Source organism: Vibrio sp. SCSIO 43132, assembly GCF_019904195.1.
Classification (GTDB): domain Bacteria; phylum Pseudomonadota; class Gammaproteobacteria; order Enterobacterales; family Vibrionaceae; genus Vibrio; species Vibrio nigripulchritudo.
The window spans coordinates 3,344,136-3,401,806 of sequence record NZ_CP063199.1 but is presented as its reverse complement, the minus strand read 5'-3'; the positions used below and the strand labels follow the sequence as shown (position 1 = coordinate 3,401,806).

Below are 57,671 nucleotides of genomic sequence, written 5' to 3'. Positions count from 1 at the left end.
AATCAGAGGAATGATCAGACCATGAGCTGCACCCAGTGTCACGATGACTGGAGCCATCAGAGTCGATACTACGATGTAGTTTGCGGTGGTAGGAAGACCCATACCCAGAATCAGTGAGATAACCGCAGTGAACAGAAGCATCAGGATAACGCTGCCGCCTGAGATAAACTCAACGAAGTCTGTCATTACCAAGCCGATACCTGTCAGAGTAACTACGCCTACAACCGTACCAGCGGCTGCTGTCGCAACACCGATACCAATCATATTACGAGCACCAGAGACCAGTGCTTCCGCCAGGTCAACAAAACCCTCTTTTGCTTGAGTGGCAACGCTGTCACCAGATTTAGACATGATGGCAAGCAGAGGACGTTGAGTGATCAAAATGAAGATCATGAACACTGTTGCCCAGAAAGCAGACAGACCAGGTGAGAATCGCTCTACAGTTAGACACCAAACCAACACAACGATAGGTAGAAGGTAATGCAGGCCAGACTTAATGGTTGGACCCGGTTCAGGGACTTCGGTTAACTCGGAATCAATCGAAATGTTACCTTCCTTCATGTGCTTAGAAGACACGCGAATCAGTGCTACATATGCCACAAGTAAAGCAACAGTCACGATCGGCGTTGCCGCTTCGCCAAACACATCCTTCGTCCAGCCTACACCGTAGTACACCAATGCACTGATGATACACAGACCTAAAATTGTTCCTGTAAAGGAAAGAAGGCTCTGCACCAGTGTTGGGTTATGGCGACGAGGCAGACCCGTCATGCCTGCTTTACAGGCTTCAAGGTGAACGATGTAAATCAAAGCGATGTAAGAAATCAAAGCAGGCAGAAGTGCTGCTTTAATCACTTCAACATAAGAAATGCCCACGTATTCCACCATCAGGAATGCGGCAGCACCCATGATTGGCGGTGTTAGCTGACCATTTGTGGATGCAGCAACTTCAACGGCACCAGCTTTAGTGCCTGGAAATCCGACTCGCTTCATCAGTGGAATAGTAAATGTACCTGTGGTCACAACGTTGGCAATAGATGAGCCAGAAACCAGACCAGAAAGACCTGAAGCCACTACCGCTGCTTTTGCAGGACCACCACGCATGTGACCGAGTAGTGAGAATGCGACTTTGATGAAGTATGCCCCTGCACCCGCTCGCTCTAACATTGCACCAAACAATACGAACAGGAATACGAAAGAAGTCGATACACCCAATGCAACGCCAAATACCCCTTCAGTTGTTAACCAAAGGTGTGACATGGCCTTATTCAGACTTGCGCCTTTGTGGGCAATTACGTCTGGCATGTATGGACCTGCAAAGGTGTAGGTTAAGAAGACCGCTGCAACCACCATGAGTGGAGGACCAAGCGCGCGACGAGTCGCTTCTAGCAATAGCACCATACCAGTAACGGCTGCTACGATATCAAACGTAGTGGGTGCGCCAGAACGCCCTGCGAGCTCGGTATAAAATAGATAAATGTATGCCGCTGAAAAGCTACCTGCCAGTGCCAAAACCCAGTCGATAAGGGGAATATGATCCCTTGGGGAGTTTTTCATCGCTGGGTAAGCAGTAAATGCCAGGAAGATTGCAAATGTCAGGTGGATTGCTCGGGCTTCTGTGTCGTTCAGAACGAAAATATTGAAAATAAATGGCAGAGGTGATGCGTACCACAGTTGGAAAAGGGACCAACAAAGAGGGACAAACCATAAGATCCGACCTGGAATACCTGAAGGGTTTCGTGCTCCGGTGTCGGCCTGTGCCACCATATCTTGCACATCTTGAGACGGTGTTGTTGTCTGCGTCATGTACGTTATCCTTATTATTTTTGGTGTTTTGTGCTGCGTATCCTGCAGCCGATCGTTCATTTAATGTAACGAAAAAATCTTAACAAAATATTAACAAGTGTATTCAGTCTAGCTATTGAGACTACTCAAGACAATAATCGGTGTTTTGAAACAGTGCATCAGTCAGAATTATCGTAGGTACTGTCTGGAGAGCGACTGTTTGTATGCGCTGTCAAAAGGCAATAAAAAGGAGGCAAACGCGCCTCCTTTTTTGTCGTTTAAAGAGCAGGCGCTTTATTTAAGCAGACCAATTTCTCTGTAGTATTTCTCAGCACCTGGGTGTAGAGGAATGGAAAGACCCGCTTTCACCATGTCTTCTTTCTTCAGGTTTGCAAATGCTGGGTGCAAACGCTTAAACGTGCTGAAGTTTTCGAATACCGCTTTTACTACGTTGTAAGCAACTTCGTCAGATACGTCTGAAGTGGTTACCATCGTTGCAGCAACACCAAAGCTCTTAACGTCGCCATCAGTACCACGGTACATACCAGCAGGTACGTTGCTGTAAGCGTAGTAAGGGTTGTCCGCTACGATCTTGTCGATCTCTTTACCTGTTGCAGACACCAGTTTCGCGTCACAAGATGTTGTCGCTTCTTTAATAGAGCCGTTCGGGTGACCGACCATGTAAATGAATGCGTCAATCTTGTTATCACAAAGTGCTTGTGAACGCTCAGAACCTTTTAGCTCAGATGCCAGCTTAAAGCTGTCGTTTGTCCAGCCAAATGACTCCATCACTACGCCCATTGTTGCGCGATCACCAGAACCAGGGTTACCGATGTTCACACGCTTGCCTTTAAGGTCAGCAACGTTTTCAATGTTTGCGTCTGCACGTGCAATGATGTTGAACGGTTCAGTGTGAAGAGAGAACATAGCACGCAGCTTTTTGTACGGACCCTGTTCAGAGAATTTACTTGTACCGTTGTAACCGTGGAACTGCCAGTCTGACTGAACAACGCCAAAGTCCAGTTCACCAGCTCGAATGGTATTTACGTTGTAGATAGAACCGCCAGTGGATTCTACTGAACAACGAATATTGTGTTCTTTACGACCTTTGTTCACTAGCTTACAAATCGCTCCACCTGTTGGGTAGTAAACGCCAGTAACGGAGCCTGTACCAATGGTAATGAATTCTTGAGCGTGAACAGAACCAGCGCCTGCAACGGCTGCTGCAATCGCACTGATTTTTACAAGGTGTTTAAATGCCATGAATTTCCCTTCCTTATTTTCATTATTCGCCACGTGATGTGGAATAGCTTCCTATTGGAAACGGCATCTTTTTCAGTCCATTAGATGAAAAAGTGGCTGAATAATAGCAAAAATCAGGTTGGAAATTACAAGAATGTTAATTTCTATAGACGATAAGTCTGGAGGCGAAATGGAATAAAGGAAATAAATAACCCCATAAAATCTTTGTTTTTCATGGGGTTAGAGTTTGGGGTTTAGTTAAGTAGCAGATTGTATTTTTTGTGATCTACTTCACTTATTGAGTGTAATCATCAAAAATAATATTTCAGCGTGTGAAAATTAACCAGCGTATTCAAACAATTCGCAAACCGAACGGAATAATTCTTCGGTTGTAACAGGCAATGTAGGGGTGATGAATATGGTGTCGTCACCAGCAACCACACCCAGAATGCCTTCGGATTTTCCAAGGGAGTCAAGTAGTCGGGCAATCAGTTGAGCTGCTCCCGGACCCGTGTGGATGACAACAAGAGCGTTGTTGTGGTCAATATCCAAAACCAACTCTCTTAAAGAGCTGGAAACCGTTGGAACCCCAAGTTCTGCTGGAAGGCAATATACCATTTCCATTTTGGCATTGCGGGTACGCACTGCACCAAATTTAGTCAACATACGTGAAACTTTAGATTGGTTGATGTTTTCAAAACCTTCCAGCTTCAACGCATCGACAATTTCACCTTGTGAGCCAAAACGCTCTTCTTTTAGTAGCGCTTTAAACGCGCGCACAAGGGTGTCTTGCTTTTCTGTATTTCGCATGATTCTCAGTTTCATATAATTAAAACTATTTTTGTTATTTTTGCATAGATAATGTGCCTTCACCAACTTCTGCCCGATTTCTGCTACTAAAGTCACTTGTAGTTGTGCCAAAGTCACGAGAATATATGAGATTAATGCCACAAAAAATTTTTGAATCCAACTTGTTGTAGCTTCAATGTTTTAAGAGCATGCTCTAGCTTCATTTTGTGGCACGTCAGAGGTGAGTTGCGCGAAGTCGCAAAGCTGGGGTTAATTAATTGTAATAAGATCGTAGTTACTATAATTTCTTATTTACATATGAGGTTAAAAAACCCAACTCCCAAACGTTTCATACCTTAACGTGAAGTATTGCTAAATTACCCAAGGAGAATAACCATGAAAGTAGCCGTCATTGGTGCCGCAGGAGGCATTGGCCAAGCACTTGCACTTCTACTCAAGAACCGTTTACCAGCAGGTTCTGATCTTGCACTTTACGATATCGCTCCAGTCACTCCAGGTGTTGCAGCGGACTTGAGCCACATCCCAACGCCGGTTTCAATTAAAGGTTATGCAGGTGAAGATCCTACACCAGCACTGGAAGGTGCAGACGTTGTACTGATTTCCGCTGGTGTTGCACGTAAGCCAGGTATGGATCGTGCGGATCTGTTTAATGTGAATGCGGGCATCGTTAAGTCGCTTGCTGAGAAGATTGCTGTTGTTTGCCCTTCGGCATGCGTTGGTATCATTACAAACCCAGTAAACACGACTGTTCCAATTGCTGCAGAAGTACTGAAGAAAGCAGGCGTTTACGACAAGCGTAAGCTATTTGGTGTAACTACTCTGGACGTCATCCGTTCTGAAACTTTTGTTGCTGAGCTGAAAGACAAAGATCCAGGCGACATTCGCGTTCCTGTTATCGGCGGTCACTCTGGTGTGACTATTCTTCCTCTGCTTTCTCAAGTTGAAGGTGTAGAGTTCACTGACGAAGAAGTTGAAGCTCTGACTAAGCGTATCCAAAATGCAGGTACTGAAGTCGTAGAAGCAAAAGCGGGTGGCGGTAGTGCAACGCTTTCGATGGGTCAGGCGGCATGTCGTTTCGGTCTGGCACTTGTTAAAGCGCTTCAGGGTGAAGAAGGTGTTATTGAGTGCGCTTACGTTGACGGTGGCAGCGAGCACGCAGAATACTTTGCTCAGCCAGTTAAACTTGGTAAGAACGGTGTAGAAGAAGTATTGAGCTACGGTGAGATCAGTGCTTACGAGCAGGCTGCACTGGATGGCATGTTAGATACACTGAAAGGTGATATCGCTATCGGTGTTGACTTCGCTAAGTAATCACCAGGGGTCATTGACCCGAAGCCATTAAATGTAAAAGTCGACCTTTTGGGTCGGCTTTTTTGATCGCTCTTACTATGTTTTACGTAGTTCAATTCGTGCTAGGTAAGTAGGAGAGTGAAAGTGGATATTTCCAGACTGACAAAAGGAATGTGGGTAGAAAAAGATGACTGCGTGGCAGAGGTCTTAATCGTAGATACAGCAACCAACATGGTGTTGATGGAAAACACAAAATCTAATCAACAGATAATGCAATCCATCAGTGAGCTAGAACAGAGCTGGCATATTTACAATGGCTGTTTAGGGTAAACGAATAAGCGCTCCCAGTGGAGCGCTTATTCTTAGTGGTCAGTGTTAACAGACATTAACTGTTACTTACTGCGTTTCACCGCCATATGGGCAAGCGTCACCAGTGCTTCTTTGTATTCTGACTCCGGCAGTACATCAAGTTCGGCGATAGCTTTATCAGCTTCTTTATTTGCTAAATCTGTAGTGTACTCAAGAGATCCTGTCTCTTTCATTGCCTGAAGAATGTCATCCAGACGCTCCATGCCATTGGCTTTTTCAATCGCCTCGTGGATCATCTCACGTTGCGCTTCAGTACCATTTCTCATTGCGTAAAGAAGAGGAAGGGTAGGTTTGCCTTCTGCGAGGTCATCACCCACATTTTTGCCCATCTCTTTGCCGTCTGCCGTGTAATCCAAAACATCATCAATTAACTGAAAAGCTGTACCTAGGTACTTGCCGTAGTTTTGCAAGGCTGTTTCTATTTCTGGTGATGAGTCCGTCAGGATTGCGCCAATTTGAGTAGCCGCCTCAAACAGTCGTGCTGTTTTTGAGTAGATGACTTGCATGTAGCTTTCTTCAGTAGTGCTTGGGTCATTACAGTTCATTAACTGCTGCACTTCACCTTCAGCAATGATGTTTACGGCATCGCTCATCAATTTAAGGATCTTCATGGATCCTAGCTCAGTCATCATCTGGAAAGAGCGAGTATAGATAAAGTCACCCACCAATACGCTTGCCGCATTACCAAACGCTGCGTTGGCTGTTGCTTTGCCTCGACGCATGTCTGATTCATCGACAACGTCATCATGCAGCAATGTAGCAGTGTGAATAAACTCAATAAATGCAGCTGCAGTGGTGTGACTGCTTCCTTGGTATCCCAATGCACGTGCAGAAAGCACAGCAAGAAGTGGGCGTAGGCGTTTGCCGCCTCCACTCACAATATAAAATCCAAGTTGATTAATTAAACTTACATCCGAGTTGAGTTGAGCAAGGATGGTTTCGTTCACTTTTGCCATATCATCGGCTGTGAGCGCTTGGATAGCTTTAAAATCCATTGTACTTCCGGCTGAGGTTAGACCCTGTAAGGCTTAATGATTTTGATTTATTGCTGAATATTACACTAAAAATCGTTGCGAAATGCATTATCTAACGGCATGATTGGCTCACTTTTCTTTGGCGATTAGCTTTTCGCCAATTTTTTCAAAATATGGCTTGTCATAGGGTTGTCCTTTCTGTAGAATCTGCGCCCTATTGATGATTAGTTTAGCGCACACCCAAGATGCTCAACAAAGCATAGGCTGTGCGGAAAAAGCGGAGTAAAATATGTACGCTGTTTTCCAATCTGGTGGTAAACAACACCGTGTAAGCGAAGGTCAAACTCTTCGTTTAGAGAAATTAGACGTTGAAACAGGCGCAACTGTTGAGTTCGATAAAGTTCTTCTTGTAGCTAACGGTGAAGAAATCACTGTTGGTGCTCCTCTAGTAGAGGGTGGCAAGGTTACTGCTGAAGTGGTTCAGCACGGTCGTGGCGACAAAGTTAAAGTCGTTAAGTTCCGTCGTCGTAAGCACTCTCGTAAGCAACAAGGTCACCGTCAGTGGTTCACAGAAGTGAAAATCACTGGCATCAACGCTTAATCGAAATTAGGAGAGTTTAACAATGGCACACAAAAAAGCTGGCGGTTCTACTCGTAACGGTCGTGATTCAGAAAGTAAACGTCTTGGTGTTAAGCGTTTCGGTGGCGAATCTGTACTAGCGGGTAACATCATCGTTCGTCAACGTGGTACTAAGTTCCACGCTGGTAACAACGTAGGTTTGGGTAAAGACCACACTCTATTCGCTCTAACTGACGGTAAAGTTAAGTTCGAAGTGAAAGGTCCTAAAAACCGTAAATTCGTTAGCATCGAAGCTGAATAATTTTAGTTTCTAGCTGAATTCAAAAGCCCTGCCGATTCGGCGGGGTTTTTTATTTATGACAGAGCACAAAGCACAATTTTCTGGCGATAGAAACCTTTATCCAGATAAGCACAATTAAGGCGTGCTAGAAACTTTTTCTTTTTGTTCTTGAATGCAGACCGATCCTGGATCTCAGGTGATCGATCTTACATCTGGATCTGCTAGAATTTATATCACTTTACTCGAGTGGTATTGAAACGCAAAAAATGCGGAGTAAGAGATGAAATTCGTTGATGAAGCGGTAATTAAAGTAGAGGCTGGCGACGGTGGTAACGGCGTTGTTAGCTTTTGGCGTGAGAAGTTTGTCGCCAAAGGTGGTCCTGATGGTGGTGATGGTGGTGATGGTGGTGATGTTTACGTCCAGGCGGATGAAAACTTAAATACGCTTATCGACTATCGCTTCCAGCGCTTCTATAACGCTGATCGTGGTGAAAATGGTCGTGGTGGTAACTGTACGGGTAAGCGCGGCAAAGACATTACGTTGAAAGTACCTGTGGGTACGCGTGCGGTTGATATCCATACTAACGAAATTGTAGGCGAAGTCGCCGAACACGGTAAAAAAATCATGGTTGCCAAAGGTGGCTGGCATGGTTTAGGTAACACGCGTTTCAAATCATCCGTTAACCGTGCTCCTCGTCAAAAGACAATGGGTACCAAAGGCGAAGTTCGCGAATTGCGCCTTGAACTTCTTCTGCTTGCCGATGTTGGTATGCTTGGCCTGCCTAATGCAGGTAAGTCTACGTTTATTCGAGCGGTATCTGCAGCGAAGCCGAAAGTGGCGGATTATCCGTTTACCACTCTCATTCCAAGCTTAGGCGTAGTGAGTGTCGTACCTGAGAAGAGCTTTGTTGTTGCGGATATTCCTGGTCTTATTGAAGGTGCTGCGGATGGTGCTGGATTGGGTATTCGTTTCTTGAAACATCTTGAGCGCTGCCGAGTCTTACTGCACATGATCGACATTATGCCGATCGATCAGTCGGATCCTATCCAAAATGCTCTGACCATTATTGATGAGCTTGAGCAATACAGTGAAAAAGTCGCTCAAAAGCCTCGCTGGTTGGTATTCAATAAGACTGACTTGATGCCAGAAGAAGAAGCCAATGAGAAAATCCAAGAGATTTTGGATGCTCTGGGTTGGGAAGACGAGTACTTTAAAGTTTCTGCTGTTAACAAGCAGGGCACTAAAGAGCTTTGTTACAAACTGGCTGACTTTATGGAAAATCTACCACGTGAAGTAGAAGAAGAGACCGAGGAAGACAAGGTCGACTTTATGTGGGACGACTACCATAAAGATGCGATGAGTGGAAAAAATGTCATTACCGAAGACGACTGGGATGACTGGGACGATGAAGAAGATGACGGTCACGTTATCTACGTCCGCGATTAAGCTCACTGTTTACAGAAATGCCGCAATCTTTGGTTGCGGCATTTTTTATGTGTAGAAGCTCAGTATACTTTCTGGGCATGAATTGAATGTTTAGGTTGTTATGGAAAACAGTCAGCGAAAAGTGACACGCCTTATCGCTCAGGCAGCGCAAATGCTGCTCGCTCATGGTGCGGAAAGCACGTTGGTGAGTGATATTGCTCGCCGAATAGGTATCGCCAGTAAAATGGATGAAGTGGAAGTATCACTCTCAGCCAGTTCACTTGTTGTGACCACGCTTAAGCACGGCAATTGTATTACCACCGCCAGACGAAGCCCAGACAGAGGCATCAACATGCGCGCAGTCACTCAGATACAGCGCATTTGTATTTTGATGGAGAAAGGGCTTTTAGACAGTGCTTTGGCTCAGGAAAAACTAGACGCAATCACGCCAGAGCGTTACAACCGTTGGCTGGTCGTGGTTATGATTGGACTCTCTTGTGCGTCATTCAGCCGCTTAGCTGGCGGAGACTGGGCAATTTTTGCGATGACGTTCTTGGCGTCTGCACTTGGCATGATCGTTCGTCAGGAAATTGGTCATCGTCACTTTAATCCATTCTTAAATTTCTCCGTGATCGCTTTTGTCACCACCTTAGTTTCTGCTCAGGCGATGCTTTTTCAAATCGGAAACGAACCATTTATAGCAATGGCTTCCTCTGTTCTGATGTTGGTTCCCGGTTTTCCTTTGATTAATGCGGTTGCGGATATGTTGAAAGGTTACGTGGACATGGGCATCGCTCGCTTTGTTATGGCGAGTCTTCTCACTCTGGCAACCGCAATGGGGATAATAGGTGCCATGAATGTCGTTGGTGTATGGGGGTGGATAGGATGAATCTTTTGTTAGCGCTCATCAACGACATGTTTTTCGCAGCAATACCCGCCATAGGGTTTGCTCTGGTTTTCAATGTTCCCGTTAATGCTCTAAAGTTCTGTACCATTGGCGGAGCTATCGGTCACGGCAGCCGTTTCTTATTAATGGAGTACGGTGTGCCTATTGAGTGGGCGACATTTTTGGCTGCTACCATCGTTGGTTTTATCGGAGTGAAATGGTCACACCGATTTTTGGCTCACCCTAAGGTATTTACTGTTGCCGCATTAATTCCTATGGTGCCGGGGGTGTATGCCTTTAAGGCGATGATTGCCTTGGTAGAATTGAATAGCCTTGGTTACAGCGATGCGCTTTTTGGTGCATTGGTTGAAAACTTCCTTAAAGCCATGTTTATCATCGCTGGGCTGGCCATTGGCTTAGCCATGCCCGGTTTGCTATTCTACCGCCGCAAACCCATTGTTTAGATTAATAAAGCGTTAGCCGTTTAAAAGGACCCGAATGAAAATCAGCATGATCGCCGCAATGGCACACAACCGCATTATTGGTAAAGATAACGACATGCCTTGGCACCTTCCTGCCGACTTTGCGTGGTTTAAGCGTTGTACTATGGGTAAGCCTGTTGTTATGGGGCGTAAGACCTATGAGTCGATCGGGCGCCCACTACCTGGGCGACGTAACATTGTCATCAGCCGTGACCCTAACTTGAAAATTGAAGGGGTAGAGACCACTACCAGCATCGATCAAGCAAAACAACTTGTTGAAGGTATTGAAGAGCTAATGATCATTGGTGGCGGTTCAATTTACGCAGAGTGTTTACCAATTGCCGATACCTTGTATATCACTCACATCGATGCGGAAATAGAAGGCGATACGCAGTTCCCTGACTGGGGAGAGGGTTGGAAACAGACCCATACAGAGCATTTTTCAAAAGATGAAAAGAATGCCTATAACCTGGAGTTTGTGGTTTTGGAGCGGGAACAATAAAACAACGATAAATGGGAGAAATTCTGTTTTCTCCCATTGAATGCTCTAATTTGCTGAATGCTTTAATCTACAGAAAGGTTTAATCCGCCGAAAGGGCGCTTTGGGTAAAGATCTGCTTATCTTCCCAGCGAATCATTGTGAGTTCGCCTCCCCAGACACACCCAGTATCCAGACCAATAAGATCTTCTCTTTGAACTCCCTCAAGTGCCGCCCAGTGACCAAATAAAACAGCTTTGCCTAGCGGCTTTCTATCTGGAAGATCAAACCATGGCATTAACGACCCATCTTCTACTTCTGATGGTGGAAGCTTACACGCCATATCCAAACGACCATCGGGAAAAACGAAACGCATTCGAGTGAAAGCGTTAATGGTATAACGGTAACGATCGATGCCTTGTAAATTTTCGTCCCAGGCATCGGGCTGATTGTCATACATATTTTCAAGTAACCATTCCCATCGGTCGCTTTGCAGAACATTTTCCACAATTTTGGCTTCCCGACGCGCAGTTTCTAGGTCCCATTCAGGAGAAATACCAGCATGGCACATCACAAAATCATCGTGTTCAATCATTAGTGGTTGTTCACGTAACCAAGCCATCAATTCATCACAATCTTTAGCATTGATAATTGGCGCAGTTTTGTCTTTCTTCTTTAGAGGGCTAATACCATGATAAACCGCGAGTAAGTGCAGATCGTGATTTCCCAGAATGACTTTTGCCGCTGAACCAAGCTTTTTGACGTACCTGAGTGTTTTTAAAGAGTCTGGTCCTCTGGCAACCAGGTCACCAGCAAACCAGATCGTATCGGAATTCTTGTTGAAGTCTGCTTGTTTGAGCAGAAGTTTCAGTTCTTCGTAACAACCCTGAATATCACCAACAATGTAGTTAGCCAAGAAATGAACTCCTTAATTTAAGATATTGGGAATAGCCAGACGGAAAGGGTCGATGTCTGCTTTGAATTCTGCGCCAGCTTCATCGTGCATGATGTAGTGACCCTGCATGACACCAATGGGGGTTTCGATGGCGGTACCGCTGGTGTAGGTATATTCATCACCTGCCTCGATAACAGGTTGTTCTCCCACGACACCATCACCTTCTACAACTAACTGTTTGCTGTTTCCATCGGTAATCAGCCACTTTCGGCTCATTAGCTGCACGGTTTGCTGGCTGAGATTTTTAATCGTGATGATATAAGCGAAGACGTAGCGGTTTTGATCCGGTTGGGATTGCTCGGGTACATACTTGGTATGCACCTGACATTTAACACAAGGATGGGATACTTCCATATAGGCTCTCCTTGAAGGCGTAAAAAGCCTTAAGTCCGGTATTTTTCTTAACTATAACAGACTTAAGGCATTTATCAGCTTTATGAGGACAGATTCTAGCTGGAGTGGTTAGAATCTAGCCAGTTTGCCATATCGACAAATTGTTCGAGTGTCAGGTTTTCAGGGCGCATACTTGGATTTACTCCAAGCTCTTCCAACACCTCTTGGCTCAGCAGACCTTTGTAACAGTTGCGAACGGTTTTACGACGTTGGTTAAACCCTTCACGACATACGCGATCTAGCCATTTCAGGCTTTTTGCTGGATAAGGCAGTTCTTCATAAGGCATCAATCTTACAACCGCTGAATCGACTTTTGGTGGTGGAACAAATGCCGTTGGTGGCACTTCCAGTACAGGGACAACTTTACAGAAGTATTGTGCCATTACCGTTAATCGACCATAAGCCTTGCTGCCAGGTGCCGCTGCTAGGCGGTTTACGACCTCTTTTTGAAGCATAAAGTGCATATCTTGAATATCTTTATGGAATTCAAAAAGATGGAACATCAGTGGGGTCGAGATGTTATATGGAAGATTGCCGAAAATGCGCAATTTGTTGTTTGGCTTCACTAATTGAGTGAAGTCAAAACGCATGGCATCGCCTTCGTGAATGGTCAGTTTTTCTGCTAAGTCTGGATGAGTGCGCAGGCGCTCTGCCAGATCTCGGTCGAGTTCAATAACCGTAAATTTATCAACTTCTTTGCCTACTGGTTCTGTAATTGCCCCCAGACCGGGACCGATTTCAACCAGATTTTGTCCAGGTTTAGGGTTAATTGCAGACACGATGCCATCAATAATGTATGGATCGTTCAAAAAGTTCTGACCAAAACGTTTACGCGCTTTGTGTCCTAAGTGGACATCGTTTCTCATTGTTTCTTCTCTACTAATTCGATAGCGTGCGTGAGCGCTGTCTGGAAACTTCCTGTATCCGCCTGACCTGTCCCTGCCAAATCAAGTGCTGTACCATGGTCTACTGATGTACGAATGAACGGTAAACCGAGCGTTATATTAACAGAACGACCAAAACCTTTGTATTTTAATACAGGAAGAACTTGGTCGTGATACATGCCCAAAACGGCATCCGCTTCTTGCAAATATTTTTGGTTGAAGATGGTGTCCGCAGGTAAAGGACCGATTAAGTCGACACCTTTTTCCTTGCGGATTTTTTCTAATGTAGGAGTGATGGTTTCAATTTCTTCCATCCCCAGACATCCATCTTCACCTGCATGGGGATTTAATCCGCATACATAAATTTTAGGCTGCTTAATGGCAAATTTTTCCACTAAGTCTTTGTGTAAGATCTCAATGATTTTTTCAAGGCGATCTTTGGTTACAGCCTGGGAGACATAAGCCAGAGGAATATGCGTCGTGACAAGTGCGACACGCAAACCTTCAGTTGCCAGCATCATTACTACGAGAGGAGTATTCGATTTATCTGCGAAAAACTCTGTATGCCCGCTAAACGCGACTCCTGCTCTGTTAATGATCCCCTTGTGCACAGGGCCGGTGACAATAGCATCAAATTCGTCTTTCATACAGCCTTCGGCGGCTCTTTCTAGCGTATTCAGAACATAGTGACCATTGGATTCGTTGAGCTCGCCCGCAACAACTGGGGTGGCAACAGGTATATGGTCTACAATGAGTGTGCCGCTTTTCTGTGGTAACGCTGGATTTTCCGAATCGTAACTGATCAATTCAACGTCAATATTGAGTTGTTCAGCACGTTCAGCCAGAACCGTTTTATCAGCGATAACAATGATCTGGTGCGCCCAGTCATGTTTGGACAGTGCTAAAACCAGATCAGGACCTATGCCAGCAGGCTCACCAGCGGTGACGGCAATTCGTCTAACTGTCATTCTCTTCTCCCAACACTTCTACGTAAGCACCTGCACGAATTTCCTGCATCCAGGCTCCCACTTCTTCATTGAATTTGCGGTTAAAGAGAATTCGATAGGCTTTGTTGGTGAGAGCAGAGTCGGTTCTGTCCACTTTTCTTCTGTCTAACACTTCAACTATGTGCCAGCCATGAACGGTTTCGAAAGGTTTGCTGATTTGCCCTACAGGCAGAGTTTCAATTTGATGTTTGAACTCAGGAACGTAGAGATCAGGAGTTTGGAATCCAAGTTCACCATTATTTGCAGCCGACCCCGGATCTGCGCTGTATTGCTGTGCCAAATCACCAAATGAGCGCTCGCCAGCATTGATTTGGCGAATGTATTCATTGAGCTCACGTTTCGCACCTTCATCGCTTAAGATAACCGATGTTTTGATCAGAATGTGACGCGCGTTCACTTCAGTGACCGCAACGGTTTCAAGCCCTTTGACGTCTTCAAGCTTTATAATGTGGAAACCCACGCCACTTCGAAAAGGTCCAATTACTGCACCTTTACCTTGTGTGGTGATCTGATCTGCAAAGATGGTTGGCATTTCTTCTTTTCTTAACCAACCCCAATCGCCACCCTGCAGCGCTTTTGGTCCTTTGGAATAGGTGTACGCCATGGTTTTAAAGTCTTCACCAGCGTTGATCTGAAAAACAAGTTGTTTCGCTTGTTTTTCCACTTCTTGTTTTGTCTGGTCGTCATTGAAGCGAAGCTGAATGTGATTCACTTTGTACTGAACGGTGGCGTTGCTCTCTTTCGCCAGAATTTCCGCCAAGCTTTCTACTTCAGCAGGAAGGATGTTGATTCGGCGACGTACTTGCGCATTTCGGGCTTCAGATGCGGCAATTTCGTTACGGACCTGTTCGCGAAATTCGGCGTAACTTAAGCCTTCCTTTGACAATGACTGACGAAGTTGTGTGATGGATTTTTTCTGGTTAGCTGCGATCTCTTTGATAGCTAACTCAAGGCGGTTGTCGTCTATACGTACGCCTAGCTTCTCTGCTTGCTGGGTTTGAATGGTGTCTAAGATGAGTTTTTCCAGCACCTGATCTTTGAGAATATCTGCACTTGGTAGTGCTTGGTTGGCTGCTCGCGCATTTGCTCGAATGGTTTTGAGCGCGGAGTCGATGTCGCTTTGCAGGATAACGCCTTCGTTAACAATAACAACGACTTTATCTAACTCAACGGGTTGAGCAAATGCACTAAACGAACCGAATGCGATAGTGAGGCTTAAGAGTGTTTTTTTCCACATTTTCATGTTGTTTCCATTACTTTCAGAGGAGTTCTCTGAAAAAGATAAATTAGTTGTTTAGATAAAATGGGCGACCGTAGCCCAGAGCGTTACCAGCGGAGCTTATGGATGGAGCTCCTACAGACGTACCGAAGCCGAATATGCCAAAGTTTATGGCAAAATTGTCGTCATATACTGGGGTAGCATTAGGATCTGTAACAAAATTCCCATTCCACCCTCTCAATTGATTGCTATAGGTAAAGCTGATATACCAGCAATCAGAACGATAACTGAGGTTTGCTAGCCACTCTAGATTTTGTTTCACCGTTGCGTCATAGAAGTATTGAGCGTTTAAGTGCCATTTTGGTGTGATTTGATAAGCAGCAAGTAAGCCAGCCTGAGATATACCCGTTTTAGTAATATTGGATACATCCAATCCATCTACAGCACTTTCAATATACTCTTTCGTCACATAGCGATAGTTTGATTGAACATACCCGCCGTTAAAACGATATTCAAGAGCGCTATTAGCTAACTGAATCGCACTGGATTCGATGTCATACTGGACTCCACCGTGGTAAAACAAGTAGTCGTTAAAATTAAAGTCTGTTTCAACCGCCCAAGCGGAATAATTAGATGCATTTTCACCAGATGATATCGGTTCTAAAAAGTAGATCTGTCCGAATGAAACATTCAATCGTTCTTTGTAATCGCCGTCATAAAAGCGTGTTGTTGCTCCATAACTGAACTGGTTCGCTTTCTGTATACGGTCTACACCACTGTGCTTTCTGCTTCGGAATAACCCGTAGTAATCAGTTTGAAGGAGAGTGGTATCATAGAGACCTATCCCCTCTTGCTCGACTTCTGGAATGTATAAATACTGAACCTGAGGCTCCAGTGTTTGTATATAGCTACCCGCATCCCTTTCAAGGTTTAGAATTCCGTGGAGCCTTAATTCAGGTAACGTTCTTGATATCTGTTCCTTTAATACCGGATCACTTGAACTGTCAATTTCCTGTTGGTAGTAAGTAGCCAGCATTCGTGCTTCACCCGTAAGAGAACCCCAAGGTCTTGAAAATGGGACGACAACGCCAGGCTCAACATGAACTCGAGTTGCAGAAGGTTTATTACTATCTTCAGTTACAAAGCGGCTTATATGACTTGTAAGGTCAAAGTTGACGCCACTGTAAAAATCTGGGGAATAATAATTAAATTTTAGTTGGGGAAGCATTTGATATGGCTGAGTGGCATTCTCATCCAAAATTTGAAAATCTTTGACTGTTAATGTCAGATCCCAATCTTGAGTTCGATATGCGGCACTACCGGTTTGAATTAACTGACCATCTTCACGATTACCGATGCTTGATTTGAAGTCTCTAAAATAATTGACGTCGCTAACCAGTGAATAATCGATGTCCAGTTTCCAGTTGTGTAGAACAATTCCACTGTGAGAGTAATTTAATCCCCAGCGAGAACCTAACTCTTCATTTTTCTTATCACTAGCGATGTATTCGGTTCTTAAATTGCCAGAGCCATAATTTGTTAGGTAACGAAAGTTAGCGTCAAGTTGAAGACCTCTTCTTTCCATATAGTTAAATCGGGTAAGCAGGTCATAATTGGGCGCGAGGTTCCAATAAACAGGTATGTTAACACTTAAGCCATCATTAGTATCTAAAGAAACTCTTGGGAACAACAAGCCAGATTTTCTCTTATCTCCTACAGGCATACTCATATAAGGCATGTAAAAGATTGGAACATCTAATACTTCAAAGCGCGTATTGTAAAAGTATGCTTGTTCTTCATCCTGATCCAGCTCGATAGAAGATGCTTTTACTCGCCATGAGCTATCTCCCTCCGGGCAGGCAGTCAAAGTGCCGTCTTCCATTTCGTATATAGCTTGACCAGTTTTTAACACTCTTGTCGCTTCACCTCTCCCTGCTTCACAGAGAAAACGGTATTGTGTGTCTTCCATCGTGACTAATTCATCGTCAACATTGGAAGTAACAACGGTTGAGTGGGACTTTATTTGCCCATCACTAAACTGAACATTACCTTCGGCGCGCAATGTATTTTCAACTGGGTTGTGGGTGACAGAGTCGGCTTTCATCTTGCGGTGTCCTTGAGTGATGACCACATCACCTTGGTATACCGCCTGTTTTTCAGCTATTGCCGTAATACTGTCTGCTTCGACAAAAACTGGCTGTTCGTCTGCATCTGGTGCTCCAACTTCCGGTACATAACATTGATCTATAGCGGGCATTTCCTGCACACTATCATCATTATGGGTATCGGCTTGTGTCGAAGGCACGGTGAGCGCAGCGCCAATTGAAGCTGCCAGAAATGTGCGGGAAGAAAAAGACATCGAGTTGAGCTATCCTGTGAAACCTAATCCATTCGGTAAAGTAGTCGGAGACCGAATTAAAACATCGCCCTTTATCATAAAGGAATTTGTATTAACCGACACTATAAGACCGCGGTAGTTCGCAAAAATTCATAGATTGAGAGCACAATAATGCAGATTTTTGGCAAAATTCTTGGCCTTTTTTTCGGTTTCCTTTTTGGCAACATCCCCGGGGCGATTCTTGGGCTTTTTTTAGGGCATCAATTTGATAAGGCGAGAAACCGACAAACAGGTGGTTTTTCCTCCTCAAAAGGTTTTGGTGGTCCATCTCAAGCTGAAAAACAAGCAGAGTTCTTTAAAAGTGCCTTTGCTGTTATGGGGCATGTCGCTAAAGCGAAAGGGCAGGTGACTAAAGAAGAAATTCAGCTCGCAACGACCATGATGGAGCGAATGAACCTTCATGGGGAACAAAGACGCGCGGCGCAGGATGCTTTTCGTTCCGGTAAGTCATCGGATTTTCCGCTGGAAGAAACACTAGCGAGTGTTCGTTCTGCAACAGGTGGTCGGTTTGACCTGCTACAGTTCTTTTTGGAACTGCAAATCTCGGCTGCGTTTGCAGATGGTGACCTTCATCCAAGTGAACGTAATGTACTCCATGTTATCGCACAAGGTCTGGGATTTTCCTCACAGCAGCTTGAACAACGTTTGCAGATGCAAGAAGCGGCTTTTCGTTTTCAGCGTGGGGGAGGCGGCTTTGGTGGGAGCCAGTCGGGCAGCCATCAGCAGCGATCTTCTGGACAGTGGCAGCCATCGTCCGCAAGTCAGCTTTCTGATGCCTTTAAAGTTCTGGGTATTTCCGATTCTTCTGACTCGAAAGCCGTCAAGCGTGCATATCGCAAACTGATGAATGAGCACCATCCAGATAAACTCGTCGCCAAAGGTTTGCCTCCAGAAATGATGCAAGTGGCGAAAGAAAAGGCGCAGGAGATCCAGTCTGCGTATGACTTAATCAAAAAGGAAAAAGGGTTTAAGTAACCCCAAGGAGAATCTATGTACAAGGAAGTGATTGATTTTTGGTTTGGTGAACTTACGCCAAAAGATTGGTTTGCGGGTGGTGAAGAGCTGGATAAGCTTATTAAGTCTCGCTTTGGCGACCTGCAAGCTCAAGCTGCTCAATGTGAATTAAGCGATTGGCGTGAATCTGCTCAGGGGCGATTAGCGGAAGTGATCGTACTGGATCAGTTTTCAAGGAATATTCATCGTGGAACACCTGCCGCATTTTCCTCTGATCCTCTGGCTCTTGCATTGGCTCAGGAGACGATTCGATTAGGGCTAGACAAAGAGCTAACTCAAACAGAACGAACGTTTTTGTACATGCCATTTATGCACAGTGAATCTCTTAAGATTCATGAGCATGCGGTTGAGCTGTTTAAAGAAAACGGCGTGGAAAACAATCTGGACTATGAATATAAACACAAAGTCATTATTGAACGATTTAGTCGATACCCGCACCGTAACGAAATTTTAGGGCGAGTATCGACAGAAGAAGAAATTGAATTTCTCAAACAGCCGGGTTCAAGTTTCTAAACCTATATTCATCTGAAAAGAAAGCTATTGCTTATTTAAATCCCAATCGTAGTCGTATTTGATTTTGCTGCTCCTATTCAGTGGCAAATCAGAGCGATACTGCTTTAGGTGTGTGATAACGCCTTCTTCGTTTCCACCGAAATCGGCAACAAACCATTCGTAGATAGAAGACAATTGAGCACCATCTGAATTCAAAGATACCCCTTTATCGCTATTCACAAATGATTGGGCGGCTTGTTCTAGAAGAGCTTCCGTGTTGTCTGCGGTAAATGCTGTCGTTTGTAAATTAGGGCAGCCCAAGCTTGCGCAGTTGACCGCGTAATGTGTACGAGGATCATTCCAGATAGGGCGAAGAATACGATGTTCAATATCGTTTAGCGTCAAGTCTTTACCAACTACTTTCACCACCTTCTCACCCCAAGGTCCAAAGCTAAACAACCCGCCTAATTTGGTAATGGATTTCACAGGGTAGTCATCCAAAATCAAATCGACTGTGATGGCGTTGTACATATTTACCCAATAGGCATATTGCTCTTTAAGTGAGTAACTTCTTGGGTCTTGCGATGCCAGATTTTGGATATAACTCTTAAGAGCCGCTTTATCCGATGTAGTTACACCTGCGTAATCAAAAAGATTATGCTGACCTGATTCGGCTAAATACTTTTTCAGAAGCTCATCCCATGCTTGATGCGATATGGTGGCAGTATTGCTTTCGTTGTTTTTCTGCCAAAACTCCCAAAGGTCGGACTTTGGTGCAGCAAAAGACAGGCTTGAAAAAAGAAAAATAAAAACAGTCAGTAAGATTCTCATAGTCAAAATTCTTTGGTCGTCATTGTGATTAGTATAGGAGACCCACGCCGATTGAGAATTCTTTCGTTGGATAGAAAAAAAGCCCCATTCCGGGGCTTAGACTTGAAAGTGTTTACGCCAAGAAGCTAGGGATTTTCGACTCGTATTCAGCGATTTTGTCTTCGTGTTGAAGCGTTAAACCAATATTATCCAAACCGTTCAGAAGACAGTGGCGACGGAATTCGTCGATTTCGAAACCGTACTCTTTGCCATTAGCTCGAACTTTCATCGCTTCAAGATCCACTTCTACTTGAGCACCTTCATTGGCATGCACAAACTCGAAAATTTCATCGACTTCTTGCTCTGTTAAGCGAACAGGAACCATCTGGTTGTTGATGGAATTCCCATAGAAAATATCAGCGAAACTTGGAGCAATCATGACTTTAATGCCGTAGTCAGCCAGTGCCCACGGTGCGTGTTCACGAGAAGAGCCACACCCAAAATTCTCTCGAGCTAGCAGGATAGATGCCCCTTGGTAACGAGGTGCATTCATTACGAATTCTGGGTTTGGCTCATTTCCAGCATCGTCTAAATAACGCCAGTCATGAAACAAGTGAATTCCAAAACCAATGCGATTTACCTTCTGAAGAAACTGCTTTGGAATAATGGCATCGGTATCGACATTGGCTGCATCTAAAGGAACAACCAAACCTGTATGTTGTTTAAAACCTGACATGATAAGTTCCTTATTGATCTAATTCACGAATATCGACAAAGTGACCGGCAATAGCTGCGGCAGCTGCCATGGCTGGACTCACTAGGTGTGTACGTCCATCACGACCCTGACGCCCTTCAAAGTTACGGTTACTGGTCGATGCGCAGCGTTCATGAGGACCCAGACGGTCATTGTTCATTGCCAGACACATGGAGCAGCCAGGTAAACGCCATTCGAACCCAGCGTCAATGAAGATTTTATCCAGTCCTTCCAGTTCAGCCTGTGAACGAACTTGCTCGGACCCCGGAACGATCAAAGCCTGAACATGACCTGCTACTTTCTTACCTTTAGCAATGGCGGCAGCAGCGCGCATGTCTTCGATTCGTGAGTTAGTACAGGAACCTACAAATACTTTATCCACCTTGTAATCAGATAGCTTCTTACCTGCCTCCAAACCCATGTAAGCCAGTGCTTTCTCGGCTGAGGCTTTTTCTACTGGATCTGCGAAACTGTCAGGTGCTGGGATGTTAGCATCAACCGCGATAACTTGACCTGGGTTCGTTCCCCACGTGACCTGTGGTTTGATTTGAGTTGCATCCAGCGTCACAACTGCGTCAAATTCTGCGTCATCATCGGTTTTCAGTGATGACCAGTACTCTACTGCGTCTTCCCAATCTTGACCTTGAGGTGCGAATTTACGCCCTTTGATGTAGTCAAAGGTGGTTTCGTCCGGAGCAATCAGACCCGCTTTTGCACCCAGTTCGATAGCCATGTTACAGACGGTCATTCGACCTTCCATCGTCAGGTCGGTAATGGCTTCGCCGCAGAACTCGACTACGTAGCCCGTGCCGCCTGCGGCGGTGGTTTTACCGATGATGGCAAGTACGATATCTTTTGCGGTAATGCCTTCTGCAACTTTCCCTTTCACCTCAATCTTCATGGTTTTAGCACGAGCTTGCTTTAGGGTTTGAGTTGCCAGAACGTGCTCAACTTCAGAAGTCCCGATACCAAAAGCCAAGGAACCAAAAGCACCGTGAGTCGCGGTATGGGAGTCACCACAAACGATGGTCATACCCGGCAAGGTAATCCCTAGCTCAGGACCCATAACGTGCACAATACCTTGATATTTGTGGTTAATGTCATAAAGGGTGACACCAAACTCTTCACAGTTCTTAGACAGTGTTTCCATCTGAATACGTGCCATCTCACCAGAGGCATTGATGTCCTTGGTTTGAGTCGACACGTTGTGATCCATTGTGGCAAACGTTTTGCCGACTTGACGAACCGGACGTCCCTTTTCACGCAGACCATCAAAAGCTTGCGGAGAGGTCACTTCGTGAACCAAATGGCGGTCAATGTATAAGATAGGGTTTTCGCCCTCTGCCGCAACTGCGACGTGGGCGTCATAAATTTTTTCGTATAATGTTTTCGACATTGCTTCTTCCTTGAGCGAAGCGCTCAGTATTTCAATTTGTACGTGAGCTTGATTCAGCGATGAACGGCTCATCGCTGTATTTTAAATTCAATCTGTACTCACGCTTTACCTGTCTGTTATGAGTTGATGATGTACTCGGCGATTTTGTCGCCCATTTCTGACGTCGAAAGTGCTGGCTTATCTCCTGCTAAATCGCCTGTCAGTTCACCTGCTGCCAGTGCTTTTGAAACTGCAGCTTCAATATCTTGCGCGGCTGCTTCTTCATTCAGGCTATAACGTAGCATCAGTGCAGCAGAAAGGATCTGAGCCACTGGGTTCGCAATGTTCTTGCCTGCAATATCTGGTGCACTGCCGCCAGCAGGTTCGTATAAGCCAAACTTGCTTTCATTAAGGCTAGCAGATGGCAGCATACCCATGGAGCCAGTGATCATGGCACATTCATCAGAAATGATGTCGCCAAAGATGTTTGAACAAAGCATCACATCGAATTGAGAAGGATCTTTGATGAGCTGCATAGTGGCGTTGTCGATGTACATGTGTGAAAGCTCGACATCTGGGTAGTCTTTCGCAATTTCTTCAACCACTTCACGCCATAAAATAGAGCTTTGAAGTACGTTAGCTTTGTCGATAGAGCAGACTTTTTTGTCTCTAAGGCGAGCAGATTCAAAAGCAATCTTAGCGATTCTTTCAATCTCATAGCGATGATAGATCTCTGTATCGAACGCTTTTTCGTTTGGACCTTCACCTTCGCGACCTTTTGGCTGACCGAAGTAGATTCCACCAGTTAGTTCGCGAACCACAACAATGTCGAAACCACGTTCAGAAATATCCGCTCGAAGAGGAGAGAAGGCTTCTAGCCCTTGGTGAATTTGCGCTGGGCGTAAATTACAAAATAGTTGGAAGTGTTTACGCAGTGGAAGTAATGCACCACGCTCAGGTTGATCATTCGGTGGAAGATGTTCCCACTTTGGACCACCAACCGAGCCAAACAAAACGGCATCCGCATCTTCGCAGCCTTTTACCGTACTCTCTGGTAGCGGGCAACCATGGTTGTCAATCGCAATGCCGCCGACGTCATGCTCTTCACGTTGAAAGGTAATACCGTGTTTCTTTTCAATCGCATCCAGTACCTTGTGAGCCTGTTGCATGACTTCCGGACCAATTCCGTCGCCCGGTAATACGGCAATGTTGTAGCTTGAGCCTGCCATGGTTAAATATTCCTTGTTGGTTAAGTTGTGTTTGAATTTAAAATCGAGAGCGAACGGTCTGTTTATTCTGTGCTAAAAGCACTGTGCTTATTTATGTCGCTCTCGTTGTATTTTTATACTGTCTCTATCTTATCTTTTTTCTGCTTAATGTCAGCAATTTGGTCTGCACGATGAATACTATTAATTACATGCAATAGAGCCTGACCAGAGGCTTCGATAATATCGGTAGATACCCCAGTTCCGTGGTATTTTCTGCCTTTATAGTTAGCGATGATGTCTGCCTGACCTAAGCCATCTTCACCTTCACCTTTGGCAGTGAGATCGAATTTATCCAGAACGATGTCGTAACCCGTTACTCGGTAAATGCATTGGTAAAGCGCATCGACAGGGCCATTACCAACCGCAGCTTCGCTCTTTTCTTCATCGCCACATTGCAGCTTGATGCTAGTGGTCGCCATGACACTGCCAGATTGCACGCTTAGGTAATTCAACTTGAAGTAGTCGTCTTCTTCGCGCAAGTTCGCAAAGTGCATCAATGCTTCCAGGTCGTAATCGAAAACCTGACCTTTGCGATCAGCAAGTTTCAGGAAATCGGCGTAAAGCGTGTCCAGGTTATATTCGTCTTCTTTGTACCCCATGGTATCCATGTGGTTCTTAACCGCGGCACGACCGCTTCGGCTGGTTAGATTTAGCGCCTGATTCTTTAGACCGACTGATTCTGGAGTCATGATCTCGTAAGTGTTTTTACTCTTGATCATGCCATCCTGGTGGATACCTGAAGAGTGGCTGAATGCGTTCGCCCCTACCACTGCTTTGTTACTCTGGATCGGCATATTACAAAGCTGACTCACCAATTTACTGGTGCGGTAAATTTCTTCGCTCTTGATATTGGTGGTTACATTCAGCAAGTCGGCGCGTGTTTTAAGGATCATCGCCACTTCTTCTAGTGCACAGTTACCCGCACGTTCACCAATACCATTAATGGTGCCTTCAATCTGGCGCGCTCCAGCCTGAACTGCCGCAATTGAGTTAGCCACTGACATACCTAAGTCGTCGTGACAATGCACTGAAATTACCGCTTTATCGATATTCGGAACTCGATTAAACAGGGTTTCAAAGATGGCACCAAACTCACCTGGAACCGTGTAGCCCACAGTGTCTGGGATATTGATGGTGCTCGCACCTGCATCAATGGCAGCTTCCACCATACGGCACAAGTTATCGATTGGCGTTCGTCCTGCATCTTCACAAGAAAACTCAACATCGTCGGTGTACTTACGAGCTCGCTTAACTGCTTGAACGCCCATTTCTATGACGTCTTCGTAGTCACGACGCAATTTGTTCTGAACGTGAACGGTAGAAGTAGAGATAAAGGTGTGAATACGGAACGCTTCGGCGACTTTCAAAGCTTCGGCAGCCACATCAATGTCTTTCGCAACGGCACGCGAAAGACCACAGATACGGCTGTTTTTAACATTTTTAGCAATGGTCTGTACGGATTCAAAATCGCCAGGAGAAGATACCGGGAAGCCCGCTTCAATCACGTCGACACCCAATCTTTCGAGTGCGTAAGCGATCTGCAGTTTTTCTTTCACAGTTAAACTTGCTGATAGTGCCTGCTCGCCATCACGCAAAGTTGTATCGAAAATAATGACCTGATCGCTCATGTTTGCTGTCCTTTTCCTGTTGGTTAATCGTTTTCTGTCCGCAGATGCCGATTTTTTATTTTCTTAAGTTATAAAAAAACCCGCATTTGAATGCGGGTTTTAAGAATCTGTGTGGTTATTTTTCTTCCACTGCCTACCCGCGCGATCGAATCACGATAAGGAGGAGGCTAAGCAGGATAGAAAAACGAGATGTCATGTAAAAACATTTCCACAAAATTAAGTTAACAAATTAGTACCGTACTCCTGATGGTGCGTCAACCCTTTCGTTGATTTTTTCTTCATATCGGATCAGTTAATAAGAGAAATCCTCAAAAAGAAGCATGTTGTATAAGAGAATCGCTCAAGGAGGAAATTAATCAAATGATTAAATAATGATTAATTATTCTGCTGTTTTGTTTAAATTTTGGCTCCTATAATTATTCGGATGATTAATTCTGGAGATAGAAATGAGCCGTAAAGTCGGGCGTCCTGCAGAAAAAACCAATGCAAGAGAAAAGCTTATTCTCAAAGCGCGTGAACTCTTTACTCAGCAACCTTATGAGAAAGTGTCCACTCGCCTGCTGGCAGAAAAAGCAGGCGTGAACATGGCGATGATTCGCTACTACTTCGGTAGCAAGGATGGATTGTTTGAAACCATGTTGCGAGAAACCTTAGCGCCAATGAAGGAGCACATTGGACAAACCATCAAGGAAACAAGCAGTGACGAAGATTTCCTCGGCATCATGAAAACCTACTACGGCATGATGTCAAAAATCCCTGATTTTCCTCGGCTGGTCTGCAGAATCATGATGATGGAAGAAAGTGCAGTACAGCGAAAACTGATGGAAAAAGTATTTATGGAAATCGCTATGCCGGCGCAGCAACTGATATTCCATAAATTTCAAAGTAATGGTGTATTAAAACCGGACCTTGATCCTTTGCTTTGCAAAGTCAGTTACATCAGCTTAATGGTGTTCCCGTTTATTGCCCCTCCCCAATTGTTAAAAATTCACGAAGTGTCGTTGGACGAGGACTTTCTAGCACGGCTGCTAGAGCACAACCTGCAACTATTGTCCCGAGGCTTTTTAATTTCACCTTCTGAAAAACAAGATCAAAATTACGAGGAGTAACTTATGGCTTTAAAACGCAAGTTGCTGTTTTTCCCAGTACTGGCTGTTGGCATTGTCATCCTTATTCTAGCGATTAACTTACGACCGACACCTTCAACCAAGCCAGCAGGTGATCGTTCCCGTCTGGTTGAAACGATGCCACTGGAACTCAAATCAATGGCGCCTGCTGTTATCGGCTTCGGAACTGTCACACCGAAACTGGAGTGGAAAGCCATTGCAGAGGTATCTGGAAAAGTGGTGTACCGTCATCCGCAGCTTGAAAACGGCAGAATGCTGAAAGCAGGAACTGAAATTTTGCGCATTGACCCTCTCGACTACGAGCTGAAACTTGCTCAGGCAGAGGCTGATCTCAGTTCCAGTCAGACAAAGTTAGCAAAACTCGATCTTGAACAGACCAATTTGACCAGCACTTTAAAGATCGAAGAAAACCGACTGGCGATCAGTAAGACTGAACTTGAACGTAAGAAAAATCTAAGAAAGAAAGGGCTGACTTCGCAATCTGATGTGGACCAGCAAAACCAATCTTATTTGTCTCAGCAGAAACTGGTTCAGGATATTCAAAACCAACTTGCATTGTTTCCTGATGAAAGAAAAGTCTCTCATGCACTGGTAAAAGTGAATCAATCCAAGCTGAAAGAAGCGCAACGCTCACTGGAAAAAACCTCGGTAATTCTGCCTCAGGATATGAGAATTTCTAAAGTCGATATTGAAGTGAACCAAGTGGTTAACTTGCAGCAGACAATGGTTGTGGCTCACGGTGTGAAAATCATGGAAGTGGAAGCCCAGCTCGCAATTCACGACATGCGAACTTTGATTTACAGCTTGGGTGAATTTGAACGGGATGAAAATGGTGTTCCAAACCCGGATACGGATGCGATCTCAGCCAGTATCGAGCTGACGAGCGGGAGCTTAGCCGCGAAATGGGACGCGAGATTAACGCGAGTCAGTGAAACCGTTGACCCAAATCAGGCTACCGTAGGCGTCATACTAGAAATCGAGCAAGACTATCGAGATCTCAAACCCCAAAATTCGCCCCCTCTGGTGAATGGCATGTTCGTCAAAGCAGAAATTATCGGGCAGGAAAACCCAAGCTGGGTGATCCCTGAACGCGCGCTTCATGGTTCTCGAATCTACCTCAAAGATCAAAACAGCACACTCAGAATTCAACCTGTTACTGTTTTGTACCGTCGCGACAATAAGGTGGTGATCGAAGGGGACATTGAACAGGGAGAGTTACTCATTTTGAACGACTTGCTTCCCGCTATTGAAGGCATGCAACTGAAATCCAACAGTAATTCGGAGGCAAGAGAATGATACGATTTTTTGCCAGACACCCGACTGCCGCTAACCTGCTGATGCTCGCGTTGTTGATCATTGGGTTAACATCATTGCCTAAACTAAAGCGAGAAACCTTTCCGGAATTCTCTCCTCCTTACATTATGGCGGGGGTTGTTTATCCCGGGGCTTCCCCTCAGGAAGTGGAAGAAAGTCTCTGTGTTCGTATGGAAGATGCAGTTGACGGGCTTGCCAATATTGAAGAAACCCGGTGTGAAGCGATTGAGGGTTCTGCTCGCTTAATTCTAAAACTTGATGAGCGGGCAGACATTGGACGCATGCTGGTGGACGTTCAGACTCAGATCAACTCCATTAACGATTTCCCAGACGAAATTGAATCGCCTGTAGTACGTGAGATGGACTGGAATGAACCCGTGGTTGATGTGGCGATCACCGCAGACACGACCTGGCCAGAATTGAAAGCTTATGCGGAGCAGCTCAAACGCACTCTCAAACTGGATTATGGTGTGTCCTTGGTGGATGTCAGCGGTTTTTCAGACCACCAGTACCGAGTTGAACTGGATACGATTGCCATCAGGCAGTTGGGGTTGAGTGTTGGGGAAATTGCCGATCAGATTGGTCGACAAAACGTCAAGTTACCCAGCGGCAACATTGAAACGCCAGATAAAAACTTCCTGATTCGCTTTGATGAACGCCGAGTCACCCCTGAGGAACTCAGCCAGATTGTGGTTGGTTCAGCCTCAAACGGCAGTGTGATTCGCTTGGCGGATATTGCCACTATTACAGATCGGTTCGAACTGGATGAGCAGAAGATCCTGTTTGATGGAAAGCCGTCCGCAGTATTGAAAATCAGTAAAAACAAAGCCGACGATGCGTTAAGAATCAAAGATCAGGTGGTGAAGTTTGTTGAAGATCAGCGATTGATTGCGCCAGATGGCGTAACACTGGAACTGACGAATGACATGTCTTCCGTACTCTGGGATCGCCTTAGCATGATGCTGAATAATGGTTGGCAGGGAATCATTCTGGTGTTCGCGACCATGTGGCTGTTTTTCAGCTTTCGGTATTCGTTCTGGGTCGCAGCCGGTCTTCCGGTAGCATTCCTCGGCGGAATGTTCTTAATGGCAAACCTTGGTCTTTCCATCAATATTATGTCTTTGGTCGGGTTACTCATGGCAATTGGGATAATGATGGATGATGCCATTGTGATCGCAGAGTCGATAGCGTCTCACCTCGATCGAGGTCAGAGTGTCGATGAAGCTGTCTATAACGGTGTGCGCAAAGTTTTCCCTGGGGTATTGTCTTCCTTCCTGACCACGGTGTGCATCTTTGGTAGCCTCCTCTTTTTGGAAGGCGAGATGGGAGCCGTACTACGAGCGGTTCCGCAAGTATTGATTCTGGTTCTTTGCCTGAGTTTGGTGGAAGCTTTCCTGATACTTCCCAATCACCTCTCTCACTCGTTGCACAAACAGAAAAACGATCGCCCGCCACTCAAATTCAAACGCGTTTTGCTGGAGCGATTTGAACATTTTCGCAATACCAAATTGGTGACCGCAGTTTCGAAAGTGGTGGAATGGCGATACGCTTTTCTTGGGGGAGTGTTGGCAACTTTACTTGCCTCCATCGCTCTGATAGCCGGTGGGGTAGTGAAATTTGTCCCGTTCCCGGATCTGGACGGAGACATCGCGGAAGCCCGAATTATTCTTCCTCCGGGTGCTTCACTGGGTCAGACAGAAGCAGTGGTCGATAAAATCGTACTTGCTGCTGAAAAGTTGAATGAAGACTGGAGCGAACGGGTGGAAGGTGGACGCACATTAGTTCAGCACATTACCAGCAGTTACAACATGAACGCCGATGCGGATGAATCCGGACCGCATTTAGCAACCGTTCGTCTTGACCTTTTGGGAGCAGAGACCCGAAATGCGCTGATTGATGATTTTGTTGACGCCTGGCGTAACGAAGTTGGAGAACTGGCGCAGCCTGTTTCGCTTGTCTTTAAACAGCCAACAGTGGGGCCGGGTGGTCGTGCCATCGAAATTCGCGCTAAGCATGACGATCTGGAAGCACTAAAAGCCGCGTCTGTCGAAATCCAGAATTACCTGAACGAATTTGATGGCGTTCACGGTGTGCTCGATGATATGAGGCTTGGCAAAGAAGAAGTGTTGGTGAAACTTCGTCCCGGCGCTGAAACCTTTGGAATAAACGGGCAGATGATTGCAGGTCAGCTTCGCGCCGCTTTTTTCGGGCAGACTGCCGATGAAATCCAGATTGGTGTAGAAAACATCAAAATAGAAGTTCAGCTTGATAAGAAACAGGCTGGGGATTTGCAGCAGCTCGCGAATTTCCCAATCATAAAGTCGGATGGCTCTCAAATTCCGCTGGGTGCTATCGCAACGTTAAGTTTTCAGCGTAATTATGTTCGAATCCAGCGCATAGATGGGTTGAGAACCATCAGTGTGTATGGCGATGTCGATAACGCGAAAGCCAGCTCATCTGAAATCATTAATCAGTTCCGAGCGGATGAAGCTCCGCTGTTGATGAGTAAGTACCCAGGGTTGAGATTCGACTTTGAAGGGGAAGCAAAAGACGCAGCCAAAACCGGAAGCTCTATTGCAAGCGGCTTCTTGCTGGGACTTTTCGGTGTATTCGTGATTCTGAGTTATCAGTTCCGCAGTTATCTGGAACCATTTGTGGTGATGATCGCGATCCCATTGGCTCTCATCGGTGTTATTTGGGGGCACTTCCTGCTGGGTCATTCATTGAGCATGCCAAGCATTATGGGATTTGTGTCTTTAGCGGGCATCGTGGTGAACGATTCGATTCTTCTGGTTCAATACATACGGCATCATGTCGATGAAGGAGACAGTGTTCATGAGTCTGTGGTGAAAGCCAGTCGGGAAAGATTTCGAGCTGTATTCTTAACTTCGATGACAACCGCAGCAGGCTTACTTCCTTTGCTCACAGAAACCAGTTTACAGGCACAGGTAATCCAGCCACTGGTGATATCAATCGTGTTTGGTATATTTACCTCTACCTTATTGGTTTTATTTATGATTCCAGCCGCGTATGCCGTTTTAGCAGACTTCGGTCTTGTGCATAAACATGATGAGATACATTCGTCATAATATTGCCAAATATAAATGAGAAAGTAATAAGGGGGACATCGTCCCCCTTCCTCGTGATTTGACTCTAAAAAAAAATATTTTGATGTTTGTTGCACTTGAATATCAATAGTATGTAAATACACCATATGCATATGTTACGATGGCTGATTTAATGCATATCAAACCTGTTGCTCACTGGCTTTGCGGTATTTCTTTTGCTGGGCTGGCGAAGAAAATCGCATAGAGCATGGATCGGATGAAATGCGTATTGACGCAAGTAACACACCGCTTGCCGAACAGAAAATATAAGGACCCCATATCAATGTCATGGCAGAACCGAAAATTTCAATTACGCCCACTTTCAATTAAAAGTCTTATCGGGTGCGCAGGGTTGATCCTGCTGACAGGATGTCAGAGCACTGGTAAAGGCTCAGAAGCATCACAGACAAGTAATGTTTCAGGTAGCTCCAGTTCTGGTCTTATTAGCACTCAGCTTGATGAATTCTTCAGCCAGCAAGCGCGTGACCAGTTCCTTAAGCAATCTATCGAAGCTTTAGAATCTCAGGGAACAAGCGAATGGCAAGGCATCGACTCTGCGACTGCTGCGAAATGGCTCATTAAAGTTGCATCGCCGGAAGTTCAATCTGTTCAGGTGGAATACCCTGTAGAAAATTCTGTTGATACTACCCAAAGTTTGGTGTTTGTAGGTGTCTCATACGAAACCACCACTGCGCTAAACCTGCGTTCTGGTCCTCGCCAATCCAGCCAGAAGATTGGTCAGCTTATCAAAGGTGAGGAATTTAATGTTTTAGCTCAGGCGAGCGGTAAACCATGGGTGTTGGTAGAGCAGGAAGGTAACGTACGTGGCTACGTTCATCATGATTACATCCAGCCAGCGGGTCCGCAGCAAGATTTAATTGTGTCTAAGGTTGGTATAACAACGTTTGAAAGCTCTGATGTCGAGACAACAACGTTGGAAGGCACGTTTGTTTGCCGAGATTTGCAGTACTCATTTTCTCGTGAAGAGAAAGCACAGCAAGGTGAGTTTACGGCATGTCAGAAGCAGCAAGGTACATGGTACATCGAAGAAGGCAGTGCCCGAATCGTTAAAGTATCGGAATAACCTCGACCGAATTTTAAAAAGGGAAGCCAGTGGCTTCCCTTTTTTATGTATCGGAAACAGAATGTGTAATAAACAATGTGAACGTTTCCTGACTAGCAAAACTCGATAAGGTGTCAATCAGAGATCTGTTCTGACATATCGATAACCGGTCTATGATGAGTAATCTTGGCTCTAGCAAAAGCGCTCTCGCAACCAATATCTTATCTTTCATTTCAGGCTCCAGACCTAAGCCGAACTCCCGTACAGGCTGGCTGAGTTTCTCTGTATCAATATCGACCAAGTGACATACTCGGCGAATTTCTTTATCTGTGGCTTTACGTCTGCCGTATCGAACATTAGTTAAAATCGTTCCGCGAAAAAGCTGACTTCTTTCTTGGATATGAATGATGCTCTTAGATAGGCTTTCTGGGCTTAACCAGTCCAGTCTTCGACGTGATATCACTATATTTCCGTCAAATGGCAAACTGTGTCGGGTTATCACTTCACTTAACTGAGAGCGCTTATTTTGCTCCCAGTCCGTTAGATGAATAACTTCCCCTTGAGATAAATCCACGTTAACGGCTTCATCATGTTCACATAATCTGAGATTCTTCAGTTTAATGCTGTGGGCTTCTCTGTGACTCAATCGATTGTTTCGATGAGGTGAAATTTTTACGGCTTCTGACATGGCGGCTTCAAGCCGACGTTTCGCAACGATATAGGTAATCGCATACCCCCAACTGAGCAGAACTTCCCGCAATGAGTGGAACAGCAATCCGAGGATCAGGAGTAGTGTAGCCAGGTCTTCTGCCTGAATCTTGTCTTGCCACACAGAGGTAAGTAGCAGACACGCTAAAGTGACAGGCAGCCAGACAGAAGTTTGTTGGGTTAGGGCGGTTTGAACAACGGTTTCGTGAATAGAGGTCAGAGCTAACTTGTCGCTGGCTCGATTCAGCCGACTGCCTTCTCGTCTGATCTGACGGAATTGATTGACACATCGATAGGAAACTATCCGTTCGCACAGGTGACCGCTTAGCCGACCGCGATCTCGGCGAAGCTCGCGAGCCAGCTCAAAAAGACTGGGGCTTAACAATAGTCCTACTAGCAGGGCGCAGAGAGTAACCCCAGTAATCAATATGCCCGAATTCCCCCACAATGTGACGAGCAGGCCTAAATACCCAATGATGGAACAGCTATGCGTAACCAGCTTCGCCGCTCCCTGACTGGCCCAGTCTTTAATATTGCTACTGTCTGTGATAAGTCGGGTCATCATCACCCCGAGTCTTTTAGGAGCCCGGTATTCAGGGGCGGACATCAACACCGTGTAGAGCTGATGTCGTACCTCTTTCACATAATGCTGACCTAGCTTCTCTGCCCAAAAAGCTTCCACAAGACTAAATGCCAATATGCCTAATGCGATGCCAAGGAACATGAGCAACAGCGTGATGTCCCAGTTACTTTGCCACAATTGCTTGAGCATCAACATGCTAGACACATTCAGTGAGGCGATGATGATCCCGATAAATATCAAAGAAAAAAGCCAGCGAACACGTATTCCCTGGCTTAGTGGCACTAATTTCATGCCGTCAGTTTCTCTTCAGATTGAGCGGGCATGTTGAGTAATGACTGTGCGATTTGAGGTTCGACAAGTTGCTCAAGGTTATACACAGGGACGTCGATTTGCTTAGCGGCTTCTCGGTGTGCAAGCGGAGACGCGCAAATCATGCCGCTTATTGCTGGAACATAATAACCCTGGTCTGTTAGCCATTGAGCTCCGGATGTTGCACCTAAAGATTCACGAGCGGTGAATACTATGTTTCTGTAGTTCGCTTTAAAATCAGGATTTTGCAATAAGGCGCGAGTTTCACGTTGATACACACCATCCGCTATTTCAACTACGATGGCATTGCAGCCACGGTCGATGAGTTCAGCAGATAATGTATCGACGATCTGATTGAGTTCATTCAATTCCACTTTAAAGGAAGTTGGGTAGCCTGCATCAGTGAAGTCGATAGCAGAATGCGCACCTGCGTCTTGCATAAGCCATAAATCGCCACCTGCTCCGGTGCCAGTAACTTTCATTGCACCAACCTGATAGCCCGCTTTGCTCAAACCGTGAATGATGTGTGCTGCTGAAGTGGTTTTACCAGCATTCATAGACGTGCCGACGACAACTACATTTGGCACTTTGTGATTAGTTATCTGAGGCTCAACTTTGAAATCAGCTAAGTTGATGACTTTGCCTTCCGCAGTGCCAACCAAGCCAATAGGGCGGATCTCGGTCGGGAAATCAATTTTGTCGTGCCAGCTAAGTGCAGTGCCTGCGATACCACCTGCCGCGACCATGTGGCAGGCTTGCAATGAATCAGGTACTACCGCTTCAAACTGGTCAGGTGCGTAGCGGTTACCATAAGCCAGAATAACCTCGTCGCCTTCAAATAATGAAGCTCGACGTCCATCTACACGTTCACTGCGTTTGTGATGCCCAAGTAATGTGACTTTAGCTAATACCAAGTCGCCTGCTTTTGGCGTTTGAATGCCCGTGACCAAAGTCTGCATGAGTTCTTCAGGAACACGACGAGTAACAAAAGAACGCTTAGCAGCAAGGATACGTTGAGATTGGTTTAGTGAAATCATGGTTCTCTCCAGGAATAAATTCGATGTGTTGCTTCAACGGGGAGCCATTCTAGAAGGGGCTAACTGACGATTAGCTGATAAGTGATGTAAGGTTTTGGTAAGCTTTGAGAATCAAGCTTTAACTTTATGATTTTATGAGTTAATTTTTCTTACTCTTTCTTTTTTCTGCTATAACAGAAGCATGATTTAATGGTCGCTGTAAGCTCTTCGTAAGGTTACAGTGGGTAAGTTGAACGCTGAAAAATCTCACCATACAGGTAAATGAATTGAAAAAACGCTCTGCCACGCTCTGCATTCTTCTTTTGCTTTCTACTGGGTTTCACAACTCAGTAGCGGCGAATTGTAATGCAAAGCCTTCTGCAAGCTCGTTTTTCAAATTCATGAAGAGCAAGAAAGCGGAAGCGAAAGAAGCAGGGGAAACCTTGCTAAAAGCTTCTGCAAGCACTAACGAATGCCAGCCATCATTTGAATTAAAAGTACTGGATTCACGAGGACGTGTGGTCACTCGTATATACGATGCCGATACGTTTGAACTGATCGCTGAAGACAAACCTTCTTTCGCCAGTGGAGGTAGTTCAGACAGAAGCCACTCCGGCAGCAGCGGTGACTCTGGTAATGATGGAAATGGCAGTGGTGGATCATCAGGAGGAAGCAGTGATCGTGATGACGACGATGATGATGACAACGATGACGACAATGACAGCGACGACGATTAAATGAGAGCACTAGTAGTAGAAGACAACATCCAGGCGGCAGAGCAAATTTCAGAAGCTTTGACGGGGCATGGTTTTATTGTTGACGTGACTCATGACGGTAACGATGCATGGTTTCAGGGCGATACCGAAGAGTATGACATTGCGATTCTTGATTTGGGGTTGCCTGGTAAAGATGGATTAAGTGTATTGACGGAATGGCGCAGGGCGGGAAATAAAATGCCAGTCATCATTCTGACGGCACGCGATACCTGGCGTGAAAAAGTCACGGGTCTCAGAGCGGGTGCAGACGATTACCTGGTTAAGCCATTTGAAATGGAAGAGCTGCTTGCCCGGATAGAAGCATTGGTTCGTCGTTCAAATGGGCATGCCAGCTCTGTACTGAAATGTGGAGACATTGAGGTCGATACCGCTACTCAACGCGCTACTCTTAAAGGCGCTCATCTGGACCTAAGCTCATTAGAGTACCGACTGCTGGCTTATCTGATTAATCATCAGGGTGAAGTGGTCTCTAAAGCCACGCTCACAGAACACCTATACCAGATGGATTTTGAGCACAACTCTAACGTAATTGAAGTACTGGTGAATCGGGTCCGTAAAAAAATGGGCACGCAACACATTCAGACGCGTCGTGGACTGGGATACCAACTGAATGAGCAAGGCTAACGTCTCATTAACCCACACAGTATTAAAAACGGCGCTGAGCTGGTATCTGGTCGCGTTAGCGCTAGTAGGTGCGCTTCTGTTAGTGGTTTTTGAGTACTACATTCAAAAGCGCTTTGATGATGCAGTTCAGTCTCAGCTGCATGATCTGGTTGCAGCGGCAGAGGTTTCACCCTCTGGCAAACTTGAGCTGTTATGGCAACCTAACAGCCCGAGATTTAATCAACCTTTGTCCGGGTGGTACTGGCAAATTTTAGGCTCGGACAATCAGGTACTTCATCAGTCCTTGTCACTGTATAGTGACCTTCCTACTCCGCTCACAACGTTTGACGGAGAGCAGAAATACCACTGGAGCGAGTTTGAAGGACCACTGCAGGAGCTTCGGGCGGGCATTCAGACAATTCAGTTTTCTCATGCTAATCAGAGATTACAGTTCATTGTGGCGGGACCTATATCTAACATAAATGAGGATGTACTTGCATTTGCCAAGCCTCTGGTCGGGATATTGCTATTGCTCGCTGCTGTTATGGGGTATTCCGTCTTTCGGCAGGTACGGATCATTCTGAGCCCGGTCAGAGAACTCAGTGAAGAAATCGCTCAAATTCGTCAGGGCAAACAAAGCGAAATTGACCGCGAGCTACCAACAGAATTGCAAGATGTGGTGAACGAACTGAATAGCCTGCTCAAGCACAACAGTTCCATTTTGGAACGCTCACGCCTGCAGGCTTCAAACCTCGCCCACGCGCTTAAAAACCCGCTGTCTGTATTGCGAAACGAACTCCAGCGACTGGATGCGAATTCCGCTGAAGTCATGGCGGAGCAGTTAGATAAACTCTCTCAGAATGCTCAGACGCACCTTTCACGCGCGCGTCTAGCTGGCTCAATGAATCACCTTGCCTCTCAGACAAATATTGCGGAAAGCCTGAGTGACATTTTGTTCTCAATGGAGCTTCTCTATAAGACCAAACCGTTGGATTTGAGCTTCCGCTGCCATTCTGATTTGTACTTCAAAGGCGATCAACACGATCTGGAGGAAGTACTGGGCAATATCATTGATAACGCATGTAAATGGTCTTCAAACAAGGTGTTTGTTGATGTAAGCGCCTTTGAGTATGAAGTGACGATTCAAGTTGATGATGACGGTCCTGGTATTTCCGATGAGAATAAAAACTCCGTGTTCAAACCGGGTCAGCGTTTGGATGAAACGACAGAAGGAACAGGGCTTGGTCTTCATATTGTTCAAGATGTTGTGATGTTATATGGCGGATCCGTGTCTTTGCATGATTCGCATCTGGGAGGTGCGCGTTTCCAGATCAAACTTCCAGGAGGGTATCCTGATGAAAAGGAATAGAATGAAGTTAACAGTATTTAAAGCCGTTTCCTTATTTGCGGTGGGCACCCTAATGTCTGGGTGCCAGTTATTGTCTTCTCAATCCAAAATCGAAAAAGTGGCGAGTAACGTAAAGCAATCTCACGCCAAAAGCGTTACGGAGATAAGCGATCACCTCGATCTGTATTTAAGCCAGTCCAGCCGTGATCAGTTTCTCAGCCAGGTCACTCAAGCTCTTGAGTCCGACTCAAGTCAGCTATTAACCGGGCGTGACCAGAACACTTATGCCCGATGGAGTATTCAGGCTGAAGTACAGGACTGGCAGGCTATCGAAGTGAAACGACCAACCGAAAAAGGTGTGGAAACCGAATCGGATTTGGTGTTTATGGATATCCCTTACCGCTCCAAAACCAAATTGAATCTGAGAGCGCAGCCGGGGACTCACGGTGAGAAGCTGGGTCTGTTAAGCAAGGGAGAAGTGTTTAATGCGATGGCTCAAGTGCTTGATGAACCTTGGTATCTGGTTGAGCAAAAAGGCATTATTAGAGGTTATGTTCATAAAGATTACGTTAAAAGTAACGTTTCTAAGCGCAGTATTCTCGCGACTCAGCCGAATCCACTTTTGTACCCTTATCACGAGAAAGAATCGGAAGCTGTTGCTAACGTACCCGTTGAAGGCGTTTTAGGTATCTATATTTGCCGAAACCTTGTATACGAACTCGCAAAGAATGAGGATGTGACAGAGGGCGGCTTTAAAGCCTGCCGTAAGCAACGTAATGTCTGGTACATAGAAACGCCTGAAGTGAGAGGTGGCGCTATTTAACTCGAACACACCTTAGCTGACAGAAAGCTTACAGCGCCAATCAGCTTTCTGTCAGGCATGCTTGATTAGGATGTCGTCAGGTTAAGTTATCTGACAAGGCAATATCTTCATGAAAGCACTTTCTCTTTCCTCAAATCGAATCCTTCTTAGTTCTGCACTACTTGGCTTCAGTATTTCTGCCACGGCTGATATTTCATTAATTGATGAAAAAGACTACCAAGCCGATTTTTATGGTAAAGCAAAAGTCATTGGGCGTTACCAGAGTCATACCTCGGAATTCAAAGTGGCTGATGACAGCTCCAGATTTGGTATCAAAGGGCATTGGGATACTGAACTTGCCCGCGTTTATTCCAAAATAGAAATTGGTACGCATTTAAACACGGGTGCAGATGACTTGTTGTCCGTTCGGCTTTTGTATGCGGGTTTGAAAAATGAAGCTGGTCAAGTGGATTTCGGCAAGCAAGAGGCGCTGGTTCACGATCTCGATAACTATGACTTTTCAAACAAGTTAGGCGGGGCGGCACACATCACCAGGGAATCATTAGGAAATCAACGTAACCCTAGCACGCTGTCGGTGCGTACAGACTCTGGGGACTGGCGATTGATGGCTCAGTACAACTTTTCTCGCAGTATCGATAAATCTATTCGTTTACGAGTTGGTAGCCAGTCCGTGGGGGCGAGACATCAGGCAATTGATAATGGTTGGTCAGTGGGGGCGCGTTATCGTGACAAAGAGACAGGTATTGCCCTCCGTGGCGCTGTGCAGATGACGTCTTTTAAAGAAAACGCCAATGCGACCAGCATGGGTTTGACGGCAGTAAAAAAAGCCGAGTTGGGAGGCAATCCTGTTCGATTCTCAGGGATGATCAGCCATTACGAGCTAAAAGACCACTCTGAAACCGGGCAGGCTGTAGGCATCGGAGGCGGCATAAAATGGGAAGCGGTAGAACACTTCCATGCGTATTCCGTCATAGAGAATCTTCAAGGGTCAAAAGACTTGTCTGAAGGAAAGGAAACATCGGCGACCTTAGGGGTGGAATACAAAGGCTTTGAAAACATTAAGTTGTATACCGAATCTCAACGTTCTTGGTTTGATGCTGCTAAGCCTGACCAATGGCAGTTCGCACTAGGTGCCCATTACGAGTTTTAAAATAATGCCCGAGTTCTGAATTCTGGATCAGGAATTCACTCGGGCGTTTTGTCATTGAACTTCAAACATCCCGTCACCTTGTTGTCACCTTACTCGCCTAATTTTTGTGCATGAAACGGTAAAACAGGGGCGGGCTATGAGACCTATTCAACCCATTGCCAGATTCGATCTGGCGTTTTCAAACTTTTGTCTACAACACCGCTTTAATCTTCAAGTCGCGAAAATCAGCAAAGCGGTATCGAAAAGTGGTGATGGTCATCTTTACGCCATTCTAGGGCTGGCTCTCTGGCTTCTTGAGCCAAACTTCGGAGCTCTTTTTCTCGCAGTAGGGCTTATAGCATTCGCGATTGAGCTTCCTATCTACTGGATATTGAAAAACAGCTTTAAGCGCCGCCGACCCGAAGAATTAAGCGACCTGCTGACCGCATTTATTACACCTTCTGATCGCTACAGTTTGCCCTCTGGGCATACAACCGCCGCATTCCTTATGGCGACACTGGTTGGGCAGTTTTATCCAGAGTTCTATTTATTTGCCGTGTGCTGGGCTGCGCTGATTGGGTTGTCTCGAATTTTGTTAGGTGTGCATTTTATTACAGATGTCGTTATAGGCGCAGGCTTAGGTATCGCCTGTGCAAAAGCTGCAATTGTGGCTTACATCTGATTTATCAGACGCCTTGATTTGGAGAGAAACGGGAATGAAAATATTGTATGGCGTGCAGGGCACTGGAAATGGTCATATCGCGCGTGCCAGAGCCATGGCTCACGCTTTTAAAGATCGCGGTGTGAAAGTGGATTTTCTTTTTTCAGGCAGGGACAAAGACAAATACTTTTCCATGGATGCATTCGGTGATTACCAAACTCGCAAGGGGATGAGCTTTGTCACTCAAAATGGAAAAGTAAACCTCACTCAGACGATTGTACGAAACAGCCTGCTGAATCTGAAAAAAGAGATCGAAGAATTAGATCTAAGCCACTACGATCTGGTGATCAATGATTTTGAACCTGTATCGGCGTGGGCTGCGAAACAGCAGAAGGTTCCTTGCATTGGTCTGAGCCATCAAAATGCCTTCCGTTATCAGGTGCCGATAAAAGACACTCGCTGGTTTGATCACTGGATCATTCGTTACTTTGCCCCGACCAATATTCCAATCGGGCTTCATTGGTATCATTTTGATCAGCAGATCCTGCCTCCCATTGTGCACACCACATCTGGGTTGTCTGAGGAGAGCGGAATGTCGATTCTGGTTTATCTGCCATTTGAATCTCTGGTTGATATTCGGGAGCTCCTTGATCGTTTCAGCCACCATCATTTTGAGTGCTATCACCCAGAAATCAAGCACACTCATATGATTGAAAACATCACCTTTCACCCGTTATCTCATGACAATTTTCAACAGAGCCTGAAGTCTTGTGTTGGTGTAATTGCCAATGGAGGATTTGAACTGCCGTCAGAGGCGTTAACGCTAGGGAAGAAGTTGCTGCTTAAACCACTTAAAGGACAATTTGAGCAACAAAGCAATGTTGCAACATTAGAGTATCTTGGGCTGGCTTCGGCAATGGATTACCTCGATCCAACAGCAGTGAGAAACTGGCTGGATGAACAAAGCGCAGAAAAAGTCACTTACCCTGACGTAGCGACTTCTATTGTGAACTGGATTATCCAGGGACGTTGGGACAATGTTCAGGAATTGTGGTCTTCACTTTGGGATCAAGTCGACTATCCAAGCTACGCTACCATTCAAGGGTAATGTCCTTTCATTTTGTGACCTTTCAATAAAACGCAAACGTTTTCCTTTTTCAGGTTATCTCTTTGTTGAAGGAGAGCGTTTTGTCTCACTTTTGCAATTTCTTTTGTCAAAATAAGTGAAGTTCTTAGTTTTAGCTTTTTTTAGATGACTCCTATCTATTTGATTGTTTGTGAAAATTATTTAGTCAGGCTAAAAAATGATAATTTAATATTAAACCACTTGTCGTGTGCATGGTATTTCGAGATATTCTCAAACAAAGCGCAAGCATTAGTGCAGTAAATGCTTTCGATTAACCGAGGCTGATGCCTATTTTTAATCATTATTGAGAAGTAAGAGGCGACCCAATGTCGAATAGGAATGAAGCGATTCAAGCTGTTGCAGGTTATCGAATGGAATCGACATTACGCGGTGTGGATCTGAATTTATTAACCGTTTTTGATGCAGTAATGCAGGAACAAAACATTACACGAGCAGCACACAATTTAGGTATGTCGCAGCCAGCAGTAAGTAATGCAGTGGCACGTTTAAAAAACATGTTTGATGATGAGCTGTTCATGCGACATGGGCGTGGTATTCAGCCAACTCAACGCGCTCGTCAATTGTTTGGTCCTGTCCGTCAGGCTCTTCAACTGATTCGCAATGAATTACCGGGTTCGGTATTCAACCCTTCTACTTCTTCACGCTTGTTCCGTTTAGCTATCAGCAGCCCTTGCGATGTGCGTTTTGCTCCGGCAATCATGAGCAGCATCGCCCAACAGGCTCCAGGTATCCAACTGCAAATGGAGTCGGATGTCGATGCGGGACTGGCAGAAAAAATGCGCTTCCAGGAAGTCGACTTTGTGATTAACTATGAGAAATTTGAAGAGGCGGGTTACGCCAGCACAGAAATCTTCAGCGATGAGCTGGTGGTTGTTGCATCTTCTTCTCATCCTCGCATTGAAGAGAGTATAACGATTGAAGAGCTGCAGGCAGAAATGCATGCCACGCTATCAAAAGTGAACGGCGTACGCTGTTTTTCAGAACAGGCATATAAAGACTTAGACTGTCGTTCTGCCTATCAGGGCACCAGTCTCAGTAATATTCTGTATGTAGTCAGCCAGTCTGAATTGATTTCAATTGCACCAAGGTGGTTGGTTGAGAACGGGGTTAACCTGTCGAACGTTAAAATCCTGGATCTGCCCGTCGCAAACAAGCACATTTCTGGCTACCTAAGCTGGCATGAATCCAGTGAGAAAGATAAAGCACACATCTGGATGCGTGACCAACTCATGATGATTTGTGGCGAAGCGGTTGCCGCGAACTAACTTACTTTATAGCGTCGGCTCAGCCCGACGCTTTTTCTTTCAGCTCAACTCTTTTCACTCCTCTTATCTTTATTAATAGTTTTTACAATTAAATGTAGTAAAGCTTGCGCCGCATCAGTTGCCTTTTCCTGTCGTGCTTGTACACTTGTGCGGCTTATTCAGCTTACATGTGTATCCCCAAATGAGGTTCTGTAAACCAAGGGAAACATGCACCGTCGAACTGAGTTCAGTACAGTCGACAAGATGGCAAATGGACATGCCATTCATCCGAGCCTGATATGGAAGCAGAGGCGCTGTCAGAGGTAAAAGACATGTTCAATAAAGACTTACACATTGTTAAGTGTATTCGTGAGCGCATAGCTCAAGGCGGAGCTAAAACCGCTCTCAAACACAAAGTCTCGGATGTCTGGGAAAGCATCAGTTGGAAATCGTTTGGTGAACAGGTTGATGCAGTATCACTTGCGTTACTCTCACGTGGGATTGATGTTCAAGATAAAGTAGGCATCTATTCCAACAACATGCCTGAATGGACTATTGCAGACATCGCTACCCTTCAGTTACGCGGTGTAACAGTGCCTATTTACCCAACCAATACAGCAGCTCAGGCGGCTTATATCATCGATAATGCAGACGTAAAAGTTCTGTTTGTAGGTGAGCAGGAGCAGTACGACGCTGCGATGTCTGTGTTCCATGAATGTCCGAAACTAGAGCTGGTGGTCGCGATGACCGACGATATCGTTCTGGAAGAAGGTGAGCGAAGCTTGAGCTGGGCATCTTTTACTGAATTGGCTGCTACATCTCCAACCGACGAGTTAGGTAAACGCCTCGAAGAAGTGGAACTGGATGATCTGCTCACGCTAATTTACACCTCTGGAACCACAGGGCAACCAAAAGGCGTCATGCTGACTTACGCCAATATTGCCTCTCAGCTAGAAGGGCACGATCGCCGTTTGGGGCTGACCAATCAAGATGTTTCACTGTGTTTTCTTCCTCTGTCACACGTTTTCGAGCGTGCATGGACTTTCTACGTGCTCTACAAAGGCGCAACCAACTGCTATTTGAAAGACACGATGCAGGTGCGCGAAGCTCTGGGAGACATTCGCCCGACAGTCATGTGTGCGGTTCCTCGGTTCTACGAAAAGATCTTCTCTGCCATTCACGAAAAAGTCTCGAAAGCGCCATTTATTCGCAAGATTCTATTCACTTGGGCGGTGAATATGGGGGCGAAGATGGCAGAGTGTAAGCGCACAAATTCCAAGCCTTCATTCATGCTTCAGCGCAGCCATAAGCTGGCAGACAAGCTGGTATTGAGCAAGCTACGCGCATTGCTTGGTGGCCGAATAAACTTTATGCCATGTGGCGGAGCAAAGCTGGACGAAACCATTGGTCGCTTTTTCCACGCTATCGGCATCAATGTAAAGCTGGGTTACGGTATGACAGAAACCACAGCAACCATTTCATGCTGGGATGACGGAACGTTCAATCCAGATTCTATCGGTACATCAATGCCTGGGGCACAGGTAAAAATAGGTGAGAACAACGAAATTCTAGTTCGTGGTCCTATGGTGATGAAGGGGTACTACAAGCTACCGGAAGAGACGGCGAAAACATTCGATGAGCACGGTTTCCTGAAAACAGGAGATGCTGGTAAGTTTGATGACCAAGGTAACCTGTTTATTACCGATAGAATCAAAGAGCTGATGAAAACCTCGGGTGGTAAATATATTGCCCCTCAAATGATTGAAGGCGCTATTGGCAAAGATCATTTTATTGAACAAATTGCGGTCATTGCAGATACGCGTAAGTTTGTATCTGCATTGATTGTCCCATGCTTCGATGCTCTGGAAGAGCACGCTAAAGAGCTGAATATTAAGTATCACGATCGAATGGACCTCATCAAACATTCACAAGTGGTCGAAATGTTTGAGAGCCGACTTGAAGGGTTGCAGAAAGAGCTAGCTAAATTTGAACAGGTGAAAAAATTCACTCTGCTTCCACAGGCTTTTTCTATGGACTCAGGGGAATTGACCCCAACACAGAAACTTCGTCGAAAGGTCATTAATGACCGATACCAGGACGAAATCGAAGAAATGTACACTGAAATATCCAATAAAAAGTAAAACTGCCTACCTTTTCTATCAAAAATAGCCTGCAAATTTGCAGGCTTTTTTGATTTTCCCGTTTGCACATCTCAGTCACGAGAAACATAAAATGTTACATCTGTAAAAAATTTTCGTTCGAATTTGGTTTTTAGGCTAGATAAACCTGCTGTTCTAGGTGGGTCTTGCCGTTCGGTAAACTGATAAATGGGGTCGATATAACATATTGGCAAAAATGGGGTGTATGCCTCATTAGACAGCCCGCTTCAATCAGTTGTAAAGTTCGAATGTAACCTTTTTGTTAGTTATGACTGGCAAAGAGTACATAGATGAAGAATTGGAAGTATTTCGAATAGGCTAAAAATAAGCCCTAGACTATGTGACACCAGAGCAGAGAATTGACCTTATTCTACTGATACTGGTAAGGAGAAAATATGGCAATGTTGTCCGGCGCAGAGATGGTTGTGCAATCTCTGATTGAAGAGCAGGTAGAACAAATTTTTGGTTATCCAGGCGGTTCCGTTTTGGATATCTACGACGCACTCCACGCAAAAACCGACCAAATTAAACACGTATTAGTACGCCACGAGCAAGCGGCCACCCATATGGCAGACGGTTACGCCCGCGCCACAGGTAAGCCCGGTGTAGTACTGGTATGTTCAGGTCCAGGTGCCACCAATACAGTGACTGGTATTGCTACGGCATACATGGACTCCATTCCAATGATCGTGATTTCTGGAAACGTACCCAATAACCTGATTGGTAATGACGCGTTTCAGGAATGTGACATTGTAGGGGTATCTCGTCCGATCGTTAAACACAGCTTTCTGGTGAAAAAAGCGGAAGACATACCCGAAACCATCAAAAAAGCTTTTTATATCGCGACCACTGGTCGACCTGGTCCCGTAGTGATTGATTTGCCTAAAGATGTGATGAATCCGCAGATCAAGCTTCCTTACAGCTATCCAGAAACGATTGGCATGCGCTCATACAAGCCAACGACCTCCGGTCACAAGGGACAAATCAAGAAAGCGCTGAAATCCTTGTTAGAAGCGAAAAAGCCCGTGTTGTACATTGGTGGTGGCGCTGTGATTTCTGAAGCACATGAGCATATCTTCAAACTGACCGAAGCATTAAACCTTCCTGTTGTCAGTACTCTTATGGGGCTTGGCGCGTTTCCTGGAACCCATAAAAATGCCCTAGGAATGCTTGGCATGCATGGTCAGTATGAAGCCAACATGGCAATGCACAATGCGGATCTTATTTTTGGTGTGGGGGTACGATTTGATGATCGTACAACCAACAACCTGGAAAAGTACTGCCCAAATGCCAAAGTAATGCACATTGATATCGATCCTTCTTCGATCTCTAAAAACGTTAAAGTAGATCTTCCCATCGTTGGCTCGGCAGAAAAGGTGCTGGCAACTATGGTGAAGCTGCTTGATGAGCAGGGCGGCAGCAACGATGAAGCGGCGCTCAATGAATGGTGGGAAGAAATCAAAGTATGGCAGGACAGAAAGTGTCTGGCGTACGAAAAATCACCAGAATGCATTAAGCCGCAGCAAGTGATTGAAACACTTCACAAGCTAACGAATGGCGACGCTTATGTGGCTTCGGATGTAGGTCAGCACCAGATGTTTGCTGCGCTTTACTACCCGTTCAATAAGCCTCGCCGTTGGATCAACTCTGGTGGGTTGGGGACGATGGGCTTTGGTTTGCCTGCTGGAATGGGCGTGAAGTTTGCGATGCCTGATGAAGAAGTTGTTGTTGTTACTGGTGATGGCAGTATCCAGATGAATATTCAGGAACTGTCCACGGCGTTGCAATACGATATTCCGGTTAAAATCATCAACCTGAACAACCGATTCCTAGGTATGGTAAAACAATGGCAAGACATTATTTACCAAGGTCGTCATTCTAACTCATACATGAGCTCTGTCCCTGATTTTGCAGCAATTGCAGAAGCTTATGGTCACGTCGGTATTCGTATCTCCACTCCTGATGAACTGGAGGCGGGCTTACAAAAAGCATTGGATATGAAAGATCGCTTGGTATTCGTTGACATCAATGTCGATGAAACCGAACACGTTTACCCTATGCAAATCAAAGGCGAGGGTATGGACAAGATGTGGCTAAGCAAAACGGAGAGAACTTAATATGAGACACATTATTTCATTGCTGCTGGAAAACCAGCCGGGTGCATTGTCGCGTGTTGTTGGTCTGTTCTCTCAACGGGGATACAACATCGAGTCTTTGACCGTATCTCCAACCGATGATGAAACGCTTTCACGTTTGAACATCACCACGACATCCAGTGAGATGCAGTTAGAGCAAATTCAAAAACAACTGCACAAGCTGATTGATGTTCTGAAAGTGCAAGAAGTAACAGAGTTAGAGCATGTTGAGCGCGAGCTGATGCTGATTAAAGTGAAAGCGGATGGATTTGCTCGTGCAGAAGTGAAGCGCACAGCTGACATCTTCCGTGGTCAGATAGTCGATGTGACCGCTTCTCAATATACAGTGCAGATGGCGGGAACCAGTGAAAAACTTGACGCGTTCATCAGCGCGCTTGAAGAGGTGACAGAAGTCATCGAGGTTGCGAGAAGTGGAGTGGTGGGCATTGCCCGAGGAAAACACGCCCTAAAAGCGTAACCAATTGTATCTTTGAGATTAAGCCACTTCTATTGAGAAGTGGCTTTTTTGATATATTAGTAATTGTTAACAGGATTCTCATTAACCTTATGATATTTGGGTATATGCTGCCTTATAATTATACTTAAGTTTGCGAATGTAATTGATATTTAAGGTCATCAGACCCCATACACAGAGGCCATCAGTGAAAGTAAAAAACCTGATCTTTTATATTGCTCTCACCTGCCTCGTGCTTTCTACTGGTGCCGCGCTGATGTACCACAAGCGCCACAGCCAACTCGTCGACCGACACATTGAACAAATTATCGCTCAGTCGCAGCACCAAATGGCGTTTTCAGAGCGTGAGTTAAGTGAAATCGAAATTCAACTGAGAGCCACAATGGAACTGCTCCGTGGAAATCGATTTTTGTATGATTACGTCGACAAACCCATACAGTCCAACCGCGTGCTGGTGGAAGAGTTGTGGATGTCTATTGCGTCTAGCCAGCAATGGTTTAAAACCATCTATTTCATGGACTTGAAGGGTAAAGAATCGGTTGCAGTAGATTACTCCTTCCAAGCAGGAACCGCTTTGGCTCGCCATCATTTACTGAGCCATCAAGACTGCCAACTGTTTGAATTCGCAAACAACTTAATCGCCAATGAAATCGCTTCTTATGGATTAACCATCAAACCCAATGATGTGGCAGGTGAAACGCACTTTAGCCCAGTACTGGAAATCGTCACGCCGATTTATTCTGGCGGCGAGCGTCAGGGGTATCTGGTTTTTGTTCTGGATGTCTGGTTTTTGATGTCGGTGATTGAGTATTCACCCAATTCACAACTGATGCCTGAAGTAGTCACCAAAGAAGGGGATTACCTAGTCAGCAAAGACAGAGAAAAACTGTTTGGCTTCCTTTTGCCAGAGAGGCAGAAATTTAACCTGTCCAACACACACCCAGAAGCCTGGCAGCAAATTAAAGAGCAACAGCGTGGTTATGTTCTGGATGACGGAAATCTGTTGGTGTTTTATCAGGTAGAGTTTTTCAAAGACGGAAACGTAAAGCTGCTGATAGAGATCAGTGAAGCGGAGTTGAATGAAGGCATTGCCATTCAGGCTTCAAGCTTACTTCGTCAGTTTACGTACGTCTTGGTCTGGATATTTTTATTTGCCATTCCAACTGCTTACTTCATTTACCTCTACAAAAAACGAAACTTGGAAAGCAAGCTTGCCATTGCGGCGCTGCACGGTATGTCTGCCGTGATCATCGCAGACAAACGCCATAGGATCATTCAGGTAAACCGAGAATTTGAAAGTTTATCAGGGTTTGATAACGACGAAGTCGTTGGTCGAAATGCGTTGAAGCTTTTGTGTGGCAAACACAGTAACGACAAAGTGCTTGAGATTGCAGAGGGGCTTAAAGACGATGGTGTCTGGGAAGGAGAGCTGATCAATGCGAAATCCAGTGGCGATCAGTTTGTCAGCCTGACAAGGATTCAGTCTATTGACTCCGAAACAGCCCGCTCCAAGTACTTCATTCTTTCCCTGTTTGATATTACGGAAAGAAAGCGTCTGGAGCAGCAGTTAAGGCAACTGAGTGAACGAGATGCTTTAACTGGTTGCTGGAACCGCCGTAAGTTCGATCAGGAGCTATTCATGCAAACTCGACTGGTGGATCGTTATTCTTCTAATGCCTGCCTGGCGCTACTCGATATAGACCACTTTAAGCGAATCAATGATGAGTTTGGTCATGATGAAGGCGATAGAGTCATTTGCGCGGTGGCGACAACGTTGGAAGGGCAATTGCGAGAGACGGATTTTCTGGCGCGAATTGGCGGTGAAGAATTTGCGATAATCCTACCGAATACGCAGGTTGAGCAAGCTGAGATTCTATTGAATCGTCTGAGAATTGCCATCGAGCTAGAAGCATCAAATCGGGTCACTGTCAGCGCGGGGATTACAGATATCTGTAATGACACAAAACGCTCGTACAAATGTGCAGACATTGCTTTGTATGAGTCGAAAACTCAGGGGCGAAATCAGGTATCGGTGTGCATGAGCGATGATGACGTTGCTTAACCAATAAAAAAACGCTGAGCCAGGCTCAGCGTTTTTGTTTATACAGCTCGCTAAATATTACTGTTCTTCTTCTGGCAAAATAGATTCTATCTTGCGCTGAGTATTATCCAGATGTTTCTCAAGCACTTGAAGTGCCTGATCTTCGTTTTTCGCTAACACCAGTTTCATTAGACTTTCGTGCTCATCCACATTGATGAATGTCTTTGTATCGAATGAATCTGAGTTCAATGCGAGGTAACGGTAACGTTTAACTTGGTTATCCAGCTCAAGGAAAAAACCATACATAGTATGAGCGTCAGACCCTTCTAAAAGCGCAGTATGGAAACGTTGGTGGCGCTCTTCCCATTCTGAATTATCGAATGCGTCTTCAGTATGTTGAATGCGAGATAATTTATGGAAAGCAGAAAGCACTTCCAGTTCCCAATTTTCGTCACCTTGCTGAATGGCTTTCTTCAATAGATGTGATGCGGCGATTTTCAAACTCTCGAATAAGTCAGACAGTTCGCTGTGTGTCACTGAAGAAACCCAACAACCTTTCTGAGGTTCAAGTCGAACATACTTTTTCCAAGAAAGCTGAACCAATGCCTCACGAATTGGAGACGCCCCCACTGCATATTTTTCTTTGAGTTCTGCTACGACCAATTTCTGGCCAGGCTTCAGATCGCCATTCAAGATATCTTGGCGAATCATTTTTGACACTTTGTCAGTAAGAGTAGGACTAGACACGATATCCCCATTAGTACTTCAATTGCATAATTATTGTAGTCGGCTTTTCCCTTTGAGCTCACATTTATTTGTGTCTCACTTTTAACCACATACAGTTCAGTATGCTGAATAATACGCCATGCGGATTAATGGAGCAAGCTAGTTTCATAAAAAAAGAGGGCTGACGCCCTCTTTTTATTATATGTTAACTAATTGATCTTACAGAACGTGTACAGATGCTGTGTTGGTTGTACCAGATGCAACCAGTGCACCAGAAACCATAACCACGATGTCACCTTTCTTACCAAGACCAGACTCAAGTGCCAGTTCTTTACCGTTCACATAGAAGTCATCAGTGCTGTTGATCGAGTCAACAACAACTGGCGTTACACCTTTAGTAAGAACAAGCTGTGCTGCTGTCTTAGTGTTAGTAGTAAGAGCAAGAATGTTTGCTGTTGGGAAGTACTTACGTACTGAACGAGCAGATTTACCGCCTTCAGTTGCAACAACGATAAGTGGCGCAGCCAGTTTTTCAGCTGTGTCTACCGCACCTTTACATACTGCTTCAGTGATACGTAGGCGAGGGCTGTCCAGACGAGAACCTAGCTCTGCTTCTAGTGCAGCATCAGTGCGGTTCGCGATTTGAGCCATGATAGTTACCGCTTCAACAGGGTACTTACCTTTCGCTGTTTCACCAGAAAGCATGACTGCATCGGTGCCGTCCATGATTGCGTTCGCAACATCACCCGCTTCTGCGCGAGTTGGACGTGGGTTCTTGATCATAGAATCAAGCATCTGAGTTGCTGTGATAACCATCTTACGAGCACGGTTACACTTCTCGATCATCATTTTCTGAGCGAAGATAACTTCTTCTGCTGGGATTTCTACACCAAGATCACCACGAGCAACCATGATGCCGTCAGAAAGCTCTAGGATCTCGTCGAAATTATCTACACCTTCTTGGTTTTCGATTTTAGAGATGATGTGGATGTGCTCGCCGCCGTTTGCGTTTAGAAGTTCACGGATTTCACGAACGTCTTCTGCTTTACGGATGAAAGAAGCTGCAACAAAGTCTACACCTTGCTCACAACCAAACTTAAGGTCAGCTTTATCTTTTTCTGAAAGCGCAGGAAGCTTCACAGATACGCCAGGAAGGTTAACACCTTTGTTTTCGCCAAGTGCGCCATTGTTTAGCACTTTACACTTAACTTCAGTTTCAGTAGTGGCTACTACTTCCATCTCGATCAGACCATCGTCAACCAGAATTGTGTTGCCCGCGGTTAGGTCGTTTGCGAAACCTAGGTACGTTACTGCTACTTTGTCTTTATTACCAACAACAGTTGCGTCTGTTGTGAAAGTGAATTCTTGACCAGCTACTAGATCAACGTCATCGCCGTTCTCTAGTTTGATAGTACGAATTTCAGGACCTTTGGTGTCCAGAAGAATAGCAAGTTGCTTACCAGTGTCTTTCATTACCTGGCGGAAGTTAGCAATACGGTTGCCGTGTTCTTCGAAGTCACCGTGAGAGAAGTTCAGACGCATTACATTCATGCCTGCATCTACTAGTTCGCGTAGCTTCTCTACTGGTTCAGTTTTAGGGCCAATCGTACAAACGATTTTGGTCTTTTTCATGGAAAATACTCTCCGGTACGTATAGTTGCAATTTTAATTCGGGTGAACCACAGGAAACGCTCATAAGAAAGAAAATGACAACATTTTTGAAAGTTGTGATTTTCACTGACTTTAGACGTCAACGTCCTCTGGTATCGCAAAATCTTTCAACTAGTTTAGTGTGTAGCTACCTAAACGATATTGATGTAAGTAAATTTTTGCTTATTTAAATCAGCCTAACTGAAATCGGTTGCAAAAAAATAACGTGAATTTCTGTAATTTTTTTTCTTTTAGGGTGCGGATTCTACCACCGAATTTCATCAATATCACGACTCTGGATTGTCTTAGAACAAGGTTTTGATGCAAATTAATTTATTTTTTGCTGTGAAAAAAATAGACAGATATGTTTCGAATCGATTATATTTCTTTCAAACCGAAATTTAAAATGTCGATTCGAAATGTCAAAGCGAAACACGCAACTGAGAAGACACGCGATTTCTAAACTCGTAGAAGAGTGTGGTGAAGTCAGTGTTGAAGAACTTTCCCATCAGTTTGAAACCTCTGAAGTAACGATTAGAAAAGATCTTGCAACTCTAGAACAAGGCGGATTGTTATTGCGCCGATATGGTGGAGCTGTCGCCTTGCCAAAGGAAACACTTCATGACGACTTTCATACTAAAGTTTCAGTTCGAAAGGTTAAGTTAGCGCAAGCTGCAGCGAAATTGATACGCGATCACAACCGTATCGTCGTTGATAGTGGAAGCACCACCGGAGCATTAATTCAGCAGTTAAATGAGAAAAAAGGTCTGGTGGTCATGACCAACTCTTTGAATGTGGCGAATGCATTAAATGAGCTGGAAAACGAACCCACTTTATTGATGACTGGTGGCACCTGGGATACACATTCAGAGTCGTTTCAGGGACAGGTTGCTGAGTCTGTATTAAGAGCGTACGACTTTGATCAGCTATTTATTGGCGCTGATGGTATCGATCTTGAGCGAGGCACTACAAGTTTCAATGAGTTACTTGGTTTAAGCAAAGTGATGGCAGACGTCTCTCGTGAAGTCATAGTTATGGTCGAATCTGACAAAATTGGACGAAAAATACCGAATCTTGAGCTACCTTGGAAAGAGGTGGATGTGTTAGTAACAGACAGTCAGGTTGATCCTGAATCTGTTGCTGTCATTGAATCTCACGGCGTCAAAGTCATTCAGGTTAGCTAAACCGCTTGCTAGGTCGATAGACCCCAAAATATTACTAATAAAATTGGAGTTTTTATGTGTGGAATCGTAGGCGCAGTTGCGCAGCGTGACGTTGCTGAAATTTTGTTACAGGGATTACAAAGGCTGGAGTATCGGGGCTACGATTCCGCAGGGATTGCTGTTATCGATGGTCAGTCTAATATTCAACGGGTGCGTAAAGTCGGTAAAGTACAAAACTTAACAGACAGCATCGATTTACCTACTTTTTCCGGTGGAACAGGGCTTGCGCATACTCGATGGGCAACTCATGGCGAACCATCAGAAGCAAATGCACACCCGCATATGTCAGAGGATCGCATTGCTGTTGTTCACAATGGCATCATCGAAAACCATCAGATATTACGTGAAAGACTTCAGAATGAAGGTTATCAGTTCAGTTCACAAACAGACACAGAAGTGATCGCACATCTGGTGGATCTCGAACTGAAAAATTCCGACTCTCTGCTCAAAGCTGTTCAGTCTGCTGTCAGTCAGCTAGAAGGGGCTTACGGTATGGTGGTAGCTGACCGAGGGCAGCCAGAGAAACTTATCGTTGCGCGGTCTGGTAGTCCGTTGGTGATTGGTCTCGGGGTTGGCGAGAACTTTCTGGCATCGGATCAGTTGGCGCTTCTCAATGTTACGCGTCGCTTTATCTTTTTAGAAGAAGGTGATGTGGCGGAAATCACTCGTCGTGAAGTGAATGTTTTTGATGTAGACGGTGAACCTGTTGAAAGAGAAGCAAAAGAGTCGACGGTTGAGCAAGACGCGGCAGACAAAGGTCAGTATCGACACTACATGCAGAAGGAAGTGTACGAGCAGCCTGTTGTGCTGAAAGACACACTGGAAGGTCGAGTAACCAGTAACTCGATTTTGCTTGAATCCTTTGGTGCGAACAGCGCGGAAATGTTTGGGCAGGTTGAGCATGTTCAAATTGTGGCTTGTGGTACTTCGTTCAATGCGGGTATGGTCGCGAAATACTGGTGTGAATCTTTGGCACAAGTCAGTTGTGACGTAGAAATCGCCTCAGAATTCCGCTATCGCCCGTTTGTGACCAGACCAAACAGCCTGCTGATTACGATTTCCCAGTCAGGTGAAACGGCAGACACTCTCGCAGCGCTGCGCCTCGCAAAAGAAAAAGGTTACATGGCGGCGATGACGATCTGTAACGTGCCTGGGTCGTCTCTGGTTCGTGAATCAGATTTCGCCTTTATGACCCGCGCTGGTGCAGAAGTTGGGGTTGCGTCCACCAAAGCCTTTACCACCCAGTTGGCGTCGTTACTGATGTTTGTGACCGCATTGGGTAAGCAAAAAGGCACCATTGATGTGGCGAAAGAAAACAGCATTGTGAAATCGTTGAATGAGCTGCCAGTTCAGCTAGAAAATGCGCTCACCAGTAATGCTGTGATTGAGTCGCTGGCGGAAGACTTTGCTGACAAACATCATTCTCTGTTCTTAGGTCGAGGTGAATTCTTCCCGATTGCGGTTGAAGCAGCACTGAAGCTAAAAGAGATCTCATACATCCACGCAGAAGCATACGCTGCGGGTGAGCTAAAGCACGGTCCATTGGCGTTAATCGATGCTGAAATGCCGGTTATCGTAGTGGCACCAAGCAATGACTTGCTTGAAAAAGTAAAATCCAACATTGAAGAAGTGCGCGCGCGTGGCGGTCAACTGTATGTCTTTGCGGATGCAGAAGCTGGCTTTGAAGAGAGTGACGGACTGAAAATTGTCACCATGCCACATGTCGATGAAGTCATTGCCCCAATTTTTTACACAGTGCCAATGCAGTTATTGTCTTACCATGTTGCATTGATCAAAGGTACCGATGTCGATCAGCCACGTAATCTGGCGAAATCTGTAACGGTTGAATAACCTGACGTTCTGAATTTTAGAGCCATCTTAAATAAGATGGCTCTTTTTTTGTCTGAGTTCAGGTCAATTAGCTGCTGGTCAGTTTTTTGTAGAGCGCGTCTTTGAGAAAAGCGCGTTCGCTTTTCATGCGATGCATTTCGTCGTCATCGATCGGGGCGTTACGCAGTTCAAGGCTCCGTATTTCTTTATCCAGTTGTGTGTATTTTTTGTTTTCTTGCGCAAATTCTGTATCAGACTGCATGAGTTTCTGAATCTCGGTTTCCAGTTCAGGAAAGTCGACGATCAAACTGTGATCTTCACCTAGCATATTTATCACCTCTCGGTTCGTGGTAATGCGTAAAGCGGGGTAGCGATAAGCTGCTCAAATAATCCCTGGTAATTTATGCCTGAAATTCGGGCAGTAATTCCGCTGAAATGCGCTCTAAAGTCTCTGGAATACTGGCTTGATTGAAGCGTAAGTTTAACGCCACATGATTTATTCCGATTTCTTCCAGAGATCTCAGGTAGGAACGTAAGTAATGAATCCCAGAGCGGAAACCTAAATGGATCGGTTCTGGCTCCTTATCTGGATCATCAACCAGGTCGATATATAACGACTGCATGGCTGGCTTATTACTTCCTCCAAGAGCGAAAATGCGTTCCCGCCATTCCTTCACTATCTTAGCCTGAACAGAAACATTTCTGGGGTAAGTCATCCATCCGTCTCCATTTTGAGCCAGCCAGTCTGGACTTTGCTGGCTCGCTCCGGTAACCAGCATAGGCAACTGGTGCCCCGCAGGTTTTGGAAGCATATCGATAGCACCAGTCAACTCACCATGCTGATTGGAGAACCGAGGGTTTGTTGTTGCCATTTCACGGATGTATTCAAAGCTTTCTCGAAAACGTGCGCCTCTGTCTGGGTAGCTCATATTGAGGGCAGGGTACTCTTCTGGACGGTCACCAGAGGCTATACCGAGAAGAAGCCTGCCTTCAGACAGCGAATCAATGCTGGCTGCTGCTTTGGCGACATGCGCTGGGTGGCGAAGCGGAAGAATAATACTGGCAACCCCAAGTGCGATGTGACTTGTTTGCCCTGCCAGCATTCCCAGATACACAAAAGGATCGTGTATTTGCCCCGCATCGCCAAACGCTGGCACATTGAAAGGCACATCCCGTAGCCAGATAGCAGAAAACCCCAGTTGTTCAGCGAGTTGAATTCGAGAAATATGATCAGTCAAAGAAGGTTCATTTCCTACTGGGTAGGATTCTAACGGTGCTACAAGACCAATACTGAGCTTTCCCGCTTTAAAAACAGAATTGTATGCTTGGTTGATGGGAGGAAATTCGTGCTTTATTTTTGCTTCGTTCATCTTGATCTCACCCGTTTAGCTTCCGATAGGTGAAATAGTAGCAATCAATGAAAATCAAGATAATCTAGGTGAACTGATAATCAGTTTATAGTTTTTGTTGATAATAGAAATTAGAAAAGGAGCAACGGGTGTTGCTCCTTAATGCGTAAGCATCTTTAGGCTGCTTGAGTATGTAGTGTTATTCGTAATTTAAGTAAGCTTTGAGAGAAATGTCTGTCCAGCCTCGGATCTTCTTAAGATAGTTTGCCTGAGACTGAATGATCTCTTTGGCTAACGCATCGTTGCTGGCTTGCTCCTGTAATAGCTCATCAGTGGCTTGGCGCATGGCTGCTAGAACAGAAGGTGGGAAATCCCGAACTTTGATGTCTGGAAATTCGCTTTTCATGGTTGCCCAGCTATTGGCGTTCGCATCCAGTGCTTGGTTATACATATCAAACGCCGTTACTCGAAATGCGGTTTCCAAGATCACTTGTAAGTCTTTAGGTAGCTTCTCCCAAACTCTTTTGTTCACCAAGAACTGAGTTTCACTGCCCGGTTCATGCCACGCAGAGTAGTAATATGGGGCAATTTTTTGGAATCCCATTCGTAAATCGAAAGCAGGTCCGACCCACTCAAGTGCATCAATAGTGCCTCGCTCAAGAGAGGTATACAGCTCGCCTGGTGCGATGTTGGTTGGCTTGGCTCCGATTTTTGCCATCACTTCTCCGGCAAATCCTGGAATACGGATTTTTAAACCTTTTAAATCTTCAACAGAGCTAATTTCTTTTTTGAACCATCCGCCCATCTGAATATCGGAATTACCGCCGGGGAAGGAGAGCATGTTATGGGGAGCATATACTTGTTGCATCAATTCCATACCACCGCCACGATAGAACCACGCGTATTGTTCTGTCGACATCATGCCAAATGGCATTGAGGAGAAGTACAGTGTGTTGGGGACTTTTCCTTTCCAGTAATAGGAACTGGAATGCCCCAGATCGTACTGACCCGATTTGACCATATCAAATATGCCCAGTGGCGCTTTGTGCTTATTGGCGGAATCAATTCGGATCTCCAATCGCCCGTTCGACATTTCCTTGGCAAGCTTTGCCATGTTTTTTGTCGCGTCGCCAAGAATAGGGGTGTTCGGTCCCCAGGTTTCTGCGAGTTTCAGCCGGTAAACTTTCTCTGATGCACTCACACCTGGCGATACCGCTATGGCTGTCAGCGCTAACATAGCTATAGAAAAGCAACGTTTTATTGTCATTGTTATTCATCCTGTTCCATGGTTTCTGCCCAGCTTAAAGGCAAACATGGAAGACTAGAAATCAGTATCGAACGTCTTGTCTGGCCGATTCTTACAGCCACTGGTATAGCGAAAGGAGATAAATGGAAAGCACACGAAAGAATTGGAATAACTCTCTAAAAATAGTAATAACAGCAATATGTTATACGGAGTGTAAAAGTGATACGAGTATCACTTTTCTTTGGGTAAGTGCTTCTAAGTACCTAATGCTTTATGGTTCGTTAAATGGCTCAGCTAACCAGCTAGCTGAGCTATTTCTTCCGATAAAACTCAGTATTCCACTTTGTTGATTTGAAAAACGAAGTCTTGATTTTGTGCTCTCGTTACACTGCCTGAGATGTAGGCAGGAAAGTAATTCCCTTTATTATCTGGCACACCCACTTTTGCATTAGTAAATGTGCAGTTAACCGGGGATTTCTCTGAGGTTGGAGCGGCTGATAAACATTGTCTTGCGACATCAGGCCCATTAATTGTCGTGATGTTATATGGATCGCTACAGAATTGGGTATCAATATTTGCGGCAAGAATGTCGTTTACTGGTTTTTCAGTTGTTGTAATTGATAGTGTGTTTGGCAAAGGCGTGGAACATGTCAAAGGCAATTCTACCAAATGCATTGCAGAATTACTGGTTGGCTTAAATTCCTGATAGCTAACGCCATAACCTACGGCAGCCACTGAATAAAGCTCTACTTTCTTAATATTTGCCGTGGATTGAGTTGGTGAAGCGTCGTCGAACCATTTTTGATAGGACCCTATATTAGGGTGGTCATATTGAACACGCAGGTAAGGTCTGAAGTAAAATTGCTCTCCAGTGACTAAATCACTCTGGGTAGTTCCTTCCCATGTGTGAACAGTGAATCCGGTATAAGCATCCAGCGTTTGCTTACATTTAGAGTCAGTAGAGGTCAGTGTGGTATCCACAGAACCAAGGGTTACTTCTGGATAGATTTCGGTATAAATGCCGGATCTAAGTGCCGTTGTACTCCAAAATGAGCTGGAAGAGACGGTTTCGCTGTAACC

Annotated in this window: 51 protein-coding genes (2 of these 51 cut by a window edge); 28 read left to right on the top strand and 23 right to left on the bottom strand. The window is 45.2% G+C overall.

The window, feature by feature from the left end; all coding sequences use genetic code 11:
• The 3 genes from INR79_RS15220 to argR all read right to left on the bottom strand — a co-directional run.
• Positions 1-1,806, bottom strand: the 5' portion of a protein-coding gene (locus tag INR79_RS15220) for a TRAP transporter permease (protein ID WP_223094958.1). It extends 777 nt beyond the left edge of the window; 1,806 of the gene's 2,583 nt are visible here — the first part of the coding sequence; the start codon lies at positions 1,804-1,806; its stop codon lies beyond the left edge, outside the window.
• Between the two features lie 273 nt (positions 1,807-2,079).
• Positions 2,080-3,048, bottom strand: coding sequence for a TAXI family TRAP transporter solute-binding subunit (locus INR79_RS15215; protein ID WP_223094956.1), 969 nt, complete (start codon positions 3,046-3,048; stop codon positions 2,080-2,082).
• Between the two features lie 318 nt (positions 3,049-3,366).
• Positions 3,367-3,837 carry a transcriptional regulator ArgR gene (argR, locus tag INR79_RS15210; protein WP_004401767.1) on the bottom strand — a complete coding sequence of 157 codons (471 nt, stop codon included), beginning with the start codon at positions 3,835-3,837 and terminating at the stop codon, positions 3,367-3,369.
• A gap of 375 nt (positions 3,838-4,212) precedes the next feature.
• On the opposite strand from argR, the gene mdh reads away from it, so the two are divergent.
• Positions 4,213-5,148 carry a malate dehydrogenase gene (gene mdh, locus INR79_RS15205; protein WP_022551553.1) on the top strand — a complete coding sequence of 312 codons (936 nt, stop codon included), beginning with the start codon at positions 4,213-4,215 and terminating at the stop codon, positions 5,146-5,148.
• 123 nt (positions 5,149-5,271) lie between these two features.
• A complete protein-coding gene (locus INR79_RS15200; RefSeq protein WP_004401769.1) occupies positions 5,272-5,457 on the top strand; it encodes a hypothetical protein in 186 nt (61 codons plus the stop codon).
• Between the two features lie 62 nt (positions 5,458-5,519).
• Here the strand turns inward: INR79_RS15200 and ispB are convergent, their stop codons facing one another.
• Complete coding sequence (ispB, locus tag INR79_RS15195; protein WP_004401770.1) at positions 5,520-6,491, bottom strand: octaprenyl diphosphate synthase; 972 nt, start codon at positions 6,489-6,491, stop codon at positions 5,520-5,522.
• Between the two features lie 268 nt (positions 6,492-6,759).
• Here ispB and rplU point away from each other — a divergent pair, with 268 nt between their 5' ends.
• From rplU to folA, 6 genes are all read left to right on the top strand, one after another.
• Positions 6,760-7,071, top strand: coding sequence for a 50S ribosomal protein L21 (gene rplU, locus INR79_RS15190; RefSeq protein ID WP_004401771.1), 312 nt, complete (start codon positions 6,760-6,762; stop codon positions 7,069-7,071).
• A gap of 22 nt (positions 7,072-7,093) precedes the next feature.
• The gene (gene rpmA / locus INR79_RS15185) at positions 7,094-7,351 is read left to right on the top strand and encodes a 50S ribosomal protein L27 (protein ID WP_004401772.1); all 258 of its coding nucleotides are present in this window, start codon (positions 7,094-7,096) and stop codon (positions 7,349-7,351) included.
• Positions 7,352-7,610: 259 nt separating this feature from the next.
• Positions 7,611-8,777: an Obg family GTPase CgtA gene (gene cgtA / locus INR79_RS15180; protein ID WP_004401774.1), complete on the top strand. Its 1,167-nt coding sequence runs from the start codon at positions 7,611-7,613 to the stop codon at positions 8,775-8,777.
• A gap of 100 nt (positions 8,778-8,877) precedes the next feature.
• Complete coding sequence (locus INR79_RS15175; protein ID WP_223094954.1) at positions 8,878-9,645, top strand: threonine/serine exporter family protein; 768 nt, start codon at positions 8,878-8,880, stop codon at positions 9,643-9,645.
• The gene (locus INR79_RS15170) at positions 9,642-10,106 is read left to right on the top strand and encodes a threonine/serine exporter family protein (RefSeq protein ID WP_410482884.1); all 465 of its coding nucleotides are present in this window, start codon (positions 9,642-9,644) and stop codon (positions 10,104-10,106) included. Before INR79_RS15175 ends, INR79_RS15170 begins: the two co-directional genes overlap by 4 nt.
• A gap of 34 nt (positions 10,107-10,140) precedes the next feature.
• Positions 10,141-10,626, top strand: a complete 486-nt coding sequence (gene folA, locus INR79_RS15165; protein WP_223094948.1) for a type 3 dihydrofolate reductase — start codon at positions 10,141-10,143, stop codon at positions 10,624-10,626.
• A gap of 79 nt (positions 10,627-10,705) precedes the next feature.
• On the opposite strand, the gene INR79_RS15160 is transcribed toward folA, so the two are convergent.
• From INR79_RS15160 to lptD, 6 genes are all read right to left on the bottom strand, one after another.
• On the bottom strand, positions 10,706-11,518 hold the full coding sequence (locus INR79_RS15160) for a symmetrical bis(5'-nucleosyl)-tetraphosphatase (RefSeq protein ID WP_223094946.1): 813 nt from the start codon (positions 11,516-11,518) through the stop codon (positions 10,706-10,708).
• A 12-nt stretch (positions 11,519-11,530) separates the two neighbouring features.
• A complete protein-coding gene (gene apaG, locus INR79_RS15155; protein ID WP_004401779.1) occupies positions 11,531-11,911 on the bottom strand; it encodes a Co2+/Mg2+ efflux protein ApaG in 381 nt (126 codons plus the stop codon).
• Positions 11,912-12,006: 95 nt separating this feature from the next.
• Positions 12,007-12,816 carry a 16S rRNA (adenine(1518)-N(6)/adenine(1519)-N(6))-dimethyltransferase RsmA gene (gene rsmA / locus INR79_RS15150; RefSeq protein WP_022551545.1) on the bottom strand — a complete coding sequence of 270 codons (810 nt, stop codon included), beginning with the start codon at positions 12,814-12,816 and terminating at the stop codon, positions 12,007-12,009.
• On the bottom strand, positions 12,813-13,802 hold the full coding sequence (gene pdxA, locus INR79_RS15145) for a 4-hydroxythreonine-4-phosphate dehydrogenase PdxA (RefSeq protein ID WP_223094944.1): 990 nt from the start codon (positions 13,800-13,802) through the stop codon (positions 12,813-12,815). The genes rsmA and pdxA overlap by 4 nt, the downstream gene beginning before the upstream one ends.
• A complete protein-coding gene (gene surA / locus INR79_RS15140) occupies positions 13,792-15,084 on the bottom strand; it encodes a peptidylprolyl isomerase SurA (RefSeq protein ID WP_223094942.1) in 1,293 nt (430 codons plus the stop codon). The genes pdxA and surA overlap by 11 nt, the downstream gene beginning before the upstream one ends.
• Before the next feature lie 43 nt (positions 15,085-15,127).
• Entirely contained in the window at positions 15,128-17,419 is a 2,292-nt protein-coding gene (lptD, locus tag INR79_RS15135; protein WP_223094940.1) for an LPS assembly protein LptD, read from the bottom strand.
• A 150-nt stretch (positions 17,420-17,569) separates the two neighbouring features.
• Between lptD and djlA the strand changes: the two genes are divergently transcribed.
• Together djlA and INR79_RS15125 are read left to right on the top strand one after the other, a co-directional pair.
• Entirely contained in the window at positions 17,570-18,433 is an 864-nt protein-coding gene (djlA, locus tag INR79_RS15130; RefSeq protein WP_022551541.1) for a co-chaperone DjlA, read from the top strand.
• Positions 18,434-18,448: 15 nt separating this feature from the next.
• On the top strand, positions 18,449-18,985 hold the full coding sequence (locus INR79_RS15125; RefSeq protein ID WP_223094938.1) for a DUF924 family protein: 537 nt from the start codon (positions 18,449-18,451) through the stop codon (positions 18,983-18,985).
• Between the two features lie 24 nt (positions 18,986-19,009).
• On the opposite strand, the gene INR79_RS15120 is transcribed toward INR79_RS15125, so the two are convergent.
• The 5 genes from INR79_RS15120 to leuA form a co-directional block, all read right to left on the bottom strand.
• Complete coding sequence (locus tag INR79_RS15120; protein WP_223094936.1) at positions 19,010-19,795, bottom strand: DUF547 domain-containing protein; 786 nt, start codon at positions 19,793-19,795, stop codon at positions 19,010-19,012.
• Positions 19,796-19,907: 112 nt separating this feature from the next.
• Complete coding sequence (gene leuD / locus INR79_RS15115; protein WP_022589592.1) at positions 19,908-20,510, bottom strand: 3-isopropylmalate dehydratase small subunit; 603 nt, start codon at positions 20,508-20,510, stop codon at positions 19,908-19,910.
• Positions 20,511-20,520: 10 nt separating this feature from the next.
• Complete coding sequence (leuC, locus tag INR79_RS15110; protein WP_223094934.1) at positions 20,521-21,924, bottom strand: 3-isopropylmalate dehydratase large subunit; 1,404 nt, start codon at positions 21,922-21,924, stop codon at positions 20,521-20,523.
• 116 nt (positions 21,925-22,040) lie between these two features.
• Entirely contained in the window at positions 22,041-23,132 is a 1,092-nt protein-coding gene (leuB, locus tag INR79_RS15105) for a 3-isopropylmalate dehydrogenase (protein WP_004401790.1), read from the bottom strand.
• Positions 23,133-23,245: 113 nt separating this feature from the next.
• A complete protein-coding gene (gene leuA, locus INR79_RS15100; RefSeq protein WP_004401791.1) occupies positions 23,246-24,799 on the bottom strand; it encodes a 2-isopropylmalate synthase in 1,554 nt (517 codons plus the stop codon).
• A gap of 446 nt (positions 24,800-25,245) precedes the next feature.
• On the opposite strand from leuA, the gene INR79_RS15095 reads away from it, so the two are divergent.
• From INR79_RS15095 to INR79_RS15080, 4 genes are all read left to right on the top strand, one after another.
• Positions 25,246-25,908, top strand: coding sequence for a TetR/AcrR family transcriptional regulator (locus INR79_RS15095; protein ID WP_223094932.1), 663 nt, complete (start codon positions 25,246-25,248; stop codon positions 25,906-25,908).
• A 3-nt stretch (positions 25,909-25,911) separates the two neighbouring features.
• Complete coding sequence (locus INR79_RS15090) at positions 25,912-27,222, top strand: efflux RND transporter periplasmic adaptor subunit (RefSeq protein ID WP_223094930.1); 1,311 nt, start codon at positions 25,912-25,914, stop codon at positions 27,220-27,222.
• Positions 27,219-30,329, top strand: a complete 3,111-nt coding sequence (locus INR79_RS15085; RefSeq protein WP_223094928.1) for an efflux RND transporter permease subunit — start codon at positions 27,219-27,221, stop codon at positions 30,327-30,329. The genes INR79_RS15090 and INR79_RS15085 overlap by 4 nt, the downstream gene beginning before the upstream one ends.
• Positions 30,330-30,630: 301 nt before the next feature.
• Positions 30,631-31,431, top strand: a complete 801-nt coding sequence (locus INR79_RS15080; protein WP_022551531.1) for an SH3 domain-containing protein — start codon at positions 30,631-30,633, stop codon at positions 31,429-31,431.
• A gap of 43 nt (positions 31,432-31,474) precedes the next feature.
• Here the strand turns inward: INR79_RS15080 and INR79_RS15075 are convergent, their stop codons facing one another.
• Positions 31,475-32,992, bottom strand: a complete 1,518-nt coding sequence (locus tag INR79_RS15075) for an ABC transporter transmembrane domain-containing protein (RefSeq protein ID WP_223094926.1) — start codon at positions 32,990-32,992, stop codon at positions 31,475-31,477.
• Positions 32,989-34,047, bottom strand: a complete 1,059-nt coding sequence (locus INR79_RS15070; RefSeq protein ID WP_223094924.1) for a molybdopterin guanine dinucleotide synthesis B family protein — start codon at positions 34,045-34,047, stop codon at positions 32,989-32,991. The genes INR79_RS15075 and INR79_RS15070 overlap by 4 nt, the downstream gene beginning before the upstream one ends.
• 266 nt (positions 34,048-34,313) lie before the next feature.
• On the opposite strand from INR79_RS15070, the gene INR79_RS15065 reads away from it, so the two are divergent.
• The 12 genes from INR79_RS15065 (at position 34,314) to INR79_RS15010 (ending at position 48,588) form a co-directional block, all read left to right on the top strand.
• Positions 34,314-34,763 (top strand): hypothetical protein, encoded by a 450-nt coding sequence (locus tag INR79_RS15065; RefSeq protein ID WP_223094922.1) that lies wholly within the window; start codon positions 34,314-34,316, stop codon positions 34,761-34,763.
• Entirely contained in the window at positions 34,764-35,426 is a 663-nt protein-coding gene (locus INR79_RS15060) for a response regulator transcription factor (protein WP_004401800.1), read from the top strand. It abuts the gene before it with no gap.
• A complete protein-coding gene (locus INR79_RS15055; protein WP_223094920.1) occupies positions 35,413-36,774 on the top strand; it encodes a sensor histidine kinase in 1,362 nt (453 codons plus the stop codon). The genes INR79_RS15060 and INR79_RS15055 overlap by 14 nt, the downstream gene beginning before the upstream one ends.
• A 1-nt stretch (position 36,775) precedes the next feature.
• Positions 36,776-37,576 carry an SH3 domain-containing protein gene (locus INR79_RS15050; protein ID WP_223094919.1) on the top strand — a complete coding sequence of 267 codons (801 nt, stop codon included), beginning with the start codon at positions 36,776-36,778 and terminating at the stop codon, positions 37,574-37,576.
• A gap of 109 nt (positions 37,577-37,685) precedes the next feature.
• Positions 37,686-38,726 carry a porin gene (locus INR79_RS15045; RefSeq protein WP_223094917.1) on the top strand — a complete coding sequence of 347 codons (1,041 nt, stop codon included), beginning with the start codon at positions 37,686-37,688 and terminating at the stop codon, positions 38,724-38,726.
• A 136-nt stretch (positions 38,727-38,862) separates the two neighbouring features.
• Positions 38,863-39,387 carry a phosphatase PAP2 family protein gene (locus INR79_RS15040; RefSeq protein ID WP_022551524.1) on the top strand — a complete coding sequence of 175 codons (525 nt, stop codon included), beginning with the start codon at positions 38,863-38,865 and terminating at the stop codon, positions 39,385-39,387.
• Positions 39,388-39,421: 34 nt separating this feature from the next.
• The gene (locus tag INR79_RS15035) at positions 39,422-40,474 is read left to right on the top strand and encodes an MJ1255/VC2487 family glycosyltransferase (protein ID WP_223094915.1); all 1,053 of its coding nucleotides are present in this window, start codon (positions 39,422-39,424) and stop codon (positions 40,472-40,474) included.
• A 344-nt stretch (positions 40,475-40,818) separates the two neighbouring features.
• Positions 40,819-41,778: a transcriptional regulator LeuO gene (leuO, locus tag INR79_RS15030; RefSeq protein ID WP_223094914.1), complete on the top strand. Its 960-nt coding sequence runs from the start codon at positions 40,819-40,821 to the stop codon at positions 41,776-41,778.
• Between the two features lie 311 nt (positions 41,779-42,089).
• On the top strand, positions 42,090-43,898 hold the full coding sequence (locus INR79_RS15025) for an AMP-dependent synthetase/ligase (protein ID WP_223097030.1): 1,809 nt from the start codon (positions 42,090-42,092) through the stop codon (positions 43,896-43,898).
• Between the two features lie 413 nt (positions 43,899-44,311).
• Positions 44,312-46,033 carry an acetolactate synthase 3 large subunit gene (locus INR79_RS15020; RefSeq protein WP_223094912.1) on the top strand — a complete coding sequence of 574 codons (1,722 nt, stop codon included), beginning with the start codon at positions 44,312-44,314 and terminating at the stop codon, positions 46,031-46,033.
• Position 46,034: 1 nt separating this feature from the next.
• Positions 46,035-46,529 carry an acetolactate synthase small subunit gene (ilvN, locus tag INR79_RS15015; RefSeq protein ID WP_004401813.1) on the top strand — a complete coding sequence of 165 codons (495 nt, stop codon included), beginning with the start codon at positions 46,035-46,037 and terminating at the stop codon, positions 46,527-46,529.
• A 184-nt stretch (positions 46,530-46,713) separates the two neighbouring features.
• Positions 46,714-48,588: a sensor domain-containing diguanylate cyclase gene (locus INR79_RS15010; RefSeq protein WP_223094910.1), complete on the top strand. Its 1,875-nt coding sequence runs from the start codon at positions 46,714-46,716 to the stop codon at positions 48,586-48,588.
• 57 nt (positions 48,589-48,645) lie between these two features.
• On the opposite strand, the gene INR79_RS15005 is transcribed toward INR79_RS15010, so the two are convergent.
• Both INR79_RS15005 and pykF read right to left on the bottom strand, forming a co-directional pair.
• Positions 48,646-49,314 (bottom strand): GntR family transcriptional regulator, encoded by a 669-nt coding sequence (locus tag INR79_RS15005; protein ID WP_022595414.1) that lies wholly within the window; start codon positions 49,312-49,314, stop codon positions 48,646-48,648.
• Positions 49,315-49,512: 198 nt separating this feature from the next.
• Entirely contained in the window at positions 49,513-50,925 is a 1,413-nt protein-coding gene (pykF, locus tag INR79_RS15000; protein WP_004401817.1) for a pyruvate kinase PykF, read from the bottom strand.
• 437 nt (positions 50,926-51,362) lie between these two features.
• Here pykF and INR79_RS14995 point away from each other — a divergent pair, with 437 nt between their 5' ends.
• Both INR79_RS14995 and glmS read left to right on the top strand, forming a co-directional pair.
• Positions 51,363-52,127 carry a DeoR/GlpR family DNA-binding transcription regulator gene (locus tag INR79_RS14995; RefSeq protein WP_022551517.1) on the top strand — a complete coding sequence of 255 codons (765 nt, stop codon included), beginning with the start codon at positions 51,363-51,365 and terminating at the stop codon, positions 52,125-52,127.
• Positions 52,128-52,181: 54 nt separating this feature from the next.
• A complete protein-coding gene (gene glmS / locus INR79_RS14990) occupies positions 52,182-54,017 on the top strand; it encodes a glutamine--fructose-6-phosphate transaminase (isomerizing) (RefSeq protein WP_223094908.1) in 1,836 nt (611 codons plus the stop codon).
• 67 nt (positions 54,018-54,084) lie between these two features.
• Here the strand turns inward: glmS and INR79_RS14985 are convergent, their stop codons facing one another.
• The 4 genes from INR79_RS14985 to INR79_RS14970 form a co-directional block, all read right to left on the bottom strand.
• Positions 54,085-54,324 (bottom strand): YdcH family protein, encoded by a 240-nt coding sequence (locus INR79_RS14985; protein WP_004401820.1) that lies wholly within the window; start codon positions 54,322-54,324, stop codon positions 54,085-54,087.
• Positions 54,325-54,397: 73 nt separating this feature from the next.
• A complete protein-coding gene (locus INR79_RS14980; RefSeq protein WP_223094906.1) occupies positions 54,398-55,366 on the bottom strand; it encodes an LLM class oxidoreductase in 969 nt (322 codons plus the stop codon).
• Positions 55,367-55,544: 178 nt separating this feature from the next.
• A complete protein-coding gene (locus INR79_RS14975; RefSeq protein WP_052189086.1) occupies positions 55,545-56,582 on the bottom strand; it encodes a TRAP transporter substrate-binding protein in 1,038 nt (345 codons plus the stop codon).
• A 339-nt stretch (positions 56,583-56,921) separates the two neighbouring features.
• Positions 56,922-57,671, bottom strand: partial view of a hypothetical protein gene (locus INR79_RS14970; protein WP_223094904.1) — the 3' portion only. It continues 123 nt past the right edge of the window; 750 of the gene's 873 nt are visible here — the last part of the coding sequence; its start codon lies off the right edge, out of view — the gene reads right to left on this strand; the stop codon is at positions 56,922-56,924.

Excerpts from the sequence above, each read along its gene's own strand:
- rsmA (WP_022551545.1), bottom strand. The coding sequence starts at position 12,816 with ATGAGAAACGATGTCCACTTAGGACACAAAGCGCGTAAACGTTTTGGT.
- ispB (WP_004401770.1), bottom strand. The coding sequence starts at position 6,491 with ATGGATTTTAAAGCTATCCAAGCGCTCACAGCCGATGATATGGCAAAA.
- ilvN (WP_004401813.1), top strand. The coding sequence starts at position 46,035 with ATGAGACACATTATTTCATTGCTGCTGGAAAACCAGCCGGGTGCATTG.
- INR79_RS15095 (WP_223094932.1), top strand. The coding sequence starts at position 25,246 with ATGAGCCGTAAAGTCGGGCGTCCTGCAGAAAAAACCAATGCAAGAGAA.
- INR79_RS15125 (WP_223094938.1), top strand. The coding sequence starts at position 18,449 with ATGTACAAGGAAGTGATTGATTTTTGGTTTGGTGAACTTACGCCAAAA.
- pdxA (WP_223094944.1), bottom strand. The coding sequence starts at position 13,802 with ATGACAGTTAGACGAATTGCCGTCACCGCTGGTGAGCCTGCTGGCATA.
- INR79_RS15050 (WP_223094919.1), top strand. The coding sequence starts at position 36,776 with ATGAAGTTAACAGTATTTAAAGCCGTTTCCTTATTTGCGGTGGGCACC.
- INR79_RS15175 (WP_223094954.1), top strand. The coding sequence starts at position 8,878 with ATGGAAAACAGTCAGCGAAAAGTGACACGCCTTATCGCTCAGGCAGCG.
- INR79_RS15080 (WP_022551531.1), top strand. The coding sequence starts at position 30,631 with ATGTCATGGCAGAACCGAAAATTTCAATTACGCCCACTTTCAATTAAA.
- INR79_RS15070 (WP_223094924.1), bottom strand. The coding sequence starts at position 34,047 with ATGATTTCACTAAACCAATCTCAACGTATCCTTGCTGCTAAGCGTTCT.
- INR79_RS14975 (WP_052189086.1), bottom strand. The coding sequence starts at position 56,582 with ATGTTAGCGCTGACAGCCATAGCGGTATCGCCAGGTGTGAGTGCATCA.
- INR79_RS14985 (WP_004401820.1), bottom strand. The coding sequence starts at position 54,324 with ATGCTAGGTGAAGATCACAGTTTGATCGTCGACTTTCCTGAACTGGAA.
- INR79_RS15060 (WP_004401800.1), top strand. The coding sequence starts at position 34,764 with ATGAGAGCACTAGTAGTAGAAGACAACATCCAGGCGGCAGAGCAAATT.
- apaG (WP_004401779.1), bottom strand. The coding sequence starts at position 11,911 with ATGGAAGTATCCCATCCTTGTGTTAAATGTCAGGTGCATACCAAGTAT.
- pykF (WP_004401817.1), bottom strand. The coding sequence starts at position 50,925 with ATGAAAAAGACCAAAATCGTTTGTACGATTGGCCCTAAAACTGAACCA.
- leuD (WP_022589592.1), bottom strand. The coding sequence starts at position 20,510 with ATGTCAGGTTTTAAACAACATACAGGTTTGGTTGTTCCTTTAGATGCA.
- lptD (WP_223094940.1), bottom strand. The coding sequence starts at position 17,419 with ATGTCTTTTTCTTCCCGCACATTTCTGGCAGCTTCAATTGGCGCTGCG.
- INR79_RS15170 (WP_410482884.1), top strand. The coding sequence starts at position 9,642 with ATGAATCTTTTGTTAGCGCTCATCAACGACATGTTTTTCGCAGCAATA.
- surA (WP_223094942.1), bottom strand. The coding sequence starts at position 15,084 with ATGAAAATGTGGAAAAAAACACTCTTAAGCCTCACTATCGCATTCGGT.
- leuC (WP_223094934.1), bottom strand. The coding sequence starts at position 21,924 with ATGTCGAAAACATTATACGAAAAAATTTATGACGCCCACGTCGCAGTT.
- glmS (WP_223094908.1), top strand. The coding sequence starts at position 52,182 with ATGTGTGGAATCGTAGGCGCAGTTGCGCAGCGTGACGTTGCTGAAATT.
- INR79_RS15090 (WP_223094930.1), top strand. The coding sequence starts at position 25,912 with ATGGCTTTAAAACGCAAGTTGCTGTTTTTCCCAGTACTGGCTGTTGGC.
- argR (WP_004401767.1), bottom strand. The coding sequence starts at position 3,837 with ATGCGAAATACAGAAAAGCAAGACACCCTTGTGCGCGCGTTTAAAGCG.
- INR79_RS15025 (WP_223097030.1), top strand. The coding sequence starts at position 42,090 with ATGTTCAATAAAGACTTACACATTGTTAAGTGTATTCGTGAGCGCATA.
- INR79_RS15055 (WP_223094920.1), top strand. The coding sequence starts at position 35,413 with ATGAGCAAGGCTAACGTCTCATTAACCCACACAGTATTAAAAACGGCG.
- leuA (WP_004401791.1), bottom strand. The coding sequence starts at position 24,799 with ATGAGCGATCAGGTCATTATTTTCGATACAACTTTGCGTGATGGCGAG.
- INR79_RS15040 (WP_022551524.1), top strand. The coding sequence starts at position 38,863 with ATGAGACCTATTCAACCCATTGCCAGATTCGATCTGGCGTTTTCAAAC.
- INR79_RS15085 (WP_223094928.1), top strand. The coding sequence starts at position 27,219 with ATGATACGATTTTTTGCCAGACACCCGACTGCCGCTAACCTGCTGATG.
- INR79_RS15120 (WP_223094936.1), bottom strand. The coding sequence starts at position 19,795 with ATGAGAATCTTACTGACTGTTTTTATTTTTCTTTTTTCAAGCCTGTCT.
- INR79_RS14995 (WP_022551517.1), top strand. The coding sequence starts at position 51,363 with ATGTCAAAGCGAAACACGCAACTGAGAAGACACGCGATTTCTAAACTC.
- INR79_RS15035 (WP_223094915.1), top strand. The coding sequence starts at position 39,422 with ATGAAAATATTGTATGGCGTGCAGGGCACTGGAAATGGTCATATCGCG.
- mdh (WP_022551553.1), top strand. The coding sequence starts at position 4,213 with ATGAAAGTAGCCGTCATTGGTGCCGCAGGAGGCATTGGCCAAGCACTT.
- rpmA (WP_004401772.1), top strand. The coding sequence starts at position 7,094 with ATGGCACACAAAAAAGCTGGCGGTTCTACTCGTAACGGTCGTGATTCA.
- INR79_RS15215 (WP_223094956.1), bottom strand. The coding sequence starts at position 3,048 with ATGGCATTTAAACACCTTGTAAAAATCAGTGCGATTGCAGCAGCCGTT.
- leuB (WP_004401790.1), bottom strand. The coding sequence starts at position 23,132 with ATGGCAGGCTCAAGCTACAACATTGCCGTATTACCGGGCGACGGAATT.
- INR79_RS15075 (WP_223094926.1), bottom strand. The coding sequence starts at position 32,992 with ATGAAATTAGTGCCACTAAGCCAGGGAATACGTGTTCGCTGGCTTTTT.
- cgtA (WP_004401774.1), top strand. The coding sequence starts at position 7,611 with ATGAAATTCGTTGATGAAGCGGTAATTAAAGTAGAGGCTGGCGACGGT.
- INR79_RS15045 (WP_223094917.1), top strand. The coding sequence starts at position 37,686 with ATGAAAGCACTTTCTCTTTCCTCAAATCGAATCCTTCTTAGTTCTGCA.
- folA (WP_223094948.1), top strand. The coding sequence starts at position 10,141 with ATGAAAATCAGCATGATCGCCGCAATGGCACACAACCGCATTATTGGT.
- INR79_RS15020 (WP_223094912.1), top strand. The coding sequence starts at position 44,312 with ATGGCAATGTTGTCCGGCGCAGAGATGGTTGTGCAATCTCTGATTGAA.
- rplU (WP_004401771.1), top strand. The coding sequence starts at position 6,760 with ATGTACGCTGTTTTCCAATCTGGTGGTAAACAACACCGTGTAAGCGAA.
- djlA (WP_022551541.1), top strand. The coding sequence starts at position 17,570 with ATGCAGATTTTTGGCAAAATTCTTGGCCTTTTTTTCGGTTTCCTTTTT.
- leuO (WP_223094914.1), top strand. The coding sequence starts at position 40,819 with ATGTCGAATAGGAATGAAGCGATTCAAGCTGTTGCAGGTTATCGAATG.
- INR79_RS14980 (WP_223094906.1), bottom strand. The coding sequence starts at position 55,366 with ATGAACGAAGCAAAAATAAAGCACGAATTTCCTCCCATCAACCAAGCA.